43 protein-coding genes (1 of these 43 running past the window's edge) are annotated in these 40560 nt (G+C 62.1%); 18 read left to right on the top strand and 25 right to left on the bottom strand.

Annotated elements, in window-relative coordinates; all coding sequences use genetic code 11:
• The 6 genes from CXP40_RS14630 to puuE form a co-directional block, all read right to left on the bottom strand.
• On the bottom strand, positions 1–76 hold the beginning of the coding sequence (locus CXP40_RS14630; protein ID WP_106734338.1) for an outer membrane protein OmpK. The gene continues 785 nt to the left of window position 1, outside the view; the window shows 76 of its 861 coding nt (coding positions 1–76); the start codon lies at positions 74–76; its stop codon lies off the left edge, out of view.
• Between the two features lie 76 nt (positions 77–152).
• Positions 153–1655 carry a nucleobase:cation symporter-2 family protein gene (locus CXP40_RS14635; RefSeq protein WP_177429674.1) on the bottom strand — a complete coding sequence of 501 codons (1503 nt, stop codon included), beginning with the start codon at positions 1653–1655 and terminating at the stop codon, positions 153–155.
• Positions 1656–1906: 251 nt separating this feature from the next.
• The gene (locus tag CXP40_RS14640) at positions 1907–3244 is read right to left on the bottom strand and encodes a urate hydroxylase PuuD (protein WP_106734340.1); all 1338 of its coding nucleotides are present in this window, start codon (positions 3242–3244) and stop codon (positions 1907–1909) included.
• A gap of 47 nt (positions 3245–3291) precedes the next feature.
• Positions 3292–3795 (bottom strand): ureidoglycolate lyase, encoded by a 504-nt coding sequence (locus tag CXP40_RS14645; RefSeq protein WP_099523083.1) that lies wholly within the window; start codon positions 3793–3795, stop codon positions 3292–3294.
• 42 nt (positions 3796–3837) lie between these two features.
• Positions 3838–4353, bottom strand: coding sequence for a 2-oxo-4-hydroxy-4-carboxy-5-ureidoimidazoline decarboxylase (gene uraD, locus CXP40_RS14650; RefSeq protein WP_064495564.1), 516 nt, complete (start codon positions 4351–4353; stop codon positions 3838–3840).
• Positions 4350–5291, bottom strand: a complete 942-nt coding sequence (puuE, locus tag CXP40_RS14655) for an allantoinase PuuE (RefSeq protein ID WP_106734341.1) — start codon at positions 5289–5291, stop codon at positions 4350–4352. The genes uraD and puuE overlap by 4 nt, the downstream gene beginning before the upstream one ends.
• 402 nt (positions 5292–5693) lie before the next feature.
• Here puuE and uraH point away from each other — a divergent pair, with 402 nt between their 5' ends.
• Positions 5694–6047 carry a hydroxyisourate hydrolase gene (gene uraH / locus CXP40_RS14660; protein WP_003460854.1) on the top strand — a complete coding sequence of 118 codons (354 nt, stop codon included), beginning with the start codon at positions 5694–5696 and terminating at the stop codon, positions 6045–6047.
• A gap of 207 nt (positions 6048–6254) precedes the next feature.
• Here the strand turns inward: uraH and CXP40_RS14665 are convergent, their stop codons facing one another.
• Together CXP40_RS14665 and CXP40_RS14670 are read right to left on the bottom strand one after the other, a co-directional pair.
• The gene (locus CXP40_RS14665) at positions 6255–7049 is read right to left on the bottom strand and encodes a hypothetical protein (RefSeq protein ID WP_106734342.1); all 795 of its coding nucleotides are present in this window, start codon (positions 7047–7049) and stop codon (positions 6255–6257) included.
• A gap of 36 nt (positions 7050–7085) precedes the next feature.
• Positions 7086–8078, bottom strand: a complete 993-nt coding sequence (locus CXP40_RS14670; RefSeq protein WP_106734343.1) for an alpha/beta hydrolase — start codon at positions 8076–8078, stop codon at positions 7086–7088.
• A gap of 124 nt (positions 8079–8202) precedes the next feature.
• Between CXP40_RS14670 and aroC the strand changes: the two genes are divergently transcribed.
• The 5 genes from aroC (at position 8203) to CXP40_RS14695 (ending at position 11814) form a co-directional block, all read left to right on the top strand.
• Positions 8203–9294 (top strand): chorismate synthase, encoded by a 1092-nt coding sequence (gene aroC, locus CXP40_RS14675; protein WP_106734344.1) that lies wholly within the window; start codon positions 8203–8205, stop codon positions 9292–9294.
• The gene (locus CXP40_RS14680) at positions 9291–10451 is read left to right on the top strand and encodes an MFS transporter (protein WP_106734345.1); all 1161 of its coding nucleotides are present in this window, start codon (positions 9291–9293) and stop codon (positions 10449–10451) included. The genes aroC and CXP40_RS14680 overlap by 4 nt, the downstream gene beginning before the upstream one ends.
• Positions 10452–10467: 16 nt before the next feature.
• Positions 10468–11007, top strand: coding sequence for an acireductone dioxygenase (locus CXP40_RS14685; protein WP_106734346.1), 540 nt, complete (start codon positions 10468–10470; stop codon positions 11005–11007).
• Between the two features lie 61 nt (positions 11008–11068).
• Positions 11069–11260: a PLDc N-terminal domain-containing protein gene (locus CXP40_RS14690; RefSeq protein WP_037002762.1), complete on the top strand. Its 192-nt coding sequence runs from the start codon at positions 11069–11071 to the stop codon at positions 11258–11260.
• On the top strand, positions 11257–11814 hold the full coding sequence (locus CXP40_RS14695; RefSeq protein ID WP_106734347.1) for a histidine phosphatase family protein: 558 nt from the start codon (positions 11257–11259) through the stop codon (positions 11812–11814). Before CXP40_RS14690 ends, CXP40_RS14695 begins: the two co-directional genes overlap by 4 nt.
• A 22-nt stretch (positions 11815–11836) precedes the next feature.
• Here the strand turns inward: CXP40_RS14695 and CXP40_RS14700 are convergent, their stop codons facing one another.
• The 3 genes from CXP40_RS14700 to CXP40_RS14710 all read right to left on the bottom strand — a co-directional run bounded on the left by CXP40_RS14700 (position 11837) and on the right by CXP40_RS14710 (position 14402).
• A complete protein-coding gene (locus CXP40_RS14700) occupies positions 11837–12334 on the bottom strand; it encodes a methylated-DNA--[protein]-cysteine S-methyltransferase (RefSeq protein ID WP_106734348.1) in 498 nt (165 codons plus the stop codon).
• A gap of 3 nt (positions 12335–12337) precedes the next feature.
• Entirely contained in the window at positions 12338–13216 is an 879-nt protein-coding gene (locus CXP40_RS14705; protein WP_106734349.1) for a DNA-3-methyladenine glycosylase, read from the bottom strand.
• 172 nt (positions 13217–13388) lie between these two features.
• Positions 13389–14402: an AraC family transcriptional regulator gene (locus CXP40_RS14710; protein ID WP_256579455.1), complete on the bottom strand. Its 1014-nt coding sequence runs from the start codon at positions 14400–14402 to the stop codon at positions 13389–13391.
• A gap of 98 nt (positions 14403–14500) precedes the next feature.
• On the opposite strand from CXP40_RS14710, the gene CXP40_RS14715 reads away from it, so the two are divergent.
• The 5 genes from CXP40_RS14715 (at position 14501) to CXP40_RS14740 (ending at position 19258) form a co-directional block, all read left to right on the top strand.
• Positions 14501–15976 (top strand): NAD(P)/FAD-dependent oxidoreductase, encoded by a 1476-nt coding sequence (locus CXP40_RS14715; protein ID WP_177429675.1) that lies wholly within the window; start codon positions 14501–14503, stop codon positions 15974–15976.
• Positions 15960–16889 carry an alpha/beta hydrolase gene (locus CXP40_RS14720; RefSeq protein ID WP_106734350.1) on the top strand — a complete coding sequence of 310 codons (930 nt, stop codon included), beginning with the start codon at positions 15960–15962 and terminating at the stop codon, positions 16887–16889. Before CXP40_RS14715 ends, CXP40_RS14720 begins: the two co-directional genes overlap by 17 nt.
• A complete protein-coding gene (locus tag CXP40_RS14725) occupies positions 16889–17650 on the top strand; it encodes an SDR family oxidoreductase (RefSeq protein ID WP_106734351.1) in 762 nt (253 codons plus the stop codon). Before CXP40_RS14720 ends, CXP40_RS14725 begins: the two co-directional genes overlap by 1 nt.
• Before the next feature lie 319 nt (positions 17651–17969).
• Positions 17970–18314 carry a ribonuclease E inhibitor RraB gene (locus tag CXP40_RS14730; RefSeq protein WP_017679242.1) on the top strand — a complete coding sequence of 115 codons (345 nt, stop codon included), beginning with the start codon at positions 17970–17972 and terminating at the stop codon, positions 18312–18314.
• A 236-nt stretch (positions 18315–18550) separates the two neighbouring features.
• Positions 18551–19258 (top strand): type 1 glutamine amidotransferase, encoded by a 708-nt coding sequence (locus CXP40_RS14740; protein ID WP_106734353.1) that lies wholly within the window; start codon positions 18551–18553, stop codon positions 19256–19258.
• 40 nt (positions 19259–19298) lie between these two features.
• On the opposite strand, the gene CXP40_RS14745 is transcribed toward CXP40_RS14740, so the two are convergent.
• The 9 genes from CXP40_RS14745 to acnA form a co-directional block, all read right to left on the bottom strand.
• On the bottom strand, positions 19299–19835 hold the full coding sequence (locus CXP40_RS14745) for a DinB family protein (RefSeq protein ID WP_106734354.1): 537 nt from the start codon (positions 19833–19835) through the stop codon (positions 19299–19301).
• Between the two features lie 22 nt (positions 19836–19857).
• Entirely contained in the window at positions 19858–20421 is a 564-nt protein-coding gene (locus CXP40_RS14750; protein ID WP_106734355.1) for a GNAT family N-acetyltransferase, read from the bottom strand.
• A 24-nt stretch (positions 20422–20445) separates the two neighbouring features.
• Positions 20446–21147: an SDR family oxidoreductase gene (locus CXP40_RS14755; protein ID WP_106734356.1), complete on the bottom strand. Its 702-nt coding sequence runs from the start codon at positions 21145–21147 to the stop codon at positions 20446–20448.
• A 255-nt stretch (positions 21148–21402) separates the two neighbouring features.
• Positions 21403–21765: a VOC family protein gene (locus CXP40_RS14760; RefSeq protein ID WP_106734357.1), complete on the bottom strand. Its 363-nt coding sequence runs from the start codon at positions 21763–21765 to the stop codon at positions 21403–21405.
• Between the two features lie 31 nt (positions 21766–21796).
• On the bottom strand, positions 21797–22033 hold the full coding sequence (locus CXP40_RS14765; RefSeq protein ID WP_106734358.1) for a helix-hairpin-helix domain-containing protein: 237 nt from the start codon (positions 22031–22033) through the stop codon (positions 21797–21799).
• Positions 22034–22118: 85 nt separating this feature from the next.
• Positions 22119–22745, bottom strand: coding sequence for a hypothetical protein (locus CXP40_RS14770; RefSeq protein WP_106734359.1), 627 nt, complete (start codon positions 22743–22745; stop codon positions 22119–22121).
• A gap of 268 nt (positions 22746–23013) precedes the next feature.
• The gene (locus CXP40_RS14775; RefSeq protein WP_106734360.1) at positions 23014–23523 is read right to left on the bottom strand and encodes a hypothetical protein; all 510 of its coding nucleotides are present in this window, start codon (positions 23521–23523) and stop codon (positions 23014–23016) included.
• Positions 23524–23819: 296 nt separating this feature from the next.
• Entirely contained in the window at positions 23820–25385 is a 1566-nt protein-coding gene (locus tag CXP40_RS14780; RefSeq protein ID WP_106734361.1) for a PAS domain-containing methyl-accepting chemotaxis protein, read from the bottom strand.
• Between the two features lie 176 nt (positions 25386–25561).
• Positions 25562–28303, bottom strand: coding sequence for an aconitate hydratase AcnA (gene acnA, locus CXP40_RS14785; protein ID WP_106734362.1), 2742 nt, complete (start codon positions 28301–28303; stop codon positions 25562–25564).
• 256 nt (positions 28304–28559) lie between these two features.
• On the opposite strand from acnA, the gene rlmM reads away from it, so the two are divergent.
• Positions 28560–29615 carry a 23S rRNA (cytidine(2498)-2'-O)-methyltransferase RlmM gene (gene rlmM, locus CXP40_RS14790; RefSeq protein WP_106734363.1) on the top strand — a complete coding sequence of 352 codons (1056 nt, stop codon included), beginning with the start codon at positions 28560–28562 and terminating at the stop codon, positions 29613–29615.
• 68 nt (positions 29616–29683) lie between these two features.
• Positions 29684–29935 (top strand): sulfurtransferase TusA, encoded by a 252-nt coding sequence (gene tusA / locus CXP40_RS14795; RefSeq protein WP_106734364.1) that lies wholly within the window; start codon positions 29684–29686, stop codon positions 29933–29935.
• A gap of 90 nt (positions 29936–30025) precedes the next feature.
• Here tusA and CXP40_RS14800 read toward each other — a convergent pair whose 3' ends face one another.
• Both CXP40_RS14800 and CXP40_RS14805 read right to left on the bottom strand, forming a co-directional pair.
• A complete protein-coding gene (locus CXP40_RS14800) occupies positions 30026–31099 on the bottom strand; it encodes a DUF3080 domain-containing protein (RefSeq protein WP_106734365.1) in 1074 nt (357 codons plus the stop codon).
• Positions 31100–31138: 39 nt separating this feature from the next.
• Complete coding sequence (locus CXP40_RS14805) at positions 31139–32512, bottom strand: MATE family efflux transporter (protein WP_106734366.1); 1374 nt, start codon at positions 32510–32512, stop codon at positions 31139–31141.
• A 150-nt stretch (positions 32513–32662) separates the two neighbouring features.
• Between CXP40_RS14805 and pdxB the strand changes: the two genes are divergently transcribed.
• The 3 genes from pdxB to CXP40_RS14820 all read left to right on the top strand — a co-directional run bounded on the left by pdxB (position 32663) and on the right by CXP40_RS14820 (position 34914).
• A complete protein-coding gene (pdxB, locus tag CXP40_RS14810; RefSeq protein ID WP_106734367.1) occupies positions 32663–33793 on the top strand; it encodes a 4-phosphoerythronate dehydrogenase PdxB in 1131 nt (376 codons plus the stop codon).
• Positions 33794–33973: 180 nt separating this feature from the next.
• The gene (locus tag CXP40_RS14815; protein ID WP_106734368.1) at positions 33974–34459 is read left to right on the top strand and encodes a glutathione peroxidase; all 486 of its coding nucleotides are present in this window, start codon (positions 33974–33976) and stop codon (positions 34457–34459) included.
• The gene (locus tag CXP40_RS14820) at positions 34456–34914 is read left to right on the top strand and encodes a MarR family winged helix-turn-helix transcriptional regulator (RefSeq protein WP_106734369.1); all 459 of its coding nucleotides are present in this window, start codon (positions 34456–34458) and stop codon (positions 34912–34914) included. Before CXP40_RS14815 ends, CXP40_RS14820 begins: the two co-directional genes overlap by 4 nt.
• Here CXP40_RS14820 and CXP40_RS14825 read toward each other — a convergent pair.
• A complete protein-coding gene (locus CXP40_RS14825; protein WP_106734370.1) occupies positions 34904–37225 on the bottom strand; it encodes a response regulator in 2322 nt (773 codons plus the stop codon). The genes CXP40_RS14820 and CXP40_RS14825 overlap by 11 nt on opposite strands.
• 110 nt (positions 37226–37335) lie before the next feature.
• Here CXP40_RS14825 and CXP40_RS14830 point away from each other — a divergent pair, with 110 nt between their 5' ends.
• On the top strand, positions 37336–38226 hold the full coding sequence (locus CXP40_RS14830; RefSeq protein WP_106734371.1) for an ATP-binding protein: 891 nt from the start codon (positions 37336–37338) through the stop codon (positions 38224–38226).
• Positions 38223–38705, top strand: coding sequence for a GAF domain-containing protein (locus tag CXP40_RS14835; RefSeq protein WP_106734372.1), 483 nt, complete (start codon positions 38223–38225; stop codon positions 38703–38705). The genes CXP40_RS14830 and CXP40_RS14835 overlap by 4 nt, the downstream gene beginning before the upstream one ends.
• 125 nt (positions 38706–38830) lie before the next feature.
• On the opposite strand, the gene CXP40_RS14840 is transcribed toward CXP40_RS14835, so the two are convergent.
• On the bottom strand, positions 38831–39493 hold the full coding sequence (locus CXP40_RS14840; protein ID WP_099523052.1) for a glutathione S-transferase family protein: 663 nt from the start codon (positions 39491–39493) through the stop codon (positions 38831–38833).
• A 47-nt stretch (positions 39494–39540) separates the two neighbouring features.
• Positions 39541–40308: a hypothetical protein gene (locus CXP40_RS14845; RefSeq protein ID WP_243699052.1), complete on the bottom strand. Its 768-nt coding sequence runs from the start codon at positions 40306–40308 to the stop codon at positions 39541–39543.
• Between the last annotated feature and the right edge of the window lie 252 nt (positions 40309–40560).

The following is a 40560-nucleotide window of genomic DNA, read 5'->3' on the forward strand; positions in this document are numbered from 1 at the left end:
CGCCAGCGAGTGCTTGCTGGCCGGAGAACAGTCCGGCTGACAGGGCGAGGCAGTGGGGCAGATGCTTGAGTTTCATCGGTTTTCCTTATTGTTGGCGTGCAAGCGTGCGTCTCCCGGCAGCGTGCCGCCGGGAGTTGGTTCTAAGTCAGGGATCAGCTAGGTCGGGCGGCCGGGTCGAGGTCGCTGCTGAGCGTCTTGAGGCTGTCGTCGTCGCTGGCTACATCGTCCGGGCGGTTCTGCAGCACGGTGTGCAGGTGCGCCTCGGGCTCGTAGTCGTCTTCCTCGACTTCGTGGTTCTCGTCGGGCAGGAAGATGTTCAGCACGATGGCACTGAAGGCGCCGATGGTGATGGGCGAGCCGAAGATATTCTTCAGGACGTCCGGCATGTGCGAGAGCACATCCGGTACGCCGGCCACGCCCAGGCCGAGGCCCAGGGAAATGGCCACGATCAGCACGTTGCGGCGGTGCAGGCCGGCTTCGCTGAGAATCTTGATGCCGGCCACCGCAACGGTGCCGAACATGATCAGGGTGGCGCCACCGAGCACGGGCTTGGGCATCATCTGCAACACCGCGCCGACCACCGGGAACAGGCCTAGCAGCACCAGGATGCCGGCGATGTAGAAGCCCACATGGCGGCTGGCTACGCCCGTGAGCTGAATCACCCCGTTGTTCTGGCTGAAGGTGGTCATCGGCAAGCTGTTGAACATGGCGGCGACTGCCGAGTTGCAGCCGTCGGCCAGCACCCCGGATTTGATCCGGCGCATGTACACCGGCCCTTTGACCGGCTGCTTGGAGATGATCGAGTTGGCGGTCAGGTCGCCTGCTGTCTCCAGTGGAGTGATCAGGAAGATCACGGCGATGGGCACAAAGGCGATCCAGTCGAATCCGAAACCGTACTTGAATGGCTGCGGCACGCTGATCAGCGGTACCTCGGCCATGTTGGCGAAGTCCACCCGGCCGGTGAACCAGGCCACCGCGAAGCCCAGGGTCAGGCCGATGATCACCGCAGAAAGGCGCAGCACCTGTGACGAGGCGCGGTTGAGCAGGACGATGGTGCCCAGCACCAGGCCACCGAGGGCCAGATGGTGCAGGGCGCCGAGATCCGGCGCGCCATAGCCGCCGGCCAGATCGGTCATGCCCACCTTGATCAGCGACAGCCCCATCAGGCAGATGATGGTGCCGGTGACCACCGGGGTGATGACTTTGCGCAGCTTGTTGATGAATTGGCTGAAGGCAATCTCGACGAAGGCGGCGCAGAAGCAGATGCCGAACAGCGTGGCGAGTATTTCCTCCTCACTGGCGCCACGCCCCTTGACGATGAAGCCGGCGCTGAGAATCACGCTGAGAAAGCCGAAACTGGTGCCCTGCAAACACAGCAGGCCAGAGCCGATCGGGCCGATGCGTTTGGCCTGGACGAAGGTGCCGAGGCCGGAGACGAACAGCGCCATGCTGACCAGATAGGGCACGTGGGCACCCAGGCCCAGAGCACTGCCGACGATCAGGGTAGGGGTGATGATGCCGACGAAGCTGGCCAGTACGTGCTGCAGCGCCGCGAAGATGGCCGGTGCGAAAGCTGGCGTGTCGTCCAGCTGATAGATCAGATCGCTGTTGCCGACGGGCGTAGCTTGGGCTTGGGTGTTGCTGTCTGTGGTCATGTCATAGCCTGCCAGTTGTTCTTATATGGTCATGGGCTTACACGAGGCTTCACGGCACCTCTGCTCCGATCAATCGAAAAATTGTCCGACTGGTCAGGATGTCGTCGACTATAGCAACTTGTGGACACTGTTAAAAACAATTTATTTTTAGATTGTGCACAAAAAATGAACCGCCGGTCAGCTCGCGCTGCCGGCGGTTCATGGGTGTAAAAAGATGCCGCGCCGAGTCACGGGCGCGACATGTGTGGCAATCAGTTGATCTGAGCGCCTTTGCTGATCCAGCTGCCGATCAGGTCACGTTCGTCCTGGGTCATCTGAGTGATGTTGCCCAGCGGCATGATCTGCGTGGCCACGGTCTGCGCGTGGATCTTCGCTGCCTGAGCCTTCATCTGCTCCGGCGTATCGAGCATCAGGCCGGCCGGCGCGGCGCTGAACATCGGGCTGCTCGGACTCGCCGAGTGGCATACGGTGCAGCGCTCGTGGATCACACTTTCAACCTGGGCGAAATCGGTGCTGGCGGCAGGTGTCGTACTGTCAGCGGCAGTGGACGGCTCTTCGCTTGCATCGGCTTTGGCTTGGGTTTCCTCGGCAGCAGGCTCGTTGGTGGTGACGGGGTTGCCAGGGCGACCGGTAGCCGGAACGGGAGCGTACTTGATTGCCGGCGCTTGAGCCGTTGCCGGTGCGCTGACCGCCTTCGTTTGCGGGCCGGTGACGTAAGCCAGGCAGATCATGCCCAGCGCTGCGGCCGGCAGCGTCCAGACGTACTTGCTGCTGTCGTGGCGGGTGTTGAAGTAGTGCCGCACCAGCACGGCCAGAATCGCGATACCTGCCAGGATCAGCCAGTTGTACTGACTGCCGTAGGTGCTCGGGAAGTGGTTGCTGATCATGATGAACAGCACCGGCAGGGTGAAGTAGTTGTTGTGGCGCGAGCGCAGCAGGCCTTTGGCCGGCAGGGTCGGGTCCGGCGTGGTGTTTTCCTCGATGGCCTTAACCAGTGCGCGCTGGGCCGGCATGATGGTGAAGAACACGTTGCCGACCATGATGGTGCCGATGATGGCGCCGACATGGATGTACGCGGCGCGACCACTGAAAATCTGGCTGAAGCCGTAGGCGGCAGCGATGATCAGAACGAACAGCACGGCGCCGAGCAGGGCCGGGCGTTTGCCCAGCGGCGAATCGCACAGGAAGTGGTAGATCACATAGCTCAGTGCCATGGAGCCGAGGCCGATGGCGATGGCCGCTGCTGGCGCCAGGTCGATGCCTGGCTTGACCAGATATAGGCTCGGGTTGAGGTAATAAACCACCAGCAGCAGGGCGACGCCCGACAGCCAGGTGGCGTAGGCTTCCCATTTGAACCAGTGCAGGTTCTCCGGCATTTTCGGCGGAGCCAGCTTGTACTTTTCCAGGTGGTAGATACCGCCGCCGTGAATCGCCCAGAGGTCGCCCGACAGGCCCTCGCGGGGATTGCTACGGTTGAGGTTGTTCTCCAGCCAGACGAAATAGAACGATGCGCCGATCCAGGCGATACCGGTGATCATATGGATCCAGCGGATGCCCAGGTTTAGCCATTCGGTGAAATGTGCTTCCACGATCTGTACCTCTTTCCCAGGGTAGGCACGCCAGCCCCAGGCTTCTCTTATTGGTGGGGGTTGAGGAGGAGAAGCTCGTCCTCATTGAAGAAATGCTCATCGCAGTTGTTGCCGGAACCACTGCGATCAACCACCAGGAAGTCATCCCGCTTTTCGATCGTCAGCACCGGGTGGTGCCAGACGCCGCGATGGTAATTGATGCCCTGCCTGCCATTACTGAGGAAGGCACGGACGGACCCTGATACAGGTACATCGCCAACTGGCGCGACCACGATCAGAAAGGGATTGCCGAGCAGCGGAATGAAAGCCTGGCTGCCCAGCGGATGGCGTTCCAGCATGCGGATGGTCAACGGCATCTCGAGCGACTCAGCGCTGAAGATGCTGATGATGGCCTGATCCTCCGGCTGTGCGGTCTGCACCGTGGCCAGCTTGTGATAGCGGCGGGTGGAACCGTTGTTGATCATGAAGAAATCGCTGCCTTCGGTTTCGATCACGTCACCGAAAGGGGCGAAGGCTTCTTTGCTCAGGGGCTCGATGGTCAGGCTACGCATGGCTGTTCTACTTGTTCTGTTCGGGTGGGGAGGCTGCAGCGCTTACAGCTGCTGCAGGCGGAAGAGGGCGATCTTGTTGATCTCGGCCAGGGCGGTGGCGAATTCCTGCTCCGGCGTGTTGTGAATACGCTCCTCGAAGGCGGCCAGGATCTGGTGGCGGTTGCTGCCCTTGACGGCCTTGATGAAGGGGAAGCCGAACTTGGCCTTGTAGGCATCGTTGAGTTCGGTGAAGCGGGCGAACTCCTCGGCGGTGCACTCGTGGATACCGGCACCGGATTGCTCGGCGGTGCTGGAAGCGGTCAGTTCGCCGCGTACGGCGGCTTTGCCGGCCAAGTCCGGGTGAGCGTTGATCAGCGCCAGTTGCGCCTCATGACTGGCGGACAGAAGGATGTCGGCCATACGCTGCTGCAGGCCGTCGATGTCGTCTACCGACGCATCCAGGCCGAGGTCATAGGCTTTCTCGGCCACCCAGGGCGAGTGCTCGTAGATGTCGGCGAAGGCGGCGACGAACGCGTCGCGGCTCAGCTGGGAAGGGGTCAGGGTCTGGAAACGGCTCATGGGCGGCTCTCTTTTTCGGTCGCGCTGAAGGGGTGGGTGGCATGCCAGTGCTTGGCGATGTCGACGCGGCGGGCGCACCAGACCTTGTCATGGCTCTTCACATAGTCGATGAAGCGTGCCAGCGAGGCCAGGCGGGCCGGTCGACCGAGCAGGCGGCAGTGCATGCCGATCGACAGCATCTTCGGAGCGCCGGCTTTACCCTCGGCGTAGAGCACGTCGAAGGCATCCTTGAGGTATTCGAAGAAATCGTCGCCCTTGTTGAAGCCCTGCACCTGGGTGAAGCGCATGTCGTTGGTGTCGAGGGTATAAGGGATTACCAGGTGCGGCTTCTCTGCGGTGCTGGCCGGGTCCCAGTAGGGCAGGTCGTCATCGTAGGTGTCGGAGTCGTAGAGGAAACCGCCTTCCTCACGCACGAGGCGCCGGGTGTTCGGGCCCAGGCGACCGGTGTACCAGCCCAGCGGACGTTCGCCGCTCAGCTCGGTGAGGATGCGAATGGCCTCGAGCATGTGCTCGCGCTCGGTGGCTTCTTCCATGTTCTGGTAGTCGATCCAGCGATAGCCGTGGCTGCAGATCTCATGCCCGGCAGCGACCATTTCGCGAATCACGTCCGGGTGACGCTGGGCGGCCATGGCCACGGCGAAGATGGTCAGTGGAATGTCGTGTTGCTTGAACAGGTTGAGCAGGCGCCAGACGCCGGTGCGGCTGCCGTACTCGTAGAGCGACTCCATGCACAGGTTGCGCTGGCCCTGCAGCGGCTGGGCGGCGACCATCTCGGAGAGGAAAGCCTCGGATTCCTTGTCCCCGTGAAGAATGTTGCGCTCGCCACCTTCTTCGTAATTGAGCACGAAGGACAGGGCAATACGGGCATCACCTGGCCAGTGCGGGTGAGGCGGGTTGGCGCCGTAGCCGATCAGATCGCGTGGGTAATCAGCGTTCACTGCAGTCTTCCTATCTGGAGCGTTGCGGTCACTGCGTGCCGGGAAATCGACGGCTACGCGACCGGGATGACTAATTGTATACAAAATTAGTTGCCGTTTGTAAATCGACTTTTCATCATTTTATTCAGTGTGCGTCTCGCCTGGAAAATTGCCACACTGGTCAGTAATTCATGCGGCCGATGGCGTAGTTGCTGGTGTGCGTCGATGTGGGCGATGAGCCTGTTTGGTGCGCCGACAGCGCCCGTATTGGAATTATTGTGTACAATTTGTGCGTAAAGTGTTTTATATTCGATCTGCATGCTATCCTGCGATTGCGTCGGAGCATTGCGACGAGCCGATTTCAACAGAGTAGAGGAGGTGTGGTGTTCGTAGGGCGCCAGGCGCCGCGGGCATCCGAGACCCATGGGACGTTTGACTACACATGTACTGGATGCCGCACACGGCTGCCCGGGGAGTGACATCAAGGTCGAGCTGTATCGCGTCGAAGGCGCGCAGCTGGAACTGATTAACAGCGTTACCACCAACCACGACGGTCGTTGCGATGCGCCGGTTTTGCAGGGTGATGACTACCGCACAGGCGTCTACCAGCTGCACTTCCACGCCGGCGACTACTACCGCGCCCGTGGCGTGAAACTGCCTGATACGGCCTTCCTCGACGTGGTCGTCCTGCGTTTTGGCATCGATGCCGGCCAGGAGCACTACCACGTGCCGCTGCTGATTTCCCCTTACAGCTACTCTACCTACCGCGGTAGCTGAGTGACTGGCAGGCCTGCTGCCTGCCAGACGAATGCTTGTCACCCTCAGACTCGTTTGAGCCCTTACGCCCGCTCACACTGCGGGCTTTTTTTCGCCTGTATTTCGGGGTGCTGTTGCTGGGTGAGCCATCACACGGCCCATCGGTGGGGCGCCTATTACGAACAGCGTGATGGGCGGCGTAGGGTGCGCCGTGTGTACCAAGAGCCCCTAGCGTGTGGCGATCCAGATCAGCAGGCCGGCCTGAAACAGGCTGAACGCCACCAGGCAGGTGATTGTGAAGCGCAGGCCGCTGTCCTCGCGCTTTAGGCGTTCGAGCCGATCTTCCAGTTTTCGCAGTTTGACGTCCTGCTCCTGCAGCGTCTGGTCGGCCTGCTGCAGCATCGCGGCAGCATCCAACAACTCGATGATCTGCACCTTCTCGGCATGCCAGTCGCCGTGCAGCGAGCTGACCCGTGGCGCGCTGTAGAACGGCTTGAGCTGCAACGGGTCGCTGTACTCGATGGTGAAACCCTGCGCTTTCAGCGCGTGGTCACGTCGGGCGCGGGCCGCTTCGTTGAAGTTGTCCTTGGTCGGCAGGGCGCCGCCCTCGACCTGGTAGTGCGCGTATTGCTTGCGCGCCCAGGCGATGCCCTGCGCCATGAGAAAACGCCCGAGACCGCGGTTGGCGGGCTCCACGCTGAGCCCTTTGTCCGGGCCGAAGCGAACTTCTTTGCGCTGATGATCGGCCCATACTTCCAGCAGGTTGTTCTGCCGATGCAGGCGTTGGCCTGGCACCTGGATGGTCAGGCGCAGCAGGCTCAGATCCTTGGCGTGGCGCTCCACGCGGCCGAGCTGAACGAAGCGTAGCGGTCGCGGCCCGGTCTCCCGGTCGACCGGCAGTGGCCCCAGGCGCAGCAGACTGAACTGCTCGGCTGGCAGGTCAGTCCAGGGATGCGGCGCGGCGGGCGTCTCGCCTGCTACGGCGTCGGCGGCTTGCGCCTCCGGGGCTGGGTTCTCGCTCATGGGCGTCCTGTGTACTGTTCGGTGGCCTTCGATGCGTTATCGGCCATTTTCCTCAGCACTGGAGCGAATAAAAGACACGATCCGATCGCCCAGTGCACGGGCCAAGGGTAGCTGCGGATCGTCGTAGGAGGCTAGCTGTTCGTTCCAGGGCGCCGGGGTGATGCGCATCACGTGGTTCATGCTGGTGATTAACGCTAGCTCGGCATCGGGCTTGGCCTGCTTGAGTACCTCGGCGTTGTCCGGGCTGACCTGGGCGTCGTGGGTGCCCTGCACGATCAAGGCGGGTATCTGCAGCGCGGCGAAGTTTTCCGCCGGGTCCTGGCGCAGCAGACTGATCAGGTAGGGCTGCACGCTAGGGCGATAGATCGCTTGTAGTTCCTTGGGCACCTTGGGCTGCAGCTTGCCGCGGATCAGGTTGGCGAGGATGTGCCGGCTCTCGTCCAGCAACGGCGGTGGCAGGCGCATGGCCAGTTGCATGTCCAGCACCTGGCCAATGGGGTAGGCGGGGCCGGCGATGGATACCAGAGCACTGGCCTGGCTGCCAGGTGCGGCCAGGCTGGCGATCAGCGCGCCCTCGCTGTGACCGATAAGAATCAGTCGATCAAAACGCGGATCGTCCCTGAGCAGACTGGCCCAGCCTTCGACATCGGCGACGTAGCGCTCGACGCTGAGGTCTTTCTCATCCGGTGTGGCGGCGCGGCTGGCGGCCACGCCGCGTTTGTCATAGCGCAGGCTGGCGATGCCATTGCGCGCCAGGACCTGGGCCAGCTTTTTCAATGCATCGTTATGGCCACCCTCTGGGTTGTTGCCGTCGCGGTCGGTGGGGCCGGAGCCGGCGATCAGCAGCGCCACCGGCACCGGTTTGTCGCTTTGCGGCACCAGCAGGCTGCCGTACAGGGTGCCCTGGTCGGTGTCGAGGCTGATGGGCGATTGCTGGGTGGTGTTGGCCTGGGCCAGGCCGGTGATCAGGGTGAGGGACAAGAGCAGGGCTCGTAGCATGATGAGGGTAGGGTAGTGGCAGACTGGCATTGGACGCGCTCGGCTGGACAAGGTTCGGGGTGAACTGCAAGTAGGTGGCAGGTATACTCGCCCACCTTGTGAATCGGGCCTGCGCAGTGGCAGGCCGATGCTGAATCTCGCGGAGTGTCTTCCCATGTCCGGCAATACCTACGGCAAGCTGTTCACCGTCACCACCGCTGGCGAAAGCCATGGCCCGGCGCTGGTCGCCATCGTCGACGGTTGCCCGCCGGGTGTCGAGATTTCTCTGGAAGACCTGCAGCGTGATCTCGATCGCCGCAAGCCGGGCACCAGCCGCCACACCACGCAGCGCCAGGAAGCCGACGAGGTGGAGATTCTCTCCGGCGTGTTCGAGGGCAAGACCACCGGCTGCTCCATCGGCCTGCTGATCCGCAACACGGACCAGAAGTCCAAGGACTACTCAGCGATCAAGGACCTGTTCCGCCCGGCCCATGCCGACTACACCTATCACCACAAGTACGGACTGCGCGATTACCGTGGCGGTGGCCGCAGCTCGGCCCGCGAAACCGCCATGCGCGTGGCGGCCGGCGCCATCGCCAAGAAGTTCCTGGCCAGCCAGGGCATCGTCATCCGTGGCTACATGAGCCAGCTCGGCCCCATCGAGATTCCGTTCAAGACCTGGGATTCGGTGGAGGAGAACGCCTTCTTCAGCCCTGACCCGGACAAGGTGCCGGAGCTCGAGGCCTACATGGATCAACTGCGTCGCGACCAGGATTCGGTCGGCGCGAAGATCACCGTGGTCGCTGAAGGGGTGATGCCGGGCCTCGGCGAGCCGATCTTCGACCGCCTCGACGCCGAACTGGCCCATGCGCTGATGAGCATCAATGCGGTCAAGGGCGTGGAAATCGGCGCCGGCTTCGCCTGCGTCGCGCAGCGTGGTACCGAGCACCGCGACGAGCTGACTCCGGAGGGTTTCCTCTCCAACAATGCCGGCGGCATCCTTGGCGGTATCTCCAGTGGCCAGCCTATCGTTGCTCATCTGGCGCTCAAGCCGACCTCCAGCATTACCACGCCAGGACGTTCCATCGATGTCGATGGCAATCCGGTGGATATCATCACCAAGGGCCGTCACGACCCGTGCGTGGGCATCCGCGCCACGCCGATTGCCGAGGCCATGATGGCCATCGTGCTGATGGATCATCTGCTGCGCCATCGTGGGCAGAATGCCGACGTGCGCGTAACCACGCCGGTGCTGCCGCAACTGTGATCCGGGCGGGCGCGGCCCTGCCGTACTGGCGGCTGTCCGGTTTCTATTTCTTCTACTTCGCTCTGCTCGGGGGTACCGCGCCGTTTCTGGCGCTGTACTTCGATCACCTGGGTTTCTCCCCGGCGCGGATCGGCGAGTTGATCTCCATTCCCATGCTGATGCGTTGCTTGGCACCGAACCTGTGGGGCTGGCTGGGTGATCACACCGGTCAGCGCCTGCTGATCGTGCGCTTTGGCGCGCTGTGCACCCTGGTCTGCTTCGCCGGCATCTTCTTCAGCCAGAGCTACGCCTGGCTGGCGCTGATCATGGCCACCCACGCCTTCTTCTGGCATGCGGTGCTGCCGCAGTTCGAGGTTATCACCCTGGCTCATCTGCGCGAGCAGGCGGCGCGCTACAGCCAGATTCGCCTGTGGGGCAGCATCGGCTTCATCGTCGCCGTAGTCGGCCTCGGCCTGCTGTTCGAATGGCTGAGCCTGGATGCCTATCCGGCAGCGCTGCTGGTGATCATGGCCGGTATCGTCGCCAGCAGTTTGTGGGTGCCCAATGCGCAGCCTGTGCTGCGCCCTAGCACGCTGGAGTCGGATGGTTTTCTGCGCCAATTGCGTCGCCCCGGCATCCTCGCGTTCTACGCTTGCGTCGGGCTGATGCAACTGAGCAACGGTCCGTACTACACCTTCCTGACCCTGCACCTGGAGGGTGTTGGCTACAGCCGCGGCGCCATCGGGTTGTTCTGGGCGCTGGGGGTGGTGGCGGAGATTCTGCTGTTCCTGGTCATGGCGCGGCTGCTGCAACGCTATTCACTGCGCGCGGTATTGTTGGCCAGCTTCCTGATCACCGCCGTGCGCTGGCTGCTGCTGGGCAACCTGGCCCAGTACCTGCCGGTACTGTTGCTGGCGCAGTGCATGCACGCCGCCACTTTTGGCGCTTTCCATGCTGCGTGCATTCACTTCGTGCAACGCAGCTTCGCCGATCGCCAGCAGGGCCAGGCCCAGGCACTGTATGTCAGTCTGGCCGGGATTGGCGGTGCGTTGGGCGCGCTGTATGCCGGTTACAGCTGGAAGAGCCTGGGCCCGGCCTGGACGTTTGCCATCGCCAGTCTGGTAGCCTTGCTGGCCGCCTTCATCATTGCCACCCGTCTGCCGCCCGAGCGGCCCTGAATCGAGTGAACCCTTCATGAGCAGCCTCGCCGTCTACCAGCACACCTCCCCGGAACTGCCGAACAAGATACTGAACCACGCCGACGACATCGCCAGCACCCTGGCGGCGGCGGGTATCGATTATCGCCAGGTGGAGCTGCCGGCTGCGTTGCGCCCCGGCTGTGAGCAGGCCGAGTTCGACGCAGCCTATGGTCTGTGGCTGCAGGCGTTCATGGGCAAGGAAGGCCATGTGCAGCAGGAGCTGTTCAACCTGCAGCGTAACCATCCGCAGAAACTGGAGTTGCGTGCGCGTCATCTGGATGAGCAGTCGCAATCGACGGCCAGTGCCTGGTTGTTCCTCGGTGGCTTCGCCCAGCTTAGCCTGCACCTCGAAGATCACGTCTACATGCTGCAGGGCGAGAAGGGCGACCTGTTGTCGCTGCCAGCGGGTACCCGCTACTGGTTCGACCTGGGGGAGGAACCGCATGCGCTGGTGGCGCGCCTGAGCGCCAGCGAGGACGCACCTGTGCGCACCGACGACGATATCGCCAGCCGATTTGCCAGGCTCGGTGACTAAGGGAACCCGCGCCGGTGGCCAGCTATCCTATGAAAGTAACCTTTCAGACAGGAGTGTCGTCATGGGTTCTACCTTCAATGGCCTGATTGGCCTGGTCATCCTCGCCCTGGATATCTGGGCCATCATCAACGTGGTCAAGAGCAACGCGGAAACTGGAATCAAGATTCTATGGATTCTGCTGATCGTGCTGTTGCCTGTAATCGGCCTGATCATCTGGGCGCTGATGGGGCCGCGCGGTAACGTCAGAATATGAGGCGTCTGTGGCTGCTGGCCTTGGCGCTGCTGCCGCTGTTCAGTGTGGCAGCAGATAACGCCGACGCCTGGCAGGCATTGCGTGAAGGTCGCGCGCTGATACTCATGCGTCATGCCACGGCGTCGGGTACGGGCGACCCGGCTAGCTTCCGCCTTGGACAATGCGAAACCCAGCGCAACCTCAACGCTCAAGGGCGTGCCGAGGCCCGGCGTTGGGGCGAGTTGCTCGCGCGTCAGGGGATCGAGCAGCCGCGGCTTCTCAGTAGTCGCTGGTGCCGTGCGCTGGACACGGCCAGCAACATGCAGCGCGGCCCGGTACATCCATTAGCTGCATTGGATTCGTTCTTCGGCCAGCCCGAGGATGGTGCCGAGCAGACCGCCGAGCTGATTCGCCAGATCAACGAGTTGCCTGCTGGTGAGCCGTTGGTGCTGGTTTCCCATCAGGTCAATATCACCGCCCTGACCGGCATCTTTCCCGCTTCGGGTGAGGGGCTGATTCTGGCTTTGCCACTGCGTCCACGTGCTGAGCCTCTGGCGCGCATACCCGCACCCTAGACACTTTTCGTAAAGAGTCCGGTTACAAAGCCAGTTGCGCCTGAGCCGGCTGCAACACGCCCTCGAGTTCCAGTAACTGCTGCTTGCGCGGCAGGCCACCGGCATAACCGGTCAGGCTACCGTCACGGCCGATCACCCGATGGCAGGGCACGATGATGGAGATGGGGTTGGCGCCATTGGCCGTTCCCACCGCGCGTACTGCCTGCGGCCGCCCGATGACATTGGCCAGCTCCGAATAGCTGCAGGTGCGGCCGTAGGGAATGGCCAGCAGCGCCTGCCAGACCGCCTGCTGGAATGCTGTGCCCCTCGGCGCCAGGCGCAATTCGAACTGGCGGCGCTTGCCGGCGAAGTATTCGTCCAACTGGCTACACACGGCGTCCAGCTCACGGCTAGCGGGCTGCCAATGGTCTTCGATGCGCCAGGGCCGGCTGTCCAGCTCCATCAGCAGCAGTTGCAGGCCGCTTTCATCGGCCGCGAGAAACAGTGGGCCAACAGGGCTGTCGTGATGGCGGTAATGCATGGTTCAGCCTCCCGAATAGTTGTGCCAGAGATGCGCCGCCGCATAAGCGCGCCACGGACGCCAGGCCTCGGCGTGAGCTTTGAGGCGCCGTGCGTCGATACCTTCCGCTCCCCACACTGGCGCCTTGAGTAGACCCAGATCGCTTGCGGGAAAGGCGTCGGCCTCACCGAATGCGCGCAGGGCGATGTACTCCGCTGTCCACGGGCCAATGCCGGGCAGGGCGCACAATCGCTCGATCAGTGCCAGGCTGCCTTCTTCCAGATCAAGCTTCAGGCTGCCATCGGCGATGCGCGCGGCGAAGTGCTGCAGGCACTGCACACGCTTGCCGGGCATACCGATACCGGTCAGGTCGGCCTCGGCAAGCGCCTGCGGCGAAGGGAACAGATGGCTGATGCCCAACGCTTCCGGCGTCTCGATCGGCGTGCCGACACGCTGCACCAGACGCCCGACGATGGTGACCGCCGCCTTGACCGTGACCTGCTGACCGACGATGGCGCGCACCGCCTGTTCGAACGGATCGAACGCCACCGGCAGGCGCAGGCCGGGATTGCGCAGCAGCAGCGGCGCGAGCAGTTCGTCAGCGCTCAGGTGCAGGGCAATCGCCTCGGGCTCGCTGTCGAGATCGAACATGCGCCGCACGCGCTGTTCGAGTTGATCCAGATGCGCGGGCGAGGCCAGGCGACAGCGCAGTTCCAGCGCGTTCTGCCCTGGCAACGGGGCGACCCGAAACCAGCCGGGTGTGCCGTCGATGCTGAAGCCGCGGCTGTAGCTGTCCGCGCTCAGTGACTCCAGCCTGGGAATCGCGCGCAGGGCGAAATGGCTGTGGAACTGTTGCCAGTCCCAGGGCGGTTGGTAGGGCAGAAGCAGCGTGATGATGTTCATGGCTGGCACCCTAGCGCGGCGTTTGCGGCTTGTCAGCGTGAAGATGACTTTCAAACTCTGACGGCCTGGCCGGTGCGCATGGCGCACCCTACATGAAGCGCGTATCGGAGGGCCAAGGTTCGGACGGATGAGCTTTTGGTAGGGTGCGTCGCGCGCACCAGGGAGCAAACCCTTAGGTGCCACGTTGATAACGCCCCGGTGTAATGCCTTTCCAGCGCTTGAAAGCATGGATGAAATTCGACAGCTCTCCATACCCCAGTCGTTCGGCAATCTCTTCCAGGCTCAGGCCACCAGCGGCCAGCAGCTCTTCGGCCAGCGCCTGGCGCACCTCGTCCTGCAGGGCGCGGAAGCTGGTTCCTTCTTCGATCAGGCGCCGGCGCAGGGTGCGGCTGCTCAGGTGCAGGCGCTCCGCGACCTGTTCCATATCGGCGATCTGTCCCGGCGACTGCAACAGCAACTGGCGCACGCGTCCGGCCACACCCTGATGCCATTGATGGCGCGCCAGCAATGCCTGGCATTGCTGCTCGCAGGCGCTGACCAGTTGCGGGTTGGCCCGTGGCAGTGGGTTGTCCAGCAACTCGGCGGCGAAGCCCATGCGATTGCACGCCGCGCCAAAGCGTGGCACCTGGCCGAAGGCTGCGATGAACGGCGCTGTATCGGCCGGTGCGGCTTGACGCAGTTCCACATCCAGTAGTCGTAGCGTGCTACCGAGTAATTCACGCACGACCACCAGGGCGCCGACCATATCGCGCTGAACGATGAAATCATGCAGCGCCTGGGGTAGGGCGCTGTCGTCGAAATTCAGGCTGGCCACGGCACCATCCAGGCTCAGGCTGATGCGGGTGAAGGCATAGGTCAGGCCGTGATAGCGCAGGCCCAGCTCAGCGGCCTGGCGCACCGTGGCGCTGCTGAGAATGGCGTAACCCCAGGCCCCGTAGGTGGTCAGGTGGTAGCGCCGGCCGGCCTGCAGGCCGAGATCTTCTACTGCGGGCAGCGCCTCAATCAGGTTGGCGATCAGCTGCAGCTCACGCTGCGCTTCGATCTCCCCGTTCAGGCTGGCCAACTGCATCGGGCTGAGCCCCGTTTCATGCAGGCACTCGTCCAGGCTCAGGCCAAGATCGAGCCCCAGTTGGGTGAGCAGCTGGATGCTGGTGATACTGCGGCGTGCAGGCCAGGGAGATGACATAGATTGTCCGAAAATCACAATATCCTGGCCGACTATGCCATAACCTGCGCAGGGCGAGGCAAGTAGCATCAGCTCATCGTCATACACGGGTCATCACAATGAACAACAACCCCCGTACGAACGCGCCCTGGCGCGTGTTGATCATCGGCAGCGGCTTTGCCGGTCTGGGCCTGGCCATGCAGTTGCGCAAGGCCGGCGAGGACGACTTCCTGTTGCTCGAGAAGGCTGGCGAGGTCGGCGGTACCTGGCGCGACAACAGCTACCCGGGCGCCGCCTGCGATGTGCCTTCGCACCTGTATTCCTTTTCCTTCGAGCCCAAGCACGATTGGTCGCGCAAGTTCGCGCCGCAGGCGGAAATCCATGCCTATATCCTGCAGTGTGTGGAGAAACACCGGCTGCGTCCGCACATCCGCCTGAACAGCGAAGTGCTCGGTGCCGATTTCGATGCCGAGCGCGGCATTTGGCGTGTCGAGCTGGCAGGGGGCGAAGTGATCGAGGCGCAGGCGCTGGTGAGTGCCTGCGGCCAGCTCAATCGGCCGGCTTACCCGAAACTGCCCGGGCTGGAACATTTCCGTGGCGAGGCCTTTCACTCGGCGCGCTGGCGCCATGATCTGGATCTGACCGGCAAGCGCGTCGCGGTGATCGGCACCGGCGCTTCGGCGATCCAGTTCGTGCCGCAGATCCAGCCGAAGGTCGCCAGCCTGAGTCTGTTCCAGCGTTCGGCGGCCTATGTGCTGGCCAAACCGGATCGTACCTATCGACCCTGGGAGATTGCCCTGAAACAGCGTTTGCCGCTGCTGCAGCGCGCCGACCGCCTCCTGCAATACCTGCATCACGAGGGCCGGGCGCTGGCCTTCATCCGCTTCCCCTGGCTGATGCGCCTGTTTCGCCACAGCTTCACCCGCCACCTGCAGCGGCAGATGCCCAATGCTGGCAAGCGTGCGCAGTTGCAGCCTGACTATCCAATGGGCTGTAAACGTATCCTGATCAGCAACGACTACTTCCCGGCGCTGGCGCAGGCCAATGTCGAGATCGTCGACGCGGCGATTCGGGAGGTGCGCGAGCACGCCCTGGTGACGGCCGATGGTCGTGAGCACCCCTGCGATGTGCTGATCTACGGCACCGGTTTCACCGCCACCGACTTCCTCGCGCCGATGCGCATTCGCGGCCTCGACGGGCTGGAGCTGAATCAGGCCTGGAAGGAGGGCGCCGAAGCCTACAAGGGCATCAGCGTCAGCGGCTTTCCCAATCTGTTTCTGCTCTACGGGCCGAACACCAACCTCGGCCACAACTCCATTCTTTATATGCTCGAAAGTCAGTACGGCTACGTGCTGGGCTGCCTACAGGTGCTGCGCGAACAGCAGCTGCGTTATCTCGATCTGCGCCCGACGGTGCAACGGCACTACAACGCGGAGTTGCAACAGGCGACCCATCGAACGATATGGGAACAGGGCTGCGACAGCTGGTACAAGACCGCTACCGGCAAGAACACCAACAACTGGCCGGGTTTCACCTTCACCTATCGCCTCATGACCCGTACTCCGGAGCTTGCCGACTATGACTGCGTCCGCTGATTTCAAAGCCCCAGCCGCCGAACAGATGTTGCTGCGCGGCCTGTTGCGCGGTTTTCTGCGTCTGTTCTTTCGCGGCCTGGTGCGGCCGCCGATGCCCGTGCCGGCGCAGCGCCGCATATTGCGCGCACTCACCGCCATCACCCTGACGCCGCGTGGCTTAACGCGCAGCGCCGACACTCTGGCCGGGCGCCCCTGTGAATGGCATCGACCGCCTGCCAGCAGCGGTAGCGTGCTGCTTTATTTGCACGGTGGCGCCTTCATGATCGGCGGGCCGGACACGCACCGAGGCATCTGCGCCAGCCTGGCCAAACGCGCTGTCCTTGAAGTCTGTGCGCTGGATTACCGCCTGGCGCCGGAACATCCCTATCCCGCTGCGCGCGATGACGTGGTGGCGGCTTACCAGGCGCTGCTGGACGCCGGTTATAGACCCGAACAGATCGCCATTGGCGGCGACTCGGCCGGCGGCAACCTGAGCCTGGTCGGCTGCCTGCGCATTATCGAACTCGGCCTGCCGGCACCCGCCGCCCTGGTGTGCTTTTCGCCGGTCACCGACTTCACCGGTGAGCAGATGCACGAGCCGCCTGCCGGCGATCCGCTGCTCCACCCCAGCTGGATAGAACAGGCCGCGCAGCTGTACTGCCCGGCCGACCTGCCGCGCAATGATCCGCGCCTGTCGCCGCTGTTTGCCGACCTCAGCCAACTGCCGCCGACGCTGATTCAGGTGGGCGAAGACGAGTTGTTGCTCAATGACAGCCTGCGCCTGGCCGAGCGCGCCAAAGCGGCTGGGGTCAACCTGCGCCTGGAGCGCTATCCGGGGTTGTGGCACGTGTTCCAGGCGCATGTCGGCATGTTACGCGCGGCGGATTACGCCATCGCCCGTGTGGCGGCCTTTCTCCGTGAGCGGGGTGTGTGATGAACAACATTCTCATCAGCGGCGCCGCATCAGGCATTGGCGCCGCCACCGCGCGGCTGTTTCACGCACGGGGCTGGCGCGTCGGGTTGCTCGACGTCGATGAAAAAGCGCTGACAGCCTTGGCCGCCGAGCTGGGTGGCGCCTGGCATGCGCCGCTGGATGTGATCGATGCCACGGCGGTGAAAGTCGCGCTGGCCGATTTCTGCGCGCAGAGCGGTGGTCAGTTGCGCCTGTTGTTCAATGGCGCGGGCATTCTGCGTACCGGCGCCTTCGCCGATATCGAGCTGGAGCAACACACGCGTCTGGTACAGATCAATGTGCTCGGCGTGCTCAACCTCTGCCATGCGGCCTTTATCTATCTCAAGGCCACGCCGGACGCGCAGGTGATCAACATGGGCTCGGCCTCGGCGCTCTACGGCGTGCCGCAGCTGGCCAGTTACTCGGCCAGCAAGTTCGCTGTACGGGGCCTGACCGAGGCGCTGGAGCTGGAGTGGCGCGAACATGGCATCCGCGTGGGTGACCTGATGCCGCCATTCGTCGACACGCCGATGGTGCGCAGTCAGGCGCAGCGTCCGCCGGTGATGCGTCGTCTGGGCGTGCGCCTGGAGGCCGAGCAGATCGCCGAAGCGGCCTGGAAGCAGGCCCACGCCAGCACCGTGCATCGCCCGGTGGGGCTGCAGTTCGGGCTGCTGTTCAACCTCGGGCAGATCACGCCGGGCTGGATCAACAGGTTACTGATGGCCTTGCTCAGTCGCTCATGAGTTCCGGCGAGGGGTTCAAGCTGGCCAATTGCCGTCGGTCGTCGGCTTTGTCACAAAGGCTTTCTGGGCGACGCCAACCTCGCGTTTAGCGGCTACTCTTGGGGTGACGGTTTTCAGCCCGGCGTTCTGTCGGGCAGTCGTCGATACGCTTGCAGTAGACACATCGAGCACCAGCTCGATTCTCGGGGCGGCGCCACTTGGGTGCTTCTGTAAACGCAGGGCGTTTTCAGAGGTTTCCGGTAGAGGCCGCGACACCGTCTGTAGGACGGTCGCATTGGGAAAGCGGTTAATCCATCCATAGCCTGAGAGGGGGTCGTTTATGAGCACAGCCTTCCACGAAGACTCCAGCACATCGGTGCTGCGTCGGATGAAAGAAGGGGGATTCGACTTCGCCCAGTTTCACCCGATCGAGTTCTACGCCATCTTTCCCGACGAAGAACGGGCCAGAACGGCGGCCAGAAACTTTCGCGGCGAGTCGCTCAACGCTCAGATATCCGCCCGTGAGGACGGCATCTGGCACCTGCAAATCAGCAAAGTGATGTATGCCACCCATGCCGGTATCGGCGAGTTCGAACATGACCTGGAGTCCATCGTCGTCCCGCTGGGCGGCAAGATGGATGGCTGGGGCGTTACCCAGGAGGTGAAAGCGTCAGCCATGCGTTAGGGAAACACTGAAAAAGTTGTCATGCCCGCGCAGGCGGGCATCCAGAACCAGCGAATTATCTGGGCTCCCGCCTTCGCGGGCGTGACGATAGCTGGCTTTTCAGGACATCCTCAAATGTGGATGCAGCGGCGTCCATCAGCTCAGACCATCGGCCGGTTGTCCGGCCGATGGCTTCAACTCCCAGTCCACCTCGACTTGCCAATCCTTCTCGCGCAGACTGCGCGGCGGAGGTAGCTATGGCCGATGTTCTGATCCTGACTCATATCGATTATTGCCCGCCAGCCCACCTGGCGCAGGCGCTGCAGGCGCGTGGCTGCAGTTTCGACGTGCTGCGCGTCGATCTGGGTGAACTGCACGGTTACGACCTGGAGCGGCCCAAGGCGGTCGCCGTAATGGGCGGGCCGATGAGCGTCAATGACCCGTTGCCCTGGATCGCCGACGAAGTTGCTGCGTTGCAGCGCTTTATCAAGCGCGACATTCCCATCATCGGTCACTGCCTGGGCGGCCAACTGCTGGCCAAGGCACTGGGTGCCAGCGTCCGTCGCATGTCTTATACCGAAGCGGGTTGGCAGCACATGCAACGTCGTGCAGAGGCTGTCGATAGCCCCTGGCTGGCGCATCTGCCTGCAGTGTTCAGCATCTTCCAGTGGCACGGCGACACCTTCTCGCTGCCTGACGGCGCCCAGCCTCTGTTGAGTAGCCAGTGGTGCGACAATCAGGCCTTCGCCTGGGGTGACAAGGTGCTGGCGCTGCAGGGCCACCCGGAGATGACCGAAGATCTGATCGCGCTCTGGCTAGACGACTGGGCACACCTGCTCGATGCCAGCCAGCCCAGCCAGCAGAGCATCGACGAGATGCGTGACGACCTGAGTGGGAAGGTCAGGTTATTGAATCAGGTGGCCGAGGGTTTCTACGCGCACTGGCTGAAACTGGCTGGGCTTTGAGCCTGAAGAGGACCGGGTGCCATTGGCACTTGGCCGCAGCTCAAAGCTCGTCAGGGATCAACGCCAGCAGATCGGTCACACCCACATCCACGCCCGCCTGGGTCAACAGCGTCGTAGCCTGACCGCGGTGATGTGTCTGGTGGTTGAACAGGTGCATCAGCAGGGCGAAGAAGTGCTTTTGCGCGGCCACACCCTTCATGTTGCGGTAGCTCAGCGGCTGATCCAGCTGCTCTTCGCCCATCTCGGCGGCCAGGGCTTCGATGTAACTGTCCAGCTGTTTACGCAGTGCGGTCAGCTCGCGTATATCCGCACCCATCGGTTGATCCAGGCGCGTCGGCGCTTCCAGCCCTGCGAGCGCCTGCAATGACCGGAAGTTCGCCGGGTGTGCGCTATAGCGCCCCAGCCAGATACGGTCAGCCACCAGCAGATGATTGAGCGTGCCGAGGATCGAGCCGAAGAACGCACCACGCTCGGCACTCAGCGCTTCATCAGGTAGGGTGGAAGCCGCTGTGTAGAGCCGTTCGTTCATCCAGCTGTTGTAGCGTGCCATCAGGCGGATATGGTCGATTCTCTGCATGTTTTCACCTGTTGCGTACGACTTACCGTTGACTGTGGCGGCTGCGCCAATCTTCGCTGAGCAGCCCGAAGAGTGCCGAGTCCGACACCTGTCCGTCGATGATCCAACGCTGACGTAGCAATCCTTCCTGGCTGAAGCCCAGGCGCTCCAGAGCACGACCGGAGGCGCTGTTGGTTGGGTCGATTTCAGCCTCGACACGATTCAGCTTCAGAGCTTCGAAACCATGGCGCAGTAGCTCGCCAGCCGCCTCCTGAACGTAACCCTTGCCCCAGGCAAACGATGCAATGCCAAAACCGATCTCGGCACGACGCGACTCCGGTTCATAGTTGAACAGCAGGCATTTGCCGATCAGCTCGGCGCTTTCCCTGTCGACGATAGCCAGGGTCAGGCGTTGGCCATCGTGCATGGCCTGTTGCTCGGCGCGGATGAAATCCTGCGCCACGACTTCGGAGCTCCAAGGTGGCGTGTTCCAGTACTGCATGACTTGCGGGTCGGAAAAGATCGCGAACAGCGCCGCAGCATCCGCTGCTTGCAGAGGGCGCAGGACAAGACGTGGCGTCGTCAGAGTGACGGAAAAATCGGGCATCGGATTTCCTCGCGGCTCAGGTACTCAAAAGCGCTCGTCGGCGATGGCTGGCAGTACCAGCTCGCGCACGTAACTAGCATCGGACAGACTCAGCAGGGTTCGCACCAGAGCGACGACATCGTGCAACGGAATCAGCTGACCTTCGCCATTTTGCGCCGCCTGTTCAACCGGTGTTTGCAGGCCATCCTGGGTATTGAGGTAGCCCAGTTGCAGGCAGGTGACGGCCAGACGCTGATCGCGAAAACCTTCGCGCAGGGTCTCGGCAATGCCCTTGAGGGCGAACTTGCTGGCGCCAAAGGTGACTTCCGGGCGGCCACTCTGTGGCAGGGCCGAGGTGGAGCCGGTGAGGATCAATTGCGGCTTGGCGCCGCCTAGCAGGCGCGGTAGCAGGCGTTTGAGCAGCAGCAAGGTCGCGCCGATATTGACGCTGACCATCTCGAGAATCTGCGCGTCGTCGTCCTGCAGAAAGCTGTAGTCATCCTCGAACGCGCGAGTTTCCCAGATCCCCAGGTTGTAGATGATCGCGTCCAGGCGCTGAGGCGACTGTGCTTCGATTGCGTCCACGGCCCGCAGTGGATCACTCATATCCGCCTCGATCCACTGGATGCCTGTAGGCAGATCGACTGGGCGGTTACGGGAAATTCCGATCAACTCGTGGCCTTGCGCCAAGCCGTCTACCAGCGCACGGCCGAGACCTCGGCTGGCTCCGATCACCATGATGCGCATCCTGTGCCTCCTTGATTCATGCTGGGTTCTTCCATGGCTCCGGCGAGGGTAACGCTCGCCCGAGAGGAAGACTGGGACGTTAAGTGGGGAACTGGTGGTGGGTCAAACGGGATATGCCAGGCAAGCACTTATCGTGTGGGGGATTGCTCTCACCGTCGTTCCCGCGAAGGCGGGAGCCCAGAGAGTTGTTCTGGGTACCCGCCTGCGCGGGAACGACGGTCGCTGCAGGTGATGCAGGCTCGCAGGTGATGGCGACTACTGAGCGCTCGGCTCCGACCATACGGCAAACTCGTTGCCGCCTGGCTCGACGAAGTGAAAGCGTCGGCCACCGGGGAAGGTAAAGATCGGTTTGACGATTTCCCCACCCGCAGCCTCGACCTTGGCCAGGGTGTCTTCCAGTTGTGCGCTATAGAACACGATCAGCGCGCTGCCGTTGTCGCTGCGCGCGGACATCTCGGCGCTGAAGAAACCGCCATCCAGGCCTTCGTCGGCGAAGGCGGCGTAATCGGGACCGTAGTCCGTGAATCGCCAGCCGAAAGCTGCCTGGAAGAAGGCCTTGGTGGCCGGCAGGTCGCGGGTGGGATATTCGACGTAGTTGATCTTCTCGTGGGTAGGCATGCCGGATTCCTTGGCGGTAAAAGAGAGGGCGTTACTGACGTGATTTGGCCAGATCGATGGCCGCCTGAATAGCTCCACGTGATTGCGGGCTGTTCTTCCAGCAGGTCGAGCCAAGCTGAGCGGCGACCGCGGTGACGATATCGCCGACGCTGGCATCGGCCAGTTCCTGAAGCGAGTTGATGCCGATCTGTTCAAGGCGCTGTACGACAGTCGGGCCTACGCCTTTAACGTTCAGAAGGGCTTGGTGTTCGTCGGGTGGGAATGGCATTGGGATTGTTACCAGCACTTAAGCTAAGGAACGGGCTTTAGCCCGTCTACAGTGAGTGGAAAGAACGGTTTGAATGCTGTAGTGCTTACGGCTCGTTGTTGTTGGTGACAGAGTGTTCAATTAGAACTTGCTCCATAGCTCTTTTTATATCAATGTCTGATGGGGATTTGAGTGTGAAGTAAAAGCTTATTGCACCAACCACAAAGCTAATAATTGTTATTATGTAGGCTCTGTTCGTTTGCTTCTTTGTTTTTTCTTGTTCTGACTTTAGTTCTGTGTATTTGTTTAAGGTTGATGTTATTGGTAGGAGGATGTGTTTGTCTGAGTCATCTTGCGATGATTCAATGATCTTGAGCAGTCTAGAAAGAGAGGGTTTTACTTCGTCAGGTAAATCGTCGAATGGCTCTTCTTTTTCGATTTCAATCACTAATTTCTTTAATGCTGAAAAAGAGGCGGCTTCGTCAATTTCGGCGTAAAGTCTATAAATTACGTCGCGGCTGTTTTTGGGTGATAGATCAAAGCCACGACCAATTAATGTAATGTCTTTTGCGGAAAGTAAAACTGATGATGAAAGCTTTTGCTTTATGTTTGTTTTCATGCTTTCCATATTCTTTCTTTTCTGAATTGTCATCCAGAAAATGAAAACTATAGCGCCAGCCATTACTGCAATGTAAAAGACAGCCAAGAATAAGTTGAGTACTTCCTTTGTCACACTGCACTCCTGAGATGCATAGCGATTGGTTAAGGAATGGGCTTTAACCCGTCCCAGTGAACGAAGTGAGCGATTTGAATGTTGTTATGTGTGAGCACATAGGCTGCTAATACTCGCTGTTTGCTTTTTAATGTCTGCCACCGGATTGAATGCGTGTGCTGCTAATTGCTGTTCGATAACTTCACGATTTTGTTGAAATAATGTACGTGCAAACTCAGGAACAATAGGGCTGTTCATGTATCGTACAATGTATTTCATTTTGTCTACATTACTTTGAGTCGGAATGCTTTGGCCATAGTTGTCGGCGATTAATCATTAGGTCAGTAGAGAACTCTAGACACAGAGTTAGGATGTCTTGCTTCGGAGCTTCAAGGCTAAAAAATTTCCCTTTGTTATCAATCCTTTCTATATTGCTCGCAATGTAATATTTGCCATCAGTGTAGGCGTTGATGATTTGCATGCCATCATGCGTTATGGCATTTCTGCACTCCTTGAAAAATGTAGAGTGCCTTACTTCTGAGAAGTATGACCAAGCAATTTTCTGGCTTGTAACTGTTTCTAAAGAGTCTTTCAGTGACTGAAAGGTGTTAACGAAAGCATTGAAGGTGAAGTTTATGTCTTCATTACTTGTGTTGACGGGGTTGATTCCGGCTAGGAAGTTATTATTGACTAGATTGCAAATGCTGATAATTTTTCTTAGGAAGTACTCATATTCTTCCAGTTTATTTTTTATGAAGCTGCCAACGACCATCTTATGGTGTATTTCTTGTTCAGTCATCCGTTGATACTCTTCACATAACTATACATAGACACCAAATGGTGCATAACCTGCGGGCTATTTTGGTGGATAACCTTCCTGGTCATTTTCAAGATCCTTCTCTAGCTCGCGGGAGGCAGCGAGGCGATGGGGTGATTGGGAGGTTATACACCATGTCGGATAACTGCTGGCAAGTGGCAATTACGTGAAAGCGGGGGCGGTTGGAAAGAGCGTAGGGAAGATCGCGAGCAAGCTCGCTCCTACAAAAAGCGGGGCGTGGAGGAGAAGGCGCAGCGGTGAGCCGCTGCGCCTTTTTTTCAGCGGTTGAAACGCTCGACCAGGGCGTATTGGCCCTGTGCGGTGTTGGTCAGGGCTTCGCTGAGTTTGGCGGTATCGTTGGCTTCGCCGGCGGTCTGGTCGGCCAGTTGGGCGATGGTGGTGATGTTCTGGTTGATCTCGTCGGCGACGGCGCTTTGCTCTTCCGCCGCCGCGGCGATCTGGTTGGCCATATCGGCGATATTGGCCACCGAGTCGCTGATGCCGGACAGCGCCTGATCGGCCTGCAGCACGCGCTCGACACCTTCGTCGGCCTGCTTGCGGCCGATTTCCATGGTCAGCACGGCCTCTTCGGCGGTGCGCTGCAGTTTGGCGATCAGCGCGTGGATCTGTTCGGTGGACTCGGCAGTGCGCTGGGCCAGCGAGCGCACCTCGTCAGCCACCACGGCAAAGCCGCGGCCCATTTCGCCGGCGCGAGCAGCTTCGATGGCGGCGTTGAGGGCGAGCAGGTTGGTCTGGTCGGCGATGCCTTTGATCACGTCGACCACGCCGCCAATCTCGCTGCTGTCCTGGGCCAGGCGGGTCACGGTCTCGCCGGTATCGCCTACCGATTGCGACAGGCGCTGGATGGCTTCGCGAGTTTCTGCGGCGATGGTGCGGCCTTCGCTGGTCAGGCGGTTGGCTTCCTGGGTGGCGATGGCGGTGCGGGCGACGTTGCTGGCCACTTCCAGGGTGGTGGCGGCCATTTCGTTGACGGCGGTAGCGACCTGCTCGGTCTCGCTGCGCTGGCGCTCGAGGCCAGCCGAGCTATTGTGCGCGAGCTTGTCGGCTTCACGCGCTTGCAGGGTCAGTTGCTCGGCGGTGTCCTGCAGGCGGGTGAGGCAGGTTTTCAGGCGCGCTTCCTGGCTGAGCATGGCCATTTCCAGGCGTGCTTCGGCGCCGCGGCTGTCGGTGTACATCTGCGCGATCAGCGGGTCGGAGGTGGTTTGCTCGGCAAGGCGCAGCAGGCGTTTGACGCCGCGCGTCTGCCAGGCGATGCCAGCCAGACCCAGCGGCACGGAGAGCACTGCAGCGAGGATGAAGCCCCAGTTGCTGCCCATCCAGTGGCCGATCATGAAGCCGATCTGGCTGACCAGGATGAAGGGCATCCACGCCTGGACGATGGGTAACCACTGGTTGCTGGCCGGAACGGCCGACTTGCCGGCGTTGATGCGGGCGTACAGCGTTTCGGCGCGGCGTACTTGCTCGGCGGTCGGTTTGACACGGACGGATTCGTAGCCGACGACCTGGTTGTTTTCGGTCACGGGCGTGACGTAGGCGTTGACCCAGTAGTGGTCGCCGTTCTTGCAGCGGTTCTTGACGATGCCCATCCACGGGCGGCCCTTCTTCAGGGTCGTCCACATGTGCTCGAACACGGCGGACGGCACGTCAGGGTGACGCACGATGTTGTGTGGCGCGCGCAGCAGTTCTTCGCGCGTGAAGCCGCTGACTTCGACGAAGGCGTCGTTGCAGTAGCTGATTTGTCCTTTGAGGTCGGTGGTGGATATCAGGCGTTGTTGTGCTGGAAAGGTGCGCTCACGCTGAGTGACCGGCTGGTTGTTACGCATGGCAGGTATCCGTCGTTGTAATACCCTGTCATCGGCCGGCGAGCGGCGAAGTTGAGGGCTGAATCAGTTTTGGCGAGTTTAATCGCTTTTTGAATGACGTCACATTTTTGTCACGGCATGAGCCGTCCTTGGCCCGACGGGGAGGCCCTGCCGCATGGCGCGGCAGGGCAGGTGCATCAGTTGGCGATCATCTGGCGCAGCACGTAGTGCAGGATGCCGCCAACCTTGAAGTACTCGACCTCGTTGAGGGTGTCGATGCGGCACAGCACTTCGACTTCCTCATGGGTGCCGTCTTCACGGGTGATGATCAGTGTCAGTGGCATCTGCGGGCGCAGTTCCACGCCTTCCAGACCTTCGATGGCCAATACTTCCTTGCCGGTCAGTTTCAGGCTGGTGCGGTCGGTACCGGGTTTGAACTGCAGCGGCAGCACGCCCATGCCCACCAGGTTGGAGCGGTGGATACGCTCGAAGCTTTCCGCGATTACCGCCTTGACCCCCAGCAGGTTGGTGCCCTTGGCCGCCCAGTCGCGGCTGGAGCCGGTGCCGTATTCCTTGCCAGCGATGATCAACAGCGGCGTGCCTTCGGCCTGATAGCGCATGGCGGCGTCGTAGATCGCCAGCTTTTCGCCGCTGGGGATGTGCAGGGTGTTGCCGCCTTCCTCGCCGCCGAGCATTTCGTTGCGGATGCGTATGTTGGCGAAGGTGCCGCGCATCATCACTTCATGGTTGCCGCGGCGCGAGCCGTAGGAGTTGAAGTCGGCCTTGTCTACTCCGTGCTCGCTCAGGTAGCGCCCAGCCGGGCTGTCGGCCTTGATATTGCCGGCCGGGGAGATGTGGTCGGTGGTCACCGAGTCGCCGAGCAGGGCGAGGATGCGCGCCTGGCGGATATCGGTGATACGTGGCGGGTCGCCAGCGATGTTCTCGAAGAACGGCGGGTGCTGGATATAAGTGGAGTCACCTTGCCAGGCGTAGGTATCGGCCTTGGGCACGGCGATGGCCTGCCACTTCTCGTCGCCAGCAAAGACTTCGGCGTATTCCTTGCGGAACATGGCGGTGTCGACCTGGGCGATGGCCTGGGTAATCTCGGCCTGGGTCGGCCAGATGTCCTTCAGATATACCGGTTGACCATCCTTGCCGGTGCCGAGGGCGTCGCGGGTCAGGTCGATGCGCACGCTGCCGGCCAGGGCGTAAGCCACCACCAGGGGTGGCGAGGCCAGCCAGTTGGTTTTCACCAGCGGGTGCACGCGGCCCTCGAAGTTGCGGTTGCCGGAGAGCACCGAGGCGACGGTGAGGTCGGCCTGGGTGATGGCTTTTTCGATGGGCTCGCGCAACGGGCCGGAGTTGCCGATGCAGGTGGTGCAGCCGTAGCCCACCAGGTCGAAGCCGAGTTTCTCCAGATAAGGCGTCAGGCCGGCAGCGTCGAAGTATTCGGTGACCACCTTGGAACCTGGGGCCAGCGAGCTCTTCACCCAAGGTTGGCGCTGCAGGCCTTTTTCCACGGCTTTCTTGGCCAGCAGGCCGGCAGCCATCATCACGCTGGGGTTGGAGGTGTTGGTGCAGGAGGTGATGGCGGCGATCACCACGGCGCCATCTTTCAGGCGATGGGTATGGCCGTCGTCTTCATAGTCGACTTCGCCGCTCTGCTTGTCGCCGCCAACTGCGGTACCGCCGCCGCCTTCGCTGAGCATGCGGCCTTCTTCTTTGGCCGCCGGTTTAAGCTGCAGGCCGACGAAATCGTCGAAGGCCTGGCTGACCTGGCCCAGGGAGACGCGATCCTGCGGGCGTTTCGGCCCGGCCAGGCTGGCCTCGACGCTGCCCATATCCAGGCTCAGGCTGTCGGTGAACAGCGGCTCGGCGCCCGGCTCGCGCCACAGGCCCTGGGCCTTGCTGTAGGCCTCGACCAGTTGCACGGTGGCGTCCGGGCGGCCGGACAGGCGCAGGTAGCCGAGGGTGATCTCGTCCACCGGGAAGAAGCCGCAGGTGGCGCCGTATTCCGGGGCCATATTGGCGATGGTGGCGCGGTCGGCCAGGGGTAGGTCGGCCAGACCGTCGCCGTAGAACTCGACGAATTTGCCCACCACGCCTTTCTTGCGCAGCATCTGGGTGACGGTGAGCACTAGGTCGGTGGCGGTGATGCCTTCTTTCAGCTTGCCGCTGAGCTTGAAGCCGATCACTTCGGGAATCAGCATCGACACCGGCTGGCCGAGCATGGCCGCTTCCGCCTCGATGCCGCCGACGCCCCAGCCGAGTACGCCGAGGCCGTTGATCATGGTGGTGTGCGAGTCGGTGCCGACCAGGGTGTCGGGGTAGGCGAGGGTGGCGCCGTCTTCTTCTTTGGTCCATACGGTGCGCGCCAGGTATTCGAGGTTGACCTGGTGGCAGATGCCGGTGCCCGGCGGCACCACGCTGAAGTTGTCAAAGGCGTGCTGGCCCCAGCGCAGGAAGGCGTAGCGCTCGCCGTTGCGCTGCATTTCCAGTTCGACGTTGTCGTGGAAGGCGCTGGAGGAGGCATAGCGGTCGACCATCACCGAGTGGTCGATGACCAGGTCCACCGGCGACAGCGGGTTGATCCGCTGCGGATCGCCGCCGGCCTTGGCCATGGCGTCGCGCATGGCGGCCAGGTCGACCACCGCCGGCACGCCGGTGAAGTCCTGCATCAATACGCGCGCCGGGCGGTACTGGATCTCGCGGTCGGAGGCGCGCTGGTCGAGCCAGTCGACCATGGCTTGCAGATCCTGCGGCTGCACGGTCTGGCCGTCTTCGTTGCGCAGCAGGTTCTCCAGCAGGACCTTGAGCGATTTGGGCAGGCGGTCGATGTTGCCGAGGCGTTGGGCAGCCTCGGGCAGGCTGAAATAGCGGTAAGTGGCGTCGCCGACTTTCAGTTCGCGGCGGCAGTTCAGGCTATCGAGGGAGGGCATTGCACATCTCCTTGGGCCCGCACGGTTCGGGCTGTGTCTGATGGCGGCAGACCTTCAAGCTAGTTCGGCTTGAGCGGTCTGGCTAGCGCATATCCTTAATCGGTTGCTATGTGCTGTCCGGTCTGCATGGCCGGATTTCATCGAAACACGATGGCTGGCGGCTTCATATATGTAGGCAGCACATGTATAGCTGGACAGGTTTAGCGGCTCTGGGTTCCGGTCTCGGGTATCATGCGCGCCTCGAGGAGAGCCTTTGATGAATACCCTGTTTCTGCATTGCCGCCCCGGTTTCGAAGGGGAGGTTTGCGCCGAGATCACCGACCTTGCTGCACGCCTGGATGTACCAGGCTACTCCAAGACCAAGCCCGGCAGCGCGTGCGCCGAGTTCGTCTGCAGCGAGGCGGCCGATTGCGAACGGCTGATGCGCAGCGTGCGTTTCAATCAGCTGATTTTCCCGCGGCAATGGGCGCGCGGGGCCTATGTCAGCCTGCCGGAAAGCGACCGTATCAGCGTGTTGCTGGAGGCGCTGGCTGATTACCCGGTGTGCGGCAGCCTGTGGCTGGAAGTGGTGGATACCAACGACGGCAAGGAACTCTCGACCTTCTGCAAGAAGTTCGAGGCGCCGCTGCGCAAGGCGCTGCTCAAGGCCGGCAAACTGGTGGACGATGCCAGGAAGCCGCGCCTGCTGCTGACCTTCAAGAGCGGCCGTGAGGTGTTCGCCGGCATCGCCGAGGCGGACAACCAGGCGATGTGGCCGATGGGCATTCCGCGCCTGAAGTTTCCGCGCGAGGCGCCGAGCCGCTCCACGCTCAAGCTGGAGGAAGCCTGGCACCATTTCATCCCGCGCGAGCAGTGGGATCAGCGCCTGGCGCCCGGCATGACCGCAGTTGACCTGGGCGCCGCACCGGGCGGCTGGACCTGGCAACTGGTCAATCGGGAAATCCGCGTCACCGCCGTGGACAACGGGCCGATGGCCGAAAGCCTGATGTACTCCGGTTTTGTCGTGCATCAGCGCGCTGATGGTTTCACCTTCCGACCACGGCATCCGGTGCACTGGATGGTCTGCGATATCGTCGAGAAACCGGCGCGCACGGCGGCGATGATCGAAACCTGGCTGGGCGAGGGGCTGTGCCGCGAGGCGGTGGTCAACCTCAAGTTGCCGATGAAGCAGCGCTACGCCGAAGTGCGGCGCCTGCTCGATCGCATCGAATCGGGGCTGGTCGAGCGCGGTCTGAAGGTCAGCATCGGCTGCAAGCAGCTGTATCACGACCGTGAGGAAGTGACCTGCCACCTGCGTCGGCATGGCAAGTGATGGTCTGCGCGCAGGTGACCTGAAGGTCAGCTTTGCGCGACAATGCGCGCCTGTTTGTGGAGCCCCTTATGTCCGAAGTCCTGACCCTCAACCACGATGACCTGCTCGACGCCAGCGGCCTGAATTGCCCTGAGCCGGTGATGATGCTGCACAACAAGGTGCGCGACCTGTCGCCGGGCGGTCTGCTCAAGGTGATCGCCACCGATCCCTCTACCCGCCGTGATATTCCCAAGTTCTGCGTGTTTCTCGGTCACGAGCTGCTCGGTCAGGCCGAAGAGGACGGCACCTACCTGTACTGGATTCGCAAGAAGGCCGACTAGGTGACGCATGTCGCATGTAGGGTGCACCGTGCGCACCGGTGATGTGTCTTGAACCGTGTTATCTCTGGTTGTTGGTGCGCGCGGCGCACCCTACGGTTCTGCGTCGTTTTCAGCGTTGTTCCAACCTGCTTGTCCCGGCGCCAGACCGCAGCTGTTTAGCAAAGCCTGCCAGGCTTTGACGTGACGCGCCGTCGCGGCGCGGAAATCCTGCCATAACGAATCCTGCTCGCCGGCCAGCCGCTGCAGGTGCTCGCGGGTGGCGGCAGGAATGCTGTCGATGCGCTGCAATTGCAGCAGCGCCGCCTGCCACTGCCGGCCGCGCTGGTCGACCTGTGCCAGATAGGGCTGCAGGCCGCCGGCGTAGAACTTGACGAAGATGTTCTGCAGGATGCGTCCGCGTGGTGTCGCCTGGCCCAGTGGACAGATCGGGCGACTCTGCTGGCGTTGCTCCAGCAGTTCGCTGCCAGCGTCGAGGTTTTGGCGCAGGCTGGCCAGGCTGGTAATCAACTGACCGCCCTGTTCGCTGGCATAGAGGGCGAAGAACAGCGGCTCCAGCTCGTCGGCATTCGGTGGCAGCTGTGCAGGCAGCGCGGCGCCGATGCTGGCCAGTCGCTGCAATGCGTCCAGTGCGGCGCTGTCTTCCAGCGTGTTCACCGGCAAGGCCTTATCGGCGAAACGCAGGTAGTTCTCGAATTCCGGGCTGCCGTTCAGCGCATTCCAGAATACTGCGGGCAGTTGCTGGCGCTTGTCGCTGGCCAGGCGCTGCAGCGTGGCCTTCAGGCTGGAGTCTTCCTGCAGATGGGGCAGGCAGGCATCGATGGCGCGCAGCAGATCACCTTCGTAGCCCAGGCGCTGGCTGGGCATCAGTTGCTTGCCCAGGCTGCTGTTACGCTGGCTGATCAGTTGTTGCAGGTGCGGGCAGCGCCGTGCATCGATCACCAGATCGAGCAGGCCGATACGCAACTCGGGAATCTCGCTAAGCCGCTCACGCCGGGCCGGTAGGCGGTACCGGCTGACACTGCGATTGTCGAAGGCGTTGACGTCAGCAGCATCGAGTGAGCGTTGCAGGCGTTGCAGGTAATCGCTCTGCAGGGCCAGGCCGTCGTTGGCCGGGCCGCATGCAGCGAGCAGAAGTAGGCAGAGGAGCAGGGCTGGTCGAATCATGCGCTCAGTCTAGAACTGATCTCCTGCCTATCCAATGACTCAGGCGGCCCGGCGAATGCGCTTGCGTGCGCTGCGCGCCAGGCGCACGGTGAGCATCGCCGCGGCGCAGGTCAGACCTACTACCAGACCCTGCCACAGACCGCTGGGGCCACTCGGTTCGCCAAACAGGTCGGACAGCCCCAGCGCATACCCCACCGGCAGGCCGATTCCCCAGTAGGCGAACAGGGTCAGCAGCATGGTGATGCGTGTGTCCTGGTAGCCACGTAGTGCGCCGGCCGCGGTCACCTGAATGGCATCGGAGAACTGGAACAGCGCCGCATAGACAATCAGCGTTGCCGCCACCGTGATCACCGTTTTGTCCGGCGTGTAGATCTGCGCGATCTGTTCGCGCAGCAGGAACATCAGGCTGGCCGATATGCAGGCATAGCCCAGTGCTGCCGCCATGCTCACCCCGGCGGCGAAGCGCGCCTCACGTGGCTGACCACGCCCCAGCGCTTGGCCGACGCGTACGGTGGCGGCCATGGCCAAGGAGTAAGGGATCATGAACACCATGGAGCTGAAGTTGAGCGCGATCTGGTGACCGGCCACCACGGTGGCGCCAAGCCCGCCGATCAGCAGAGCGATCACTGCGAAGATGCTCGACTCGGCGAACACCGCGATGCCGATCGGGACGCCAATGCTCAGCAGGCGTTTGATCACCGTCCACTGCGGCCATTCGAAGTGGGTGAACAGCGCGCTGCTGCGGTAGTAGGGCGCCCACTTCACCCAGATCAGCATGCCGATCAGCATGAAGCCCATCACCAGCGCGGTTGCCCAGCCGCAGCCAACGCCACCCATGGCCGGCAGGCCGAACTTGCCGTAGATGAAGATGTAGTTGGCCGGGATGTTCAGCAGCAGGCCGATAATGCCCAGCACCATGGCCGGGCGGGTGTGACCAAGGCCGTCGCTGAAACAGCGCAGCACGTGATACGGCGCCACTGCCGGAAAGCCGCAGGCCACGGCGCGCAGATAACCCACGGCCGGAGTGATCAGCTCCGGGTCGATGTTCATCGTGCGCAGGATGAACTCGGCGTTCCACAGCAGGGCCGCGGCGCTGCCGCCGACGACCAGCGCCAGCCAGAGCGCCTGACGCACCAGCAGGCCGATGTCGGCCTCTTGGCCAGCGCCGAAGCGTTGCGCCACCTTGGGCGTGGTCGCCAGCAGGATGCCGGTCATCAGCAGGAATACCGGTACCCAGATCGAGTTGCCCAGTGCCACGGCCGCCAGGTCCTGCGGGCTGACGCGCCCGGCCATCAGCGTGTCGACGAAACCCATGGCGGTGTGTGCCAGCTGGGCGATGATGATGGGCGTGGCCAGGAGCAGGAGGCTGCGCAGTTCCGTGCGCACGCGGCCAAGGCGGCTGTCGGTGGACATTTCGACTCTTCGGGATAACAGGAAACCGCGTAGTCTACGCCTTGACGTAGCGGTCAGGAAAGTTCGATTTGCCCCTCTGTCTGGCGGCCTGTGGGGCGACGCTAAGGTGTCGGCTGACTTAGAATGGCGGCCTGCCTGATGGAGCCTGCCATGCACATAGTCGCCGACGAAAACATTCCCCTGCTCGATGAGTTCTTCGCCGCGTTCGGCAGCATCCGTCGCCTGTCGGGGCGCGGCATCACAGCGACCGATGTGCGTGATGCCGACCTGCTGCTGGTGCGCTCGGTGACCCAGGTGAATAGCGCCTTGCTCGAAGGCAGCCGAGTGCGCTTCGTCGGCACCTGCACCATCGGCACCGACCATCTGGATCTCGATTACTTCGCCGAGGCTGGAATCGCCTGGAGCAGTGCGCCTGGTTGCAACGCCCGTGGCGTGGTGGATTACGTGCTGGGCAGTGTGCTGACTCTGGCCGAGCGCGAGGGCGTCGACCCGGCGGCGCGGATTTATGGCGTGGTCGGGGCGGGGCAGGTTGGCGGGCGTCTAGTCGATCTGTTGCGTGGTCTCGGTTGGCAGGTGCGGGTGTGTGACCCGCCGCGCCAGGCTGCCGAGGGCGGCGACTTCGTCAGCCTGGAGCAGATCATCGACGAGTGCGATGTGATCAGCATGCACACGCCGCTGGACGCTTCGACGCGGCATCTGTTCGGTGCGACTCGCCTGGCGGCATTGAAGCCAGGAACCTGGTTGATCAACGCCAGTCGTGGTGCCGTGGTCGATAACGCCGCGCTACGCAGCTTGCTGCCGCAGCGGCCTGACCTGAAGGCGGTACTGGACGTGTGGGAGGGCGAGCCGCAGGCCGATGTTGAGTTGGCCGCCCTGTGCCAATTAGCGACGCCACATATTGCCGGCTACAGCCTGGACGGCAAGCTGCGCGGCACAGCGCAGATCTACCAGGCCTGCTGCCGAGCGTTGGGCGTGGCTGAGCAGGTGAGTCTGGCCGATCTGCTGCCGGCGCCCTGGTTGAGCGAGTTGAGTATCGATAGCAGCGCCGATCCGGCCTGGGCGCTGGCCAGTATTTGCCGCTCGGTCTACGACCCACGCCGCGACGATGCGGATTTTCGCCGTAGTCTGGTCGGCGATGCCGATGCCCGTCGCGCCGGCTTCGACCGCCTGCGCAAGCATTACCCCATGCGCCGCGAAATCGATGGTCTGCATGTGCGCATCCAGGGTGACTCATTACCACTGGCTGCGCTGGTGCGAGCCTTGGGCGCGACCCTTGTGTAGGGTGCGCTGTGCGCACCGGCTGATATCGCAGAGCCCCGAGGTGCGCACAGCCTAGGTGGCCCCGCGACACCCTACGATAAGGCGCTATCCATGCGCCTTATTTTGCATTTATTAAATTGCATGCAATTTAATTGCTCGCTACCTTGTTCGTCACTTTCAGCCCATTCAGGACGATTCCTCATGAGCAACGCGCTTTTCGATATCCCGGTCACCACCATCAAGGGCGAGCAGAAGACCCTGGCTGACTTCGGCGGCAAAGCCGTGCTGGTGGTCAACACCGCCAGCAAGTGCGGCTTCACCCCGCAGTACAAGGGCCTGGAAAACGTCTGGCAGCAATACAAGGACAAGGGCCTGGTGGTGCTCGGTTTCCCCTGCAATCAGTTCGGCAAGCAGGAGCCGGGCGACGAGGGCGCCATCTCGGAATTCTGCGAGCTGAACTTCGGCGTCAGCTTCCCGCTGTTCAAGAAAGTCGACGTCAATGGCAGCGATGCTCACCCGTTGTTCGTGCAGTTGAAGAAGCGCGCACCGGGGCTGCTGGGCAGTCAGGGCATCAAGTGGAATTTCACCAAGTTCCTGATTGGCGAGGATGGCCAGGTGGTCATGCGTTTCGCCCCGACCACCAAGCCCGAAGAGCTGAGCAGCGAGATCGAAGCTCTGCTCAAATGAGTGCTTTCGATACCGCTGGGCTGCAGTTGGACAACCAGCTGTGCTTCAAGCTCTACGCCGCTTCACGCGCGGTGATCCGCGCCTACAAGCCGATGCTCGACGGCCTCGGCCTGACCTACCCGCAATATCTGGTGATGCTGGTGCTGTGGGAGTGGCAGGAGCGGGCGCCTGAGCAGCCGACGCTCAAGGCACTCGGGCAACGCCTGCAACTGGACTCCGGGACCCTGACGCCGCTGCTCAAGCGTCTGGAGCAGATGGGGCTGGTGCAGCGCCGTCGCGCGCAGGTGGACGAACGCGAGGTGCATCTGGCCTTGAGCGATGCTGGTAGGGCGCTCCAGGCGCAGGTCTTGCCGCTGAAGGCGCAGCTGCTCTGCCAGTTCGATGATCAGGACCTGCTGGAGATGGAAGGGCTGCGCCGCAGTCTGGATCGCCTGTTGGCCAGGCTCAGCGAGTGAGGTCGGCGGGCAGCCAAGTATCCAGAATGGCTGCCAGTTCCTCGCGGCGGAAGGGTTTGGCCAGGTAGTCGTTCATGCCGGCGGCGCGGCAGCGTTCGCGTTCGTCGGACAGCGCATTGGCGGTCAGGGCGACAATGGGCAACTTCGGCCAGCGCCCGTTGCTGCGAATGCGCCGGCTGGCCTCGTAGCCATCCATCACCGGCATATTGCAGTCCATCAGGATCAGGTCGACAGGTTCCTGCTCCAGAACCTCCAGCGCTTCACCACCATGGCCGGCTACCAGCACCTGATAGCCGAGCTTGCCCAGCATGCCCTTGGCGACCATCTGGTTGACCGGGTTGTCCTCGACCAGCAGTACGCGTGCACTGCTTTCCCGCACAGGCTGCGCCTGGGCACTGCTGTGAACGTCGCCGTCGTCGCTGTGCAGGACGTGCCGCAGCTCCTGTAGCAGGCCATTGCGCGACACTGGGCGGGCGATCTGCAGCAGCGGCATAAGGCGTTGTGCCTGCTCATGCGGCAGGAAGTTGCCGTAGGCGGTGACCAGCAACACCGGTGTGCTTATCGCCGGACGAATGCCGAACAGGCATTCCGGGCAATCGCTGATCAGCAGGTCGGCCTCCACGCCGTGCAGGTTGGCATCGGTATCCAGGCGCTGATAACTCAGGCCCCAGGCGGGCAGCCACTGGCTGAGCATCTGTTGCAGGCCGCTGCTGGTCGGGGTCAGCGCGACGATGCGGCCCTCCAGCGCCGGTTGTGAGCTGGCTTGCACATGGGTAGGCAGCGGTAGCTCGGCGCAGAACTCACTGCCGAAGCCTTCTTTCGATTGCAGGCTCAGCTTGCCGTGCATTGCCTCGCACAGGCGGCGCGTCAGTGCCAGGCCGAGGCCGGTGCCGCCGTACTCACGGGTGATGCCCACTTCGGCCTGGGCGAAGGGCTGGAAGATACGTGCCTGGGCGTCTTCGGCGATGCCGATGCCGGTATCGCGTACGCGAATGCTGATGCCGTCCATAGCGCAGGCGACGATCAGGTCGACGCGACCGAAGCGGGTGAATTTGAGCGCATTGGACAGCAGGTTACTGACGATCTGGCGCACCCGCGTCGGATCGCCCAGCACCTGCGCCGGCAGTGCCGGATCGATCAGGCAGGTCAGCTCCACGGCGCTGGTGGCGTTCTGCGACAGCAAGCTGGCGGTTTCTTCGGCCAAGGCGCCGAGGTCGAAGGGGATTTCCTCCAGCTCCAGCTGGCCAGCTTCGAATTTGGACAGGTCGAGAATGTCGTTGAGCAGCTCCACCAACACCTTGCCGGAATCGTGTGCGATACCCAGCTGTTGACGCTGCTCGGCGCTGAGTGGGCCGTCCAGGGCCAGGGCGAGCATGCCCAGCAGGCCGTTGAGCGGGGTGCGGATCTCATGGCTCATGTTGGCCAGGAAGGCGGAGCGCGCCTGCGCCATGTTCAGGGCGGTGGTGCGCGCCGTTTCCAGCTCGGCGTTGGACTGGCTGAGGCGCACGTTAGTCGCCTTGAGTTCGGCGGTACGGGCCGAGACGATGTTTTCCAGTTCACTCAGGTACTGGGTCAGGCGATCCTCGGCGTTGCGCCGTTGCTCGATCTCCAGCGCGATGTTCGACAACTGGCGGTTGGTGACCTCGACCAGGGTGCCGATCTCGTCGTGCTCATGGCCTTTGGGGCAGGGCACGGGGCGATGCTGCGGGTCCTGCGGGTTGCGTTCGCTGAGGGCGCGAATCACCCCGGTCAGGGGTTTGGTCAGCATGAAATAGAACAGCACCAGCAGGATCAGCGACAGCAGCAGGCTGCGCGCGAACCCGGTGAGCAAGGTCAGCATCGAGCGTTTCAGGAAGTGGCTGCCGAAGGCGTAGGTGTCGACCTCCAGGCGCAGAAAACCGAGGGCCTCGTCGGGGGCGTGGCTGACGTGGAGCGGGTCCTGGAACTGCCGTTGGGCGCCGAACAGGCTGTCGCTCAATACCCGATAACGGCTTTCGCTGCGTGGACGGCTGACGCTGGCCAGAACCAGGCCGCTGTTGTCGATCAGTTCCGCGCGGGTCACCGCAGGGGAGCGCAGCAGGCCGAGAACCAGCTCCTGGGCCAGTTCGGCGTCGATGTTGTAGGCGATGCGGGCGGCGGGGTTGTGGCTGATTTCCAGCAGCGCGCGAATCTCGCGGTTGATGGAGGCCTCTTCGCTGGCATAATCGACCGCCACTTGGGTGACGCTGAGCAGCGTACCAAGGATAAACGCCACCAGGACGGTCAGACCGGCCTGTTTGAACGACAGACGATTGGTGAGCGATATATCCATGAATGCGTGCGTCGTCTCTGATCCTTGGGCGCTTGCCAAGCATAGCTGATAGCGACCCTGTACCGGCAGAGCCTGCAACGTGCGGTTCTGCGCAAAAGGAGTAGTAGATCGTGGATTCCCGATTGCTGGATTTTCTCGCCCGCGCCGAACAGGTGCTGGAGCGCATCGAGCCCCTGCTGCCTGCACTGCGTCCGGAAGTGGACTGGAGCCAGTGCGTGGCGGCGCGCTGGGTGCGTGATGGGCGCAGTGGCTACCTGCTGCCGCTGGATGTCAGTCTTGATCTGTCGCTGAGCGACCTGCTGGGCGTGGACGTCCAGCGCGAGCAACTGGCGCGTAATACCCGCCAGTTCGTCAGCGGCATGCCGGCCAATCACGCCTTGCTCTGGGGCGCGCGCGGCACCGGTAAATCATCGCTGGTGCGTGCCTTGCTCGCCGAGCACGCCAAGGCCGGTCTGCGCCTGATCGAGATCGAACGCGATCACCTGGCCGATCTGCCGCGCGTGGTCGAGTTGCTGGCCGGTCTGCCGCAACGTTTCGTGCTGTTCTGCGATGACCTGTCGTTCGAGGCGGGTGAGGGCGACTACCGTGTGCTCAAGAGCGTGCTCGACGGCTCGCTGGAGCAGGCGCCGGACAACGTGCTGCTGTACGCCACGTCCAACCGTCGCCATCTGGTGCCCGAGCATCAGAGTGACAACGAGAACTGGAAGAGGGTCGACGGCGAGCTACATCCCAACGAGGCAGTGGAGGACAAGATCGCGCTGTCCGACCGTTTTGGCCTGTGGCTGTCGTTCTATCCCTTCACTCAGGATCACTTCCTGATCGTCGTGCGCCACTGGGTGGATGTGCAGGCGCGTCAGGTCGGGCTGAACTGGAGCTGGGACGAGGCGCTGGAAAAGGCCGCCATCCGCTGGGCGCTGGGTCGTGGTAACCGTAATGGCCGCTGCGCTTATCAATTCGCCCGCCACTGGGTCGGGCTGCAACTGCTGGAGCAACAGGCATGATCGATCTTTCCCAGACGGGTGACGGCCTCAATGGCTATCCGCTGCTGACTGCGCAGTTGCAGGCGCTGTTATCCGGTGAGCGTGATTTCATTGCCAATGCCGCGCAGTTTTCCGCCTTCCTGTTTCACGAGCTGGCCGACCTGAACTGGGCTGGCTTCTATCTGGTCAAGGATGGCGAACTGGTGCTTGGCCCGTTCCAAGGCAAGGTGGCCTGCGTGCGCATCGCCTTCGGTCGTGGTGTCTGCGGCGCAGCGGCGGCCAGCCTGCAAACCCAGCGAGTCGAGGATGTGCATGCTTTCCCGGGGCACATTGCCTGCGATAGTGCATCGAACAGCGAACTGGTGGTGCCCTTGGTCAAGGACGGCCGCCTGATTAGCGTGCTGGATCTGGACAGTCCGTCGGTAGGGCGTTTCACCGAGGTGGATCAGACCGGCATCGAAGCGCTGGCAGCGGTATTCCTGGCGGCCAGCGACTGCTGAATACGCTTCGGCGATGCGGCGGTTTGAGCTCGATCCGGTAGGGTGCGCCGCGCGCACCGCAGGCCTGAGACGTCGCCGAAGCTGGTTTCGCAATCGGTGCGCACGGCACACCCTACGAAGCAGGCTCAGCGCTTGGCGCCGATCTTCTCCAGCGTACGCAGTTCACGCGGCAGCAGTTGCTGTGTGGATGCACGGTTCTTGATGCGCTCGTAGTGCGCCATCAGGTTCGGCCAGCGGCCGGCATCCAGGGTTTCCCCGCCATGCTCCATGTTGATCAGCTGGCTGGCCAGCGCCAGGTCGGCCATGGACAGCTGCTCACCGAGGAAATAGGGCGCATCACCCAGCGTGGTCTCGAAGTAGTCGAAGTGGTTGGGCAGTTTGTCCCTGAGCGTCTGCTGCACCTTTTCCTCGTCGCAGGGCTGACCCATGGTGGCTTTCAGCACGCGGTTGCGGAACACGGTGAAGGTGCACAGTGGCGCCAGCTCGTAATCGGCGTATTTTTCCAGCCAGCGCACCTTGGCGCGTTGCTCGGCATCGGCGCCATACAGCGGTGTGTGCTCGGGGTAGCGTTCTTCCAGGTACTGGCAAATGACGCTGGAGTCAGCCAGCTTGAGGTCGCCGTCGCGAAAGGCGGGAATTCGGCCTAGCGGGTTGAGTTCGCGAAACCAATCGGGCTGGCCGAAGGGCATGACCACTTCGAGCTCGTAATCCAGGCCCTTTTCGATCAGGCACAGGCAGAGCTTGCGGACGAAGGGGGACAGCGGAGCTCCATATACAGTCAGACTCATTGCGACTCCTAGCGGCGGTCAGTGTGCTCGAGTGAGCGTGGCGATCCTCAGTCGTAGATGTTCTTCTTCTTCCAGTCGTCGCCTTCCAGATCTTTCAGACCTTCGGTCAACTGGCTCGGTTCTTCTGCTGTTGGAGCATTGTTGTTGAGCACCATGGCATTGGCACGTGCCAACTGCTCCTCGAATCGTTTGAGCTGCGCCTGGTAGGGCGCGGGATCTGGCTGCTTGCGCAGGTACTGCACGCCACGCTCGAAGGCCAGGCGGGCCTGGCCGGGTTGTTTCTGCTGCATGGCCGCCTGGCCCAGGGTGCTGAAGAACTCGATATGCACCAGCACCAGCATCTGCCGAATCTGCTTGAGCCAATGCTTGCCGTCGCCCGCGGGTAGCAGGCCGGCCTGAACCGAACCGGTGATCAGGGCATGCAGATTTTCCAGCAGGAAACGCACGTCCTTGGCTTTGGCTTCGTTGGCGATGGGTTGAGGAGGGTTCTTCACGGCAATGGATTCGCCCTGAGCGACCTGCGCCTTAAGCGTGTCGATATCGCTCCGAAGGGTAGTGTTCTGTTTCTCCAGTGGCAGTAAGCGTTCGCTGGCCTGCAACTGTAACTGGCTCAGCAGTAGCTTCAGCTGCGGCGTCATCAATTGGCCAGGTATACGCTCGGAGATGTCCTGACAGCGACGAATTCGGTCGAGTAGGTCGGCGCGCTGGCGCGCTTTCTCCAGCTTGCTGTTCTCGACGGCGTGGTTGATGTAGGCAATCACCATCAACAGGGCGATGCCGCCGACGATCAGCATGGTTATCACGAGTGCGGACACTGCTTGGGACCTCTCGAGAATCGACTTTTCGACCGAGTGTAGTGGCTTGGTCGCATGGCTCCTAGTGGCATATCGATTTCTGGGCTGAAGTCTTTGATTTTAAAAATTTTTTAGAGAGTGGTTGACGACCTTTAAAAGCCTCCATAGAATGCGCGCCACTTCCAGCGCAAAGCCCAAAGCGAAGCGAAGGAAGCCGGAAAGTTGCTTGATGTTCCGGGGTGTGTCCCCTTCGTCTAGTGGCCTAGGACACCG

The sequence above is a fragment of the Pseudomonas sp. YY-1 genome, assembly GCF_002843095.1.
Lineage (GTDB): Bacteria > Pseudomonadota > Gammaproteobacteria > Pseudomonadales > Pseudomonadaceae > Aquipseudomonas > Aquipseudomonas sediminis_A.

Bases quoted from the DNA above. Each gene is read 5' to 3' on its own strand.
- CXP40_RS14635 (WP_177429674.1), bottom strand. From the start codon at position 1,655: ATGACCACAGACAGCAACACCCAAGCCCAAGCTACGCCCGTCGGCAAC.
- CXP40_RS14645 (WP_099523083.1), bottom strand. From the start codon at position 3,795: ATGCGTAGCCTGACCATCGAGCCCCTGAGCAAAGAAGCCTTCGCCCCT.
- uraD (WP_064495564.1), bottom strand. From the start codon at position 4,353: ATGAGCCGTTTCCAGACCCTGACCCCTTCCCAGCTGAGCCGCGACGCG.
- uraH (WP_003460854.1), top strand. From the start codon at position 5,694: ATGGGACGTTTGACTACACATGTACTGGATGCCGCACACGGCTGCCCG.
- CXP40_RS14665 (WP_106734342.1), bottom strand. From the start codon at position 7,049: ATGAGCGAGAACCCAGCCCCGGAGGCGCAAGCCGCCGACGCCGTAGCA.
- CXP40_RS14670 (WP_106734343.1), bottom strand. From the start codon at position 8,078: ATGCCAGTCTGCCACTACCCTACCCTCATCATGCTACGAGCCCTGCTC.
- aroC (WP_106734344.1), top strand. From the start codon at position 8,203: ATGTCCGGCAATACCTACGGCAAGCTGTTCACCGTCACCACCGCTGGC.
- CXP40_RS14685 (WP_106734346.1), top strand. From the start codon at position 10,468: ATGAGCAGCCTCGCCGTCTACCAGCACACCTCCCCGGAACTGCCGAAC.
- CXP40_RS14690 (WP_037002762.1), top strand. From the start codon at position 11,069: ATGGGTTCTACCTTCAATGGCCTGATTGGCCTGGTCATCCTCGCCCTG.
- CXP40_RS14695 (WP_106734347.1), top strand. From the start codon at position 11,257: ATGAGGCGTCTGTGGCTGCTGGCCTTGGCGCTGCTGCCGCTGTTCAGT.
- CXP40_RS14700 (WP_106734348.1), bottom strand. From the start codon at position 12,334: ATGCATTACCGCCATCACGACAGCCCTGTTGGCCCACTGTTTCTCGCG.
- CXP40_RS14705 (WP_106734349.1), bottom strand. From the start codon at position 13,216: ATGAACATCATCACGCTGCTTCTGCCCTACCAACCGCCCTGGGACTGG.
- CXP40_RS14710 (WP_256579455.1), bottom strand. From the start codon at position 14,402: ATGTCATCTCCCTGGCCTGCACGCCGCAGTATCACCAGCATCCAGCTG.
- CXP40_RS14715 (WP_177429675.1), top strand. From the start codon at position 14,501: ATGAACAACAACCCCCGTACGAACGCGCCCTGGCGCGTGTTGATCATC.
- CXP40_RS14720 (WP_106734350.1), top strand. From the start codon at position 15,960: ATGACTGCGTCCGCTGATTTCAAAGCCCCAGCCGCCGAACAGATGTTG.
- CXP40_RS14725 (WP_106734351.1), top strand. From the start codon at position 16,889: ATGAACAACATTCTCATCAGCGGCGCCGCATCAGGCATTGGCGCCGCC.
- CXP40_RS14730 (WP_017679242.1), top strand. From the start codon at position 17,970: ATGAGCACAGCCTTCCACGAAGACTCCAGCACATCGGTGCTGCGTCGG.
- CXP40_RS14740 (WP_106734353.1), top strand. From the start codon at position 18,551: ATGGCCGATGTTCTGATCCTGACTCATATCGATTATTGCCCGCCAGCC.
- CXP40_RS14745 (WP_106734354.1), bottom strand. From the start codon at position 19,835: ATGCAGAGAATCGACCATATCCGCCTGATGGCACGCTACAACAGCTGG.
- CXP40_RS14750 (WP_106734355.1), bottom strand. From the start codon at position 20,421: ATGCCCGATTTTTCCGTCACTCTGACGACGCCACGTCTTGTCCTGCGC.
- CXP40_RS14755 (WP_106734356.1), bottom strand. From the start codon at position 21,147: ATGCGCATCATGGTGATCGGAGCCAGCCGAGGTCTCGGCCGTGCGCTG.
- CXP40_RS14760 (WP_106734357.1), bottom strand. From the start codon at position 21,765: ATGCCTACCCACGAGAAGATCAACTACGTCGAATATCCCACCCGCGAC.
- CXP40_RS14765 (WP_106734358.1), bottom strand. From the start codon at position 22,033: ATGCCATTCCCACCCGACGAACACCAAGCCCTTCTGAACGTTAAAGGC.
- CXP40_RS14775 (WP_106734360.1), bottom strand. From the start codon at position 23,523: ATGACTGAACAAGAAATACACCATAAGATGGTCGTTGGCAGCTTCATA.
- CXP40_RS14780 (WP_106734361.1), bottom strand. From the start codon at position 25,385: ATGCGTAACAACCAGCCGGTCACTCAGCGTGAGCGCACCTTTCCAGCA.
- acnA (WP_106734362.1), bottom strand. From the start codon at position 28,303: ATGCCCTCCCTCGATAGCCTGAACTGCCGCCGCGAACTGAAAGTCGGC.
- rlmM (WP_106734363.1), top strand. From the start codon at position 28,560: ATGAATACCCTGTTTCTGCATTGCCGCCCCGGTTTCGAAGGGGAGGTT.
- tusA (WP_106734364.1), top strand. From the start codon at position 29,684: ATGTCCGAAGTCCTGACCCTCAACCACGATGACCTGCTCGACGCCAGC.
- CXP40_RS14800 (WP_106734365.1), bottom strand. From the start codon at position 31,099: ATGATTCGACCAGCCCTGCTCCTCTGCCTACTTCTGCTCGCTGCATGC.
- CXP40_RS14805 (WP_106734366.1), bottom strand. From the start codon at position 32,512: ATGTCCACCGACAGCCGCCTTGGCCGCGTGCGCACGGAACTGCGCAGC.
- pdxB (WP_106734367.1), top strand. From the start codon at position 32,663: ATGCACATAGTCGCCGACGAAAACATTCCCCTGCTCGATGAGTTCTTC.
- CXP40_RS14815 (WP_106734368.1), top strand. From the start codon at position 33,974: ATGAGCAACGCGCTTTTCGATATCCCGGTCACCACCATCAAGGGCGAG.
- CXP40_RS14820 (WP_106734369.1), top strand. From the start codon at position 34,456: ATGAGTGCTTTCGATACCGCTGGGCTGCAGTTGGACAACCAGCTGTGC.
- CXP40_RS14825 (WP_106734370.1), bottom strand. From the start codon at position 37,225: ATGGATATATCGCTCACCAATCGTCTGTCGTTCAAACAGGCCGGTCTG.
- CXP40_RS14835 (WP_106734372.1), top strand. From the start codon at position 38,223: ATGATCGATCTTTCCCAGACGGGTGACGGCCTCAATGGCTATCCGCTG.
- CXP40_RS14840 (WP_099523052.1), bottom strand. From the start codon at position 39,493: ATGAGTCTGACTGTATATGGAGCTCCGCTGTCCCCCTTCGTCCGCAAG.